The following is a 55405-nucleotide window of genomic DNA, read 5'->3' as shown; positions in this document are numbered from 1 at the left end:
GAGGCCGCGCAATCCACCACAACGCGGGGCAGACAACAGGAAGGCGCGGGAACTGGGCGAGGAAAAACCGGCGGTCGCAAGGGCCATGCAGGCCGGGGCCGGTCTTGAAAGGATCGAGTGCGAAGACCTGATCGCGCTGATCCGCAACTACAACCCGCGCACCAACGCCGACCTGATCGCGCAGGCCTGGTCCTATGCCCGGCGCATGCACGACGGCCAGATGCGGCAATCGGGCGAGCCCTACTTCACCCACCCCGCCGCCGTCGCCGCCATCCTCACGGAAATGCGGCTGGACGACGCCACGATCATCACCGCGCTTCTGCACGACACGATCGAGGACACGCGGTCCACCTGGTCCGACATCGCATCGCTTTTCGGGCGCGAGATCGCCGACCTCGTCGACGGCGTGACCAAGCTCACCAACCTGCAACTGTCCGGCGCGCATTCAAAGCAGGCAGAAAACTTCCGCAAGCTTTTCATGGCGATGTCGCGCGATCTTCGCGTAATCCTGGTGAAGCTGGCCGACCGGCTGCACAACATGCGCACGATCCGGTCCATGCGTCCCGAAAAGCAGGTCCAGAAGGCGCGCGAGACGATGGACATCTATGCCCCGCTCGCCGGGCGCATGGGCATGCAGTGGATGCGCGAGGAGCTCGAGGACCTGGCCTTCAAGGTCATCAACCCCGAGGGGCGCAGCTCGATCATCCGCCGCTTCGTGCGCCTTCAGAAGGAAACCGGGGACATCATCCCCAAGATCACCGCCGAGATCCGGTCCGAGCTGGACAATGCGGGGATCGACGCCGAGGTGTTCGGCCGCGCCAAGAAGCCGTTCAGCGTCTGGCGCAAGATGCAGGAAAAGCAGCTGTCCTTCAGCCGCCTGTCGGACATCTACGGCTTTCGCATCATCACCCGGTCGGAAGCGGACTGCTACCGCGCGCTCGGCACGATCCACCAGATCTGGCGCGTGGTGCCGGGCCGGTTCAAGGACTACATCAGCCACCCCAAGGCGAACGGCTACCGGTCGATCCACACCACGGTCGCGGGCCGCGACGGCACCCGGATCGAGGTGCAGATCCGCACCCGCCAGATGCACGAGGTGGCCGAGGCCGGCGTCGCCGCCCACTGGGCCTATCGCGACGGCGTCCGCACCCGCAACCCCTTCGCGGTGGACCCGGGCGAGTGGATCTCCAGCCTGACCGAGCGCTTCGGGGGCGAGGATCACGACGAGTTCCTGGAACACGTCAAGCTGGAGATGTACTCGGACCAGGTGTTCGTGTTCTCGCCCAAGGGGGACGTGATCCAGCTGCCGAAGGGCGCGACCCCGATCGACTTCGCCTATGCGATCCACACCCGGCTGGGGAACGCCTGCGTCGGCGCCAAGGTCGACGGGATGCGGGTGCCGATGTGGACGCGGCTGAAGAACGGGCAGTCGGTGGAAATCATCGCGGCTTCGGGCCAGCGCCCGCAGGCCACCTGGCTCGACATCGTGGCGACGGGCCGGGCCAAGGCTGCGATCCGGCGGTCCTTGCGCGAACAGGACCGCTCGCGCTTCATCCGGCTGGGGTCGGAACTGACCCGCGTCGCGTTCGAGCATGTGGGCCGCAAGGTCACCGACAAGGCGCTGCGGACCGCGGCCCGCTCGCTCGCGCTGCCTGACGCGGACGAACTGCTGGCCCGCGTCGGCAGCGCCGAGTTGTCGGCGCAGCAGGTGCTCGCGTCGCTCTATCCGAACCTCGCCGCCGCGGGCGAGGACGTGGATGCGAGCCGGGGCGTCACCGGGCTGGCCGCCGACCAGGAATTCAGCCGCGCGCCCTGCTGCAACCCGTTGCCCGGGGAACGCATCGTCGGCATCACCTATCGCGGCAAGGGCCTCGTCATCCACGCGATCGACTGCCCCGTCCTCGCCGAATACGAGGACCAGCCCGAACGCTGGATCGACGTGAACTGGCGCGAGGGGCGGCACCCGCCTGTCTATTCCACCCAGCTTTCGCTGACGATCCGCAACGATGCGGGGGTCCTCGGGCGCATCTGCACGCTGATCGGCCAGCAGGGCGCAAATATCACGGACCTTCATTTTGTCGAACGCAAGCCGGATTTCTACCGGCTGCGGGTTGAAGTCGCGCTGCGCGACCGCGAACATCTGCACGCGTTGACGACCGCGATCGAGGCGGAAAGCGACGTGGCCCATGTGGAACGGATCCGCGACCGCGACCGGCAGGTCTGACCGCCGCATTGGACGGCAGGCAGGGGTCCGACCGCCACCGGCCAAGCCGCAGGATGGATGAGGCAGGGGAACTGAGCCGTGTTCAAGCGCAAGCCACGCAGCTACGCGCAGTTGGCATCCGAAATGCTGTGGCCCCGCGGCGGCTGGTCGCGGTCGGCCCAGTATGTCGTCCACCGCGTCCGCCGTCTTCCCGACGAACCCCAGCGGATCGGGCGCGGCTTCGCGGCCGGGGTCTTCGTCAACTTCACGCCGCTGTTCGGCTTCCATCTGGTCCTGTCGATGGCGATCGCCTGGCTGATCCGCGCCAACATGCTGGCCGCGGTGCTGGGGACCTTCATCGGCAACCCGCTGACAACGCCCATCATCGCGGTCGTGTCCGTGGGCCTCGGCCGCTGGATGATGGGGGTCGAGGGGAGCGCCAATCCAGCCGTCATCCTTGGCGAATTCACCGCGGCCGGATCGCAGCTGTGGCAGAACACGACGGCGATCTTCACCGACGCGCCCGCGCACTGGGACCGGCTGGCCGTGTTCTTCGACAACGTCTTCCTGCCCTACCTCGTGGGCGGGATCATCCCCGGCCTCGTCTTCGCCGTGCTGGCCCACTACCTGACGGTGCCGGTCATCCGCGCCTATCACAAGCGCCGCGCCGCCAAGCTGAGGAAGCGCGCCATGCAGCTGGGCCTGAGTGTCAAGCGGCGCGGCCCCGACACCGACGGCAACACCGCGGCCAAGCCCTGAGCGCGGCCTTCAGACCCCCAGCCGGTCGCGCAGGCCGTACCACGACATGCCCGCGACCAGCAGTGGCAGCCGCAGCGCCGCGCCGCCGGGAAACCGCGGCTGCGGCAGCGCGGCCATGGTGTCGAAGCCATCCGACTGCCCCTCGACCGCCTGCGCCATCAGCTTGCCGGCAAGGTTCGCCAGCGCGACCCCGTGCCCGGAATAGCCGCTGGCCGACAGGCAGTTCGGCGCGGGCCTGGCAAAGACCGGCATCCGGTTCATCGTGATCGCCAGCGTCCCGCCCCAGGCGTGGGTGATCGCCACGCCTGCAAGCTGCGGGTAGACCTGCAGCATCGCGCGGCGCACCTTTCCTGCGATGTCGCGCGGAAAGCGGTAGCCCACGTTCTCGCCGCCGCCGAAGATCAGCCGCCCGTCCCCGGACAGCCGCCAGTAGTTCACCACGAAGCGGGTGTCGTGGACGGCGATGTCCTCGGCCAGCACGTCCCGGGCGCGGGGGCCCAGCGGCGCGGTCGCGACGACGAAGTTGTTGATCGGCATGACCCGCGCGGCGATCCCGCGGTCGAGCCGGCCGAGATAGCCGTTCGCGGCAAGGATGACGTGGTCGCAGACGACGCGCCCGTCCGCCGTGTGGACGGTGCTTTTCGCCGCGGCGCTGTCGCCGTGGTCGATGCGGACGACGTGGCTCCGCTCAAGGATCACGGCGCCCGCCGCCTCGGCCTGCGCCGCGATCCCGAGCGCCAGCGCCAACGGGTCGAGATGCCCCGCGCCGCGGTCGATGTCGCCGCCCGCATAGGCGTCCGATTTCACCAGGGCCCGGAACGCCTCGCGGCCGAGCTTCTCGACCTTTTCGTAGCCGTAGTCGCGGGCGAGCCGGTCCGCCGCCCCGTGCGCGTGCGCGACCTCGCCGGGCGTGCGCGCGGCATGGGCGATGCCGGGGTGGAACCGGACGCCTGACGCCTCCGCCAGCGTCCGGGTCAGCGCCTTCGCGTCCTCGGCCATGTCCCACAGCCGGCGCGCGGCGGCCTTGCCCGCCATCCGCTCAAGCTCGTCCACCTCAAGACGTTGGCCCGACCCGACCTGCCCGCCATTCCGCCCGGATGCGCCGAAGCCCGCGCGGTGCGCCTCGAGCACGATCACCCGCCGCCCGGCGCGGGCAAGATGCAGCGCGGCCGACAAGCCGGTGTAGCCTGCGCCCACGACCGCGACGTCGGCCCGCGCCTCGCCCCGAAGCGGCGGGCGCGCGGGCCCGTCGCCGATCGCCTCGGCGTAAAGGCTGGGCGGATAGGCGCCGGGCCTGTCGTTGGAAAACAGCAGGTCCATGCCCGCCCCTTCTTCTTTGCCCAAGTATCCCGGGGGTTCGGGGGCTGGCCCCCGACCGCTCCCCCTTCGGGACCTCAGACGTTCAGCAGCAGATGCTCGCGCTCCCACGGGCTGATGACCTGCAGGAACTCCTTGTATTCGTTCCGCTTCACCGCCTCGTAGATATCCACGAACTGGGTGCCCAGCACCTCGCGCATCGGCTCGGACCCGGCCATCTGGTCCAGCGCGTCCCCAAGGTTGGTGGGCAGGTCGTCGGCCGACATGTAGGCGTCGCCCAGGCACTCGGGGCGCGGGTTGGCCTTGTCCATCAGCCCCAGGAGCCCGGTTGCGAGCGATGCGGCGAGCCCCAGATAGGGATTGCAGTCCATCCCCGCGAGCCGGTTTTCCAGCCGCCGCGCCTCGGGCCCCGAGATCGGGACCCGCAGCCCCGTGGTGCGGTTGTCGCGGCCCCATTCCAGGTTGATGGGCGCGGCGAAGTCGGGGACGTAGCGGCGATAGCTGTTGACATAGGGCGCGAGCAGCGCGACCGCCGCCGGCAGGTGGCTCTGCATCCCGGCGATGAAGTGCAGGAACTCGGGCGTCTCGCGCCCCTTCTCGTCCGAGAAGATGTTCTGCCCGGTCTGCGCATCCACGACCGAGTGGTGGATGTGCATGGCGCTGCCCGGCTCGCCCTCGATGGGCTTGGCCATGAAGGTGGCGAAGCAGTCGTGGCGCAGCGCCGCCTCGCGGATCAGGCGCTTGAAGTAGAAGATCTGGTCGGCAAGGTGGACCGGGTCGCCATGGGCGAGGTTGATCTCGACCTGTCCCGCGCCGCCTTCCTGCAGGATCCCGTCGATCTCGAACCCCTGCGCCTCGGCGAAGTCGTAGATGTCGTCGATGACCTTGCCGTATTCATCGACCGCCGACAGCGAATAGGCCTGCTTGGCGGCCGCGCGCCGGCCCGAGCGGCCCATCGGCGGGACGATCGGCTGGTTCGGGTCGATGTTGCGGGCGACGAGGAAGAATTCCATTTCCGGCGCGACGATCGGGCGCCAGCCGCGTTCCACATACAGATCGACCACGCGCTTGAGGACGTTGCGCGGCGCGGTCGGCACCGGCTCGCCGTTCTGGTCCACGACGTCGTGGATCACCTGCAGCGTCAGGTCGGCGGTCCACGGCGCGGCGGCCGTCGTCTCGTAATCGGGGACGCACACCATGTCGGGCTCGGTAAAGGCGCCGTGCGGGTTATCGGCCCACTCGCCGGTGATCGTCTGAAGGAAGATGCTGTTGGGAAGGTAGAAGCTCGACTGCCGCGCGAATTTCGACGCAGGCATGGCCTTGCCGCGGGCGACGCCCGCGATGTCGGGGACGATGCATTCCACCTCGTCCAGGCGGCGGTCGGCCACGTATCTGCGCGCTGCCTCGGGTGTCTTGGTCAGCCAGTCTGCCATGGGGTCTTTCCGCCGGGCGCACCGGCTTCCTTGCGTTGGTTTCAGGCGCCGGGAACGATCCCGGCCATGGGGTTCCGGCGTTCGGCAAGTCCCGCGATCACGCCCTCGCGGTCGGCGGCGGGCCGGTTCTGGCTGGCCTTCCACTTGCCGAGGACATGCGCGACGGGGATCTCGAGACCCACGATCCCGCGCAGTTGCGAGGCGATGAAACTTTCCGGCGCGTCGGTCACGGCCCAGGGCGCGGCCTCGCCCGCCTCGAGCCGGTCGGTCAGCTCGCCCACCTGCGCGCGCAGCCACTCCGCGTCGTCGAGGACGCGCGGCACGCCCCGCACCTGCACGGCGAGATAGTTCCAGGTCGGCACGACCTTGCCGGTGTCCGCCTTGGTCGCGTACCAGCCGGGCGAGATGTAGGCCTGCGCCCCCTGGAACAGCACGAGCGCCTCGCGCCCTTCGGCCTCCATCGCCCGCAAGTCCGCGATCTGCCCGTTCGCGCGCGCAAGATGGGCCCGCAGGACGCCCCGGCCCTCGTCGTGGATCATCGGGATCAGGTTCGCCGTCAGCCCGGCGCCGCTGCTCGTGATCAGGGTGGCGAGAGGGTGGGCGGCCATCAGTGCGGCCAGCACGTCGGGACGATCCTCGGCAAAGGCGGGCGGCACGTACATCAGGCGGCCCCGCCGACCGCATCGCGCGGTGCCTTGAAGAACGCCGCGATCATGTCGGCGAGCGCGGCGGAATCCGCCTCGCCCCGCCTGGCGCGCGCCGCGTCCAGCAATACCGGGGGCACGGCGCCGCCCCGGTGTTCGATCAGCCCCTCGATGAAGTCGTCGCGGAACTCGGGGTGCGGCTGGACGGTGAGGGCGCGGTTGTCATAGACCAGCGCGGCGGCCTGGCAGAACTCGTTCGTGCCCGCGACCTGCGCCTGGGGCGGCAGGTCCACCACCTGGTCCTGGTGCCACGCGTTCAGGACCATCCGCTTGCCGCCGACGACGTAGTCATGCGGACCCACGCGCCAGCCCTCGGGGTGCTTGACGACGCGCCCGCCCATCGCCTGCGCGATGATCTGGTGCCCGAAGCAGACCCCGACCATCGGCACGGCCGTGGCGAACGCGGCGCGGATGAAATCCTCCAGCGGGGGAATGAAGGGGTGATCCTCGTAGACGCCGTGGCGCGAGCCGGTGATCAGCCAGCCGTCGGCCGCATGGACGCTTTCGGGGAACTGCATCGCCTCGACGTGGTAGCTGTCGAAGGTGAAGGCGCGTCCCGCCAGCAGCCGTTCGAACATGGTGTCGTAGTCGCCCTGCGCGCCCCGCAGGACGTCGGGCGACTGGCCGCATTTCAGGATGCCGATACGCATGGAACGCTCGTGTTGTTTGGCGCGAGGGTAAGCGGGCCGCGTTCGGCCCGCAACCCTGCGCCACATCGTCCTTGCGGGCGACGGTCCGGCCGGCCGTCAGACGTTGTCGAGGTAAAGCTCGACCGTTTCCTCGTCCGACAGCTCGGCCATGTAGTGCAGCTCCTGCCGCTTTGTCATGACGTAGTTCTCGATCAGGTGGCCGGGGAAGATGCGCCGGATCTCGGGCGATTTCTCGAAGCAGTCGATCGCGTCGCCCCAGCTGGCCGGCAGTTGCGCCAGGCCCTGGTCGTAGGCGTTGCCGCGGATCGGGGCCGGCGGCTCGGCCTTGTCCTCGATCCCGTTCAGCGCCGCCCCCAGGATCGCCGCGACGGTGAGATAGGGGTTCACGTCGCCGCCCGGCGTCCGATGCTCGATCCGCCGCGCCTTGTGGCCGGAGGAGGGGATGCGGATCGCCGAGGTCCGGTTCTCGTAGGCCCAGCCGATGCCCGTCGGCGCATGCGCGTTCGGCACCAGCCGGTCGTAGGAGTTTTCATGCGGCGCGAACAGCAGCGTCGATCCGGGCATCGCGGCAAGGCAGCCCTGCACCGCGTGGCGCAGCACCTCGGATCCCTCGTCGGTGCCGTCGTCGAAGATGTTGTCGCCGTTCCGGTCGAGGACCGAGAAATGCATGTGCATGCCCGAACCGTTGAACAGCTCGTAGGGCTTGGCCATGAACGACCCCGCGAAGCCGTAGCGGCGCGCGAGGCCCTTGACGAGCTGCTTGAACAGCCACGCGTCGTCCGCGGCCTTCAGCGGGTCGGGCTGGTGCATCAGGTTGATCTCGAACTGGCCCGGCGCAGCCTCGGAGATCGCGGTGTCGGCGGGGATGTCCATCGCCTCGCACGCGTCGTAGAGATCGGTGAAGAACGTATCGAACGCGTCCAGCGCGCGCAGGCTCAGCGTCTCGGCCCCGGTCCGGCGCTTGCCGGACCGCGGGCTCGGCGGCACCTGCAGATGCTTGCCGGAATCGTCGATCAGGAAGAACTCGAGCTCGGTCGCCACCACCGGCGTCAGCCCCGCCGCCTTGTAGCGGTCGACGACGCGCGCCAGCGCGTGGCGTGGGTCGCCTTCGTACGGGCGCCCGTCGGGGTGGAACATCCACAGGGGCAGAAGCCCTGTCGGCGCCTGCAGCCAAGGCATCGGCATGAAGCCGCGCTCGGTCGGCATCAGGACCCCGTCAGGGTCGCCCGCCTTGAAGACGAGGGGACTGTCCTCGATGTCCTCGCCCCAGATGTCCATGTTCAGCACCGAAAAGGGAAACTTCGTCCCTTCGGTCAGCAGCTTGTCGGCAAAGCGCGCCGGGATCCGCTTGCCGCGCGCGACGCCGTTCAGGTCGGCGGCGGCCACGCGGATCGTTTTTACCTCGGGATGCTCCCTCAGCCAGTCCATGATGTGTCACCTGATAAGGTTCGGCCGGTATTTCAGCCTTGTGGCAGCGCCCGGAAGATGCCGGTTCAGCCGCCGATTGACGACCCCGAAGATGCCGATGAGGCACAGGGTCAGGAGGATGAAGTAGCCTGCCGCGATCGGGTAGGCCACGAACGGATTGAACGTCTTGTCGACGATGTAGCTCGCATAATACAGCGCGTCGCCCTGCTGGCGGAAGGCGGGGAAGCTGGAAAAGAACACCAGCGTGGTCGCGTGGAACAGGAAGATCGCCTCGTTGGTATAGGCGGGCCACGCCAGGCGCAGGGTCGTCGGCCAGACGATGCGGCGGAACCGCGACCAGCCCGACATGCCATAGGCGTCCGCCGCCTCCAGGTCGCCCTTCGGCACGTTGCGGAGCGCGCCGTGGAAGATCTCGGCCGAATAGGCGGCGGTGTTGAGGATCAGGACGATCAGCGCCCCCGCCCAGGCGCGCGTGAGCCAGGCGGTGGGCAGGGTCGCGCCGAACAGCTCGACCCCCTCGCGCGGCAGAAGGACGAAGGCCTGGTAGGCCACGAAGAACTGGATGAACAGCGGGCTGCCGCGGAAGACGAAGACGAACGCCTCTGCCGGGCGGCGGACCCGCGGGTTGCGGCTGGCCTTGGCCACGGCAAGCCCGGTCGCCAGCCAGAAGCCGATCGCAAGCGCCAGGACGCCGAAGTAGATGTTCCAGATCATCCCCGACCCGATCAGCACCACCTGCCGGCACAGCGTCATCTCGCCGGTGGGAAGCCGGAACTCGCCCATCCCGATCGAGCGCAGGCCGAAGTCGGCGATGTCCTGCAGGCACGCGCTCACTGCGTCACCTCGTGGCGCAGCACTTCGCCTGCCATGGTGGCCTGCCCGCGCGACAGCCGGCGCGCGATCCGGTCGATGACGCGCTGCGACACCGACGTCATCAGCAGGTAGAACACCAGCAGCCCCAGGAAATACCACAACCGCCAGTCGGGGTGGGGATAGGCGAAGGTCGCGGGCTTGGTCGCGCCGAGGTCGCGCGCCCAGTAGACGATGTCCTCGATCCCCAGAAGGAACAGCAGCGGCGTCGCCTTGATGAGGATCATCCACAGGTTCGACAGCCCCGGCAGCGCGTAGGTCCACATCTGCGGGATGAGGATGCGGCGGCTGATCTGCCGCTCGGTCATGCCGTAGGCCTCGGCGGTTTCAAGCTGGGCGCGGGGGACCGCGTTCATGGCGCCGCTGAGGACGTTGGCGGCGAAGGCGCCGAAGACGATCGAGAAGGCGATGACGGCCAGCGTGAAGCTGTAGGTCTGGTGAACCCACGGCGCCGCGGTGGACAACGGCAGCTTGGCCGCCTGGCAGACGACGAACTCGTTGCCCTGCCGGACGGGAACCGACGGATCGCAGTAGACGCGGCTCCGCAGCCATTCGAGCGACTGGTCGAGCGCGATCGGCACGAACAGGAAGAAGATGATGTCCGGGACGCCGCGCACCATCGCGGTGTAGATGCCGCCGAACCAGCGCAGGGGCGCGATCCGGGACCGCGCCGCCATCGCGCCGCCGAAGCCGAACAGAAGCGCGATCGGCGCCGTCACGGCGAGAAGCAGCAGCACGGTGCCGAACGACGCATAAAACAGCAGGTGCTTGCCCGATGTGAGATAGCACATCAGCCAGGCGAGCCCGTTCAGGGCACTCGGATCGGAGCAGCTTGCGAACATGGGTCGGGACGGGCACCGCCGCGCGCGGGGGAGCGGGCGGTGCCGCCGGGGTCAGTTCGTGGCGGGCGCGGCGGGTGCGGTGGGTGCGGTGCCCGCCGCAGCGGCATCGGCCGGCGCGGCGGCGCCCTGCGCCGCGGCGTGCTTGGCGAAGGTCTCGGCCTTGTCGCCGAGCCACTTGGTGATGAGCGCGTCGAGCGAGCCGTCCGCCTTCATGTCCTCGATGGCCTTGTCGAAGCGGGCCTTCAGCTCGGTGTCGGACTTGCGCATGCCCACGCCAAGCCCCTCGGCGAGGATCAGGTTGTCCTGGCCCGTGATCCAGGACAGCTCGCCGTTCGACGACGCGACCAGCGGCGCGGCGAACTCCCGGTCGGCCAGCGCGGCCTCTGCCTCGCCGTTGCGGACGGCGGCGACGGCCTCGTCGAAGGTCGCGAACTCCAGCAGGTCCGCGCCCGATTGCGCGACGTGGGCCGACTGAACCGTTCCGGTCTGCGCGGCCACGACGCCGTCGATCGGCGCATCGGCCGTCAGCCCCACATAGCCCGACGCGGGCGGCGGAGTGTAGGGGATGGAGAAGGCGATCGCCTGACGACGCTCATCGTTGATGTTCATGCCGGCCATGATGGTGTCGTAGTTCGAGGACACCAGGTTCGGGATCATCGAGTCCCAGTCGTTGCGGACCCAGGTGCATTCCGCTTCGATCCGGCGGCACAGCTCGTTGCCGAGCTCGATCTCGAACCCGTCGAGCTCGCCCTTGTCGTTGATGAAGTTGTAGGGCGCGTAGGCGCCTTCGGTGCCCATGCGGATCGTGTCGGCCGCGCCCATCCCGGCGGTCAGGGCCAGCGTCGCAGCGGCGAGCAGAAGTCGTTTCATGTCAGGCAGTCTCCCGTTGGTCTGGCCCTGTTCATGTCGGGCCCTGGTTGTCTGGCGTGTGAATGTCTTGAGTTCAGGCCGGCATCGTGGCGCTGATGAACTGGCGCAGCCGGTCCGTGCGGGGGGCGCGGAAGATCTGGTCGGGCGGACCTTCCTCCTCGATCAGGCCCTTGTGCAGGAAGACGACGTGGTCGCTCACGTCCGCGGCCAGGCGCATGTCGTGGGTGACGAGGATCATCGTCCGGTGCTCGCCCGCGAGGTCCTTGATGACGCGCACGACTTCCTGCTGCAGTTCGGGGTCGAGCGCGCTGGTCGGTTCGTCGAACAGAAGCGCGCGCGGTTCCATGCACAGCGCCCGCGCGATCGCGGCGCGCTGCTGCTGGCCGCCCGAAAGCTGGGCGGGCCATGCCTCGGCCTTGTCGCCGATCCCGACCTTCGCAAGCAGCATGCGCGCCCGCGCCTCGACCTCGGCCGGGTTCTGGCGCAGCACGGTGACAGGCGCCTCCATCACGTTCTGGAGGACGGTCAGGTGCGCCCAGAGATTGAACTGCTGGAACACCATCGCGAGGTTGGTGCGGATCCGGCGCAGCTGGTCGCGATCGACGGGCTGCCGGTTCTGCGCGGATCCGGTCCAGCGCACCGGCTCGCCCTCGAAGAGGATGGTGCCGGACTGGCTGTTTTCCAGCAGGTTGCAGCAGCGCAGCAGGGTGGACTTGCCCGACCCGGACGATCCGATCAGCGTCACCACATGGCCGCGCGGGGCGCGCAGGCTGACGCCCCGGATCACCTCGAGCGGGCCATAGGCCTTGTGCAGGTCCCGAAGCTCGATCACCGGAGCGGCGGCGACATCGGCTGCGGGAAACACGGCCGCCTGCGGGGCGGTTGCGGGCTGAAGGGCAGGGGCAACGGTCATGGTGCGGCTATCTGGCGCGATATGGGTGCCGATTGCAACGACTACCTGCGCGACCATGCGGGTGCAGGCCGATCTGCGAAGGGCGTCGGCACCGGCCACGGGCGCAGCCGGTCCACAGGGGTCAGCCCAGGCCGCGCGCCTCGACGACTTCCTGGCGGGCGACGGCGGATTCGCGGTCGGTGACGCCCAGGAGCTTCGCGGCAAGGCGGATCACCGCGTCCTCGTCCGCGCTGCGGTGGCCGTCGGCATAGGCCAGTTCCCACATCGCGGCCACGACGCTGATCCGGTTCTCCAGCGGGACGCGGTCCTTGATCATCCGGGTGAAGCGCACGGTGTCCGGCGCCTCGGCCTCGATCATCTCGGCGGCGGCGCGGTATTCCGCGGCTGTGTCCGGGTCGAGCTTCCGGCGCTGGACCAGGATCCGGTCGATGTGGCGCCGCTCGGCCTGGGAATAGCGGTCGTCCGCCCGGGCGAGCCGGACGAGCAGCGCGGCGACGGCCACGTCGGCATCGTCGCCCGACAGCGGCGACGCTTCGGTGTCATCGGCGAAAAGGCGTGAGAGCAGACTACGGAACATCGGCTCATCATATGCCGCGCCGCTGCCGCGGCAAGATTAATAAGTGTTTGGCGGGACAGCCCGAAAGGATCAGCCTTCCCAGCCTTCGACGAGCATGACGTCGCCCGTGCTGCACGGCGTGCGGAGCGCCTTTGCCGCCTGGTATTCCGGCGAATTGTAGCAGGCCCGTGCGGTGTCCATGTCGGCGAATTCGATCACCACGCAGCGCGGACGCGCCTCGCCCTCGACCACCTCCAGCCGCCCACCGCGGGCGAGGAACCTGGCGCCGTACTTGGCGAACGGCTCGGCGGTGGCGCGCCGATACGCCTCGTAGGCCTGGGGATCGTCGACGGTCACATGGGCGACCCAGTAGGCTTTCGTCATCGCGGTGCTCCTCGGTTCGGGACGTGTCGCCACCCAGCCTCAGTATTTCTCGGGCACATACAAGTCGCGCGGAAGCACCTCGCGCTCGTAATCGGGATTGAAGACGCGGTCGGGCAGGGCGATCCCCTCGTGCGGGACGTCGGTGTAGGGAACGAGGCTCAGGAGATGCGAGATGCAGTTCAGCCGCGCCCGGCGCTTGTCGTTGGCGGGAACGATGTACCACGGCGCCTCGGGGATGTTCGTGCGCTCGAACATGTCTTCCTTGGCCTTGGTGTAGCCTTCCCAGCGGACGCGGGACTGCAGGTCCATCGGCGACAGCTTCCACTGTTTCAGCGGATCGTGGATCCGCATGAGGAAGCGCATCTGCTGTTCCTCGTCCGTGATCGAGAACCAGTACTTCACCACCCGGATGCCCGAGCGGACCAGCATCCGCTCGAACTCGGGCACGTCCTGGAAGAACTGCTCGACCTCGTCCTCGGTCGCGAAGCCCATCACCCGCTCGACGCCCGCGCGGTTGTACCAGCTGCGGTCGAACAGGACGATCTCGCCGCCGGCGGGCAGGTGGGGGACGTAGCGCTGGAAGTACCACTGGGTCTTCTCGCGGTCCGACGGGGCGGGCAGGGCCACGGTGCGGACCACGCGGGGGTTGAGGCGCTGGGTGATGCGCTTGATGACGCCGCCCTTGCCGGCGCTGTCGCGCCCCTCGAAGATCACGACGACCTTTTCCCCGTGGTGCGCGACCCAGTCCTGCAGCTTGATCAGTTCGGACTGAAGCCGCAGCAGCTCGCCGAAGTAGGTGCCGCTGTCCAGCTGGTCCGGCCGTGCGTCGTTGTAGACGCGGGCGATGGCCTTCGACAGCTCGGCGTCTTCGAGCTCCAGCTCCATTTCCTCGTCCATCGTCTCGGCCAGCTCGCTCTTCAGCCAGTCGGCCGCGCCGTCGGGGGTCAGGTCCACGTGGGTCGGGGGAACCGGACCGGCCGCGGCCCGGGTGGCGTGGGACTGCGGCAGGGGAACGCCGTCTGCGGTTTCATTGCTCACGGGCGGGCGCTCCTTCGTTCGTGCTGCAGCGGGTGAAGCATAGTTTCATGAAGAAATTGTGGAAACCCGGCGATGGTGCGCGGCTGTGACGGCGACGGGCCAACGACGAGGGCCGGGCCCTGGGTTACCCGCAACGCGAAACGGCCCGGGGGTGATCCCCGGGCCGTCCGTTCGTCGTTGCGGGCCGCTTTCCCGCCACCTGTTCAGGCAATCGTCCGATCAGCCGGCGGTCAGCAGCGGCGGCGTTTCCTTCGTCAGCCTGGGCGTTTCCGGGCCGGCGATGTCGAAGACGGGCTTGTCGTCCTCTATCCTGACCCGGACCACGCCGCCCTTGGTCAGACGGCCGAACAGCAGTTCCTCCGCGAGCGGCTTCTTGATGTGCTCCTGGATGACGCGGGCGAGCGGGCGCGCGCCCATCTTGTCGTCGTAGCCCTTTTCGGCCAGCCAGCCCGCGGCTTCCTCGGTCAGTTCGATGTGGACGCCGCGGTCCATCAGCTGCGCTTCCAACTGCAGGATGAACTTTTCGACCACCTGCACGATCACCTCGCGCGGCAGCGGCGCGAAGCTGATCACCGCGTCCAGCCGGTTGCGGAACTCGGGCGTGAAGGTGCGCTCGATCGCCTCGCGGTCCTCGCCCTCGCGCCGGTCCCGGCCGAAGCCGATCGCCGCGCGGGCCTGGTCCGCGGCACCCGCGTTCGAGGTCATGATCAGGATCACGTTGCGGAAGTCGACCTGCTTGCCGTTATGGTCGGTGAGCTTCCCGTGGTCCATCACCTGCAACAGGATGTTGAACACGTCCGGGTGCGCCTTCTCGATCTCGTCGAGCAGCAGGACGCTGTGGGGATGCTGGTCCACGCCGTCGGTCAGCAGGCCGCCCTGGTCGAAGCCGACATAGCCGGGCGGCGCGCCGATCAGGCGCGAGACCGCGTGCTTTTCCATGTATTCCGACATGTCGAAGCGCAGCATCTCGACGCCCAGCGTGCTGGCGAGCTGCTTTGCGACCTCGGTCTTGCCGACGCCGGTCGGGCCCGCGAACAGGTAGTTGCCGATCGGCTTTTCCGGCTCGCGCAGGCCGGCGCGCGCCAGCTTGATCGACGAGGCCAGCGCCTCGATCGCCTTGTCCTGCCCGAAGACCAGCCGCTTGAGCGTCTTCTCGAGGTCGCGCAGCACCTCGGCGTCGTCCTTGCTGACGCTCTTCGGCGGGATCCGCGCGATCTTGGCGACGACCGCCTCGATCTCCCGGGTGCCGATGGTCTTGCGGCGCTTGCTCTCGCTGACGAGATGCTGGGCCGCCCCCGCCTCGTCGATCACGTCGATGGCGCTGTCGGGAAGCTTGCGGTCGTTGATGTAGCGCGAGGCAAGCTCCACCGCCGAGCGGATCGCGTCCGAGGTGTAGCGCACGTCGTGATGCTTCTCGAAGCTGGGCTTCAGGCCGACCAGGATCTTGATCGCGTCAGGGACTGTGGGTTCGTTGACGTCGATCTTCTGGAACCGGCGCGACAGCGCGCGGTCCTTCTCGAAGTGCTGGCGGAACTCCTTGTAGGTCGTGGATCCCATGCAGCGCAGCTTGCCGCCCGCGAGCGCGGGCTTCAGCAGGTTCGACGCGTCCATCGCCCCGCCGCTGGTCGCGCCGGCGCCGATGACGGTGTGGATCTCGTCGATGAAGAGGATCGCGTCGTCATGCTCCTCGAGCTCCTTCACGACGGCCTTCAGCCGCTCCTCGAAGTCGCCGCGGTAGCGGGTGCCCGCGAGCAGCGCGCCCATGTCGAGTGAGTAGATCGTGGCGCCCGCGAGGATCTCCGGCGTCTCGCCGCGCGTGATCTTGAGCGCGAGGCCTTCCGCGATCGCGGTCTTGCCGACGCCGGGATCGCCCACCAGCAGCGGGTTGTTCTTGCGCCGCCGGCACAGCACCTGGATGCAGCGCTCCACCTCGTCGGCGCGGCCGATCAGCGGGTCCACGTCGCCCTTCTGGGCCTTCTCGTTCAGGTCGACGCAGTACTTCGCCAGCGCGGATTCGTCCTTGCCGGGCTTCGCGCCCGATGCTTCGGCCTGGTGTTCCTGGTCGGCGCCCTGGACCTGCCGCGGCTGTGAGAAGGACGGGTTCTTGGCGACGCCGTGGGCGATGAAGTTGACGGCGTCGTAGCGCGTCATCTCCAGTTCCTGCAGGAAGAAGGCGGCGTTGGATTCGCGCTCGGCGAAGATCGCGACCAGCACGTTGGCGCCCGTGACCTCGGCGCGGCCCGACGACTGGACGTGGATCGCCGCGCGCTGGATCACGCGCTGGAACGCGGCTGTCGGCACCGCTTCCGAGCCGTCGACGTCGGTCACCAGCGTCGACAGGTCGTCGTCGATGTAATCGGTCAGCATCCGCCGCAATTCGTCCAGGTCGACGTTGCACGCCTTCATGACGGTCACGGCGTCCGGTTCCTCGGTCAGCGCGAGGAGGAGATGTTCGAGGGTGGCGAGTTCATGGCGGTGCTGGTTGGCCAGCGACAGCGCGGCATGAATGGCCTGTTCCAGGGTGGATGAGAAAGTCGGCACGGGCAGGCTCCTGTCAGTCGGCTGGCGGTTTGGGCCACGCGTGCGGTCCACCTGTCAGACTGTCATCGTAACGTTAAGAATCTGTGGATCGGGGCGCAGTTCAAGGGAAATCGGGATGGCCTTCCCCGAAACGCGCCGGGTTGAATGAGATGTGATGCCCGCGCCGCCGGTTTTCAAGCGACGCACGACCGCGGGGGCACCGGCCGGGCCTCAGCCCCGGAACTCGTCCTTCATCCTGCGCAGTTGCGCGAACACCTCGGCGTCCGGCGCACCCGCCATCCCCAGCGACGCGGCCAGGTCGGGCGCGCGCAGGAAGGGGTTGGACTGCCGCTCGTCGTCCAGCGTCGAGGGCGAGCAGGGGCGCCTGCCCGCCGCCGTGTCGTCGAGTCGCCGTCTCAGCGCCTCGTTGCCCGCGTCCACCGACAACGCGAAGGCGCCGTTGCCCCTGCAATAGTCGTGGCCCGAACAGACGACGGTCTCGCCGGGCAGCGCGTCAAGGGCTGATAGGCTCGCCCACATCTGGTCGGCAGTGCCTTCCATCAGCCGGCCGCAGCCCAGTGCCATCAGGCTGTCGGCGGTGAACACCAGCTGCGCCTGTGGCATGTGGAACGCGACATGCCCGACGGTGTGCCCCGGCACGTCGATGACGTGGACGTCCTCGCCGCAGACCTCGAACGTCTCGCCGGGGCGGATCTGGCGGTCGAGCGGCGGCAGGCGGTGCGCGTCGGCGGCGGCTCCGGTCACACGCGCGCCGGTCGCCTCGACGATCTCGGCCACGCCGTCGATGTGGTCGTCGTGGTGGTGGGTCAGAAGGACGTGGTCCAGCGTCCAGCCGCGACGGCCAAGTTCCGCCAGGATCGGCGCCGCCTCGGGGGCGTCCACCAGCGCCGTCTGGCCGCCGCCGTGAACCAGGTAGGCATAGTTGTCGCTGAGGCAGCGGATCGTCACCAGTTCGGCCATGTCTCGTCCTTTCGTCTGCTCGGGTGGAAGCTAGGCCGCCGGGCGGCGCTGTTCAAACCCCAACGCGCCACTCCCGCTTGACGAGAGCGGCGGCGGCGGGCGTTCTGCGTGCATGCACCACGATGTCATTGACTTGCGGCGATTCTATTACCAGCGGGCCCTGGGGCGGGTGGTGCAGCGCATCCTGCGCGACCGGCTGTGCGACCTGTGGCCGCCGCAGGGCGCCACGGGAATGTCGGTCGCGGGCTACGGCTTCGCGGCGCCCTTGCTGCGGCCCTATCTCGCCACCGCGCGGCGAGTGACGGCGCTGATGCCCGCGCCGCAGGGGGTGATGGCCTGGCCCACCGGGGCGCCCAACCACTCGGTCCTGTGCGACGAGAATGCCTGGCCGCTGGATACCGGCAGCGTCGACCGGCTGGTCATGCTGCACGGGCTGGAGACGTCGGACCACCCGGCCGCGCTGCTGGCCGAGGCGCGGCGCGCGCTGGGGCCGGGCGGGCGGATGCTGGTGATGGTGCCGAACCGCGCCGGGCTCTGGGCGCAGACCGACGCGACGCCGTTCGGGTTCGGGCGCAGCTACACCCGCGGCCAGCTCGACGCGCAGGCCCGCGCGGCGGGGCTGGTGGTCGAGCGCGGGGTGGCCGCGCTCTACATCCCGCCGTCGAACCGCCGCTTCTGGCTCAAGAGCGCGCAGATGTGGGAACGGACCGGCAGCCGCATCGCGCAGGCGCTGGTCGCGGGCGTGCTGATCGTCGAGCTGTCGAAGCAGGTCCACGCGCCTGTCGGGCCGGGGAGCCGGATCACGGTCAGGCGTCCGCTTGACGTGCTGGAAGGGATCGTCCGGCCGGTGCCCCAGCCGCACGCAAGCCGCCCCAGCGGCAGGGTGCGCGAGGGCGGCTGAACACGCGCTCGCGGGCCGCACGGCAGGCTTTGCCGGGCGCCCCCGGCGCCTCGCCCGGTGACGCGGCGGCGGATGCAGAAACTTGGTGTCATCAGCCTGTTTTCTGCGTTTCATGCAGTTGCATCCGGACCGAAACTGCTGCTAGAGACGCCGCAGATTTCCGGGGTCCGCCGCGAGGCGCCCCACTGACCGCGCCCCGCGACTGACCGGCAGGAACGCCGGCCCGGCCAGCGGGGCTACGCGCACATCAGGGGCGCGCCAACCAAAGGGGTGACCGTGGCCAATACCGCTTCGATTTCCGCAAACGTGGCAGGGCGGTACGCGCAGGCCGTCTTCGACATCGCCCGCGAGCAGGGCGACTTCGACCTGCTGGCAGGCCAGGTGGACGACCTCGGCCGCGCGCTGAGCGAAAGCGAGGATCTTCGCACGCTGACCACCTCGCCGCTGTATTCGCGCGAGGAGCAGGGGCGCGCGATCGGCGCCGTGGCCGAGCGCATGGGACTGTCGCCCGTGCTGGCCAACACGCTGCGGATCATGGCGCGGAACAACCGCTTGTTCGCGGTGCCCGAGCTGGTGCGGTCGCTGAAGTCGCTGGTCGCCGAGGCGCGCGGCGAGGTCACGGCCGAGGTCGTGTCGGCGGCGCCGCTGACGCAGGAACAGGAACGCCGGCTGACGGAAACGCTGGCGCAGAAATCGGGCAAGACGGTGAAGCTGGATGCCCGCGTCGATGACACGCTCATCGGCGGCATGATCGTCAAGCTGGGCTCGCAGATGATCGACAGCTCGATCCGCTCGAAGCTCGCTTCCCTTCAGAATGTGTTGAAAGAGGTCCGCTAATGGCTATCCAGGCTGCCGAGATTTCGGCGATCCTCAAGGATCAGATCAAGAATTTCGGTCAGGACGCCGAAGTGGCCGAGGTCGGCCAGGTGCTGTCGGTCGGCGACGGGATCGCGCGCGTCTATGGTCTGGACAACGTGCAGGCCGGCGAGATGGTCGAGTTCCCCGGCGGGATCCGCGGCATGGTGCTGAACCTCGAGACCGACAACGTCGGCGCCGTGATCTTCGGCGACGACCGCTCGATCCGCGAAGGCGACACCGTCAAGCGCACCCGGTCCATCGTGGACGTTCCGGTGGGCCGCGGCCTGCTCGGCCGCGTCGTCGACGCGCTCGGCAACCCGATCGACGGCAAGGGCCCGATCGACGCGACCGAGCGCCGCGTGGCCGACGTGAAGGCCCCCGGCATCATGCCGCGCAAGTCGGTGCACGAGCCGATGGCGACCGGCCTGAAGTCGGTCGACGCCATGATCCCGGTCGGCCGCGGCCAGCGCGAGCTGATCATCGGCGACCGTCAGACCGGCAAGACCGCGATCGCGCTCGACACGATCCTGAACCAGCGCAACTACAACGGCCGCGAAGCCGACGGCATGAAGACGCTGCACTGCTTCTACGTCGCGATCGGCCAGAAGCGCTCGACCGTGGCGCAGCTGGTCAAGAAGCTCGAAGAAACCGGCGCGATGGCCTACACCACCATCATCGCCGCGACCGCGTCCGAGCCCGCGCCGATGCAGTACCTCGCGCCCTACGCCGCGACCGCGATGGCCGAATACTACCGCGACAACGGCATGGACGCGCTCATCATCTATGACGACCTGTCGAAGCAGGCCGTTGCCTATCGCCAGATGTCGCTGCTGCTGCGCCGTCCGCCGGGGCGCGAAGCCTATCCGGGCGACGTGTTCTACCTGCACTCGCGTCTGCTGGAGCGTTCGGCCAAGCTGAACGAGGAGCACGGCGCCGGATCGCTGACTGCGCTGCCGATCATCGAGACGCAGGCGGGCGACGTGTCGGCCTATATCCCGACCAACGTGATCTCGATCACCGACGGCCAGATCTTCCTGGAAACCGACCTGTTCTTCCAGGGCGTCCGCCCGGCCGTCAACACCGGCCTTTCGGTGAGCCGCGTGGGTTCGTCCGCGCAGACCAACGCAATGAAGTCGGTCGCCGGCCCCGTGAAGCTGGAACTGGCGCAGTACCGCGAGATGGCGGCCTTCGCGCAGTTCGGGTCGGACCTCGACGCGGCGACGCAGAAGCTGCTTAACCGCGGCGCGCGCCTGACCGAGCTGATGAAGCAGCCGCAGTACTCGCCGCTGACCAACGCCGAGATCGTGGCCGTTATCTACGCCGGCACCAAGGGTTACCTGGACAGCGTTCCGGTCAACCAGGTCGCGCGCTGGGAAGAGGGCCTGATCGGCTTCCTTCGCAACCAGCACGCCGACGTGCTGGACTGGCTGACCCGCGACGACCCCAAGATCAAGGGCGAGGCTGAGAACCGGCTCAAGGCGGTGCTGGACGCGTACGCCAAGTCCTACGCCTGAGAGGGACGGTAGATGCCCAGCCTCAAGGATCTCAAGAACCGGATCGGAAGCGTCAAGAACACGCGGAAGATCACGAAGGCGATGCAGATGGTCGCTGCCGCGAAGCTGCGACGTGCGCAGGACGCGGCCGAGGCCGCGCGCCCCTACGCCGACCGCATGACGGCGGTGATGGCGAGCCTGACCTCGGCCGCCTCAGGCTCGCCCGACGCGCCGCGCCTGCTCGCCGGCAGCGGCTCCGAGCAGCGCCACCTTCTGGTGGTGATGACCTCGGAACGCGGCCTCGCGGGCGGGTTCAACAGCTCGATCGTCAAGCTGGCCCGCGTCCGCGCGGACGAGCTGCGCGCGCAGGGCAAGGACGTGGCGATCATGACCGTGGGCAAGAAGGCCCGCGAGCAGCTGCGCCGCGACTATGGCGATGCCTTCGTGCATCACGTGGACCTGTCCGAGGTGAAGCGCGTCGGCTACGACAACGCGCGCGAGATCTCGGACGAGATCCTGAACCGCTTCGAGGCCGGCGACTTCGACGTGGCGACGCTGTTCTACAGCCGCTTCGAATCCGTCATCGCCCAGGTCCCGACCGCGCGCCAGATCATCCCGGCGGTGGTCGATGAGAACGCGGTCGCGGGCGGCGCATCGGCGCTGTACGACTACGAGCCCGACGAGGGCGCGATCCTCGCCGACCTGCTGCCGCGGTCCATCTCGACCCAGGTGTTCGCGGCCCTGCTGGAAAACGCGGCCAGCGAACAGGGCGCGCGGATGACGGCCATGGACAACGCCACGCGCAACGCGGGCGACATGATCGACCGCCTGACCATGGAATTCAACCGCTCGCGCCAGGCCGCGATCACCACCGAACTCATCGAAATCATTGCGGGCGCCGAGGCGCTCTGACCGTAACGCAGGGGTAGACACATGGCAGCCACGGGCAAGATCACTCAGGTCATCGGCGCCGTCGTCGACGTCAAGTTCGACGACCAACTGCCGGCGATTCTGAACGCGCTGGAAACCGAGAACAACGGCCGCAAGCTGGTGCTGGAAGTGGCGCAGCACCTGGGCGAGAACACCGTCCGCGCCATCGCGATGGACGCGACCGAGGGCCTGGTCCGCGGCGAGTCGGTGCGCGACACCGGCGGCCCGATCCAGGTGCCGGTTGGCGAGGCGACGCTGGGCCGCATCCTGAACGTCGTCGGCGAGCCCGTCGACGACCAGGGCCCGGTCGTGGCGCAGGAAACCCGCGCCATCCACCAGCCCGCGCCGGAATTCGCGGCGCAGGCGACCAGCTCGGAAATCCTCGTCACCGGCATCAAGGTCATCGACCTGCTGGCGCCCTATTCCAAGGGCGGCAAGATCGGCCTGTTCGGCGGCGCGGGCGTCGGCAAGACCGTGCTGATCATGGAACTGATCAACAACATCGCCAAGGTGCACTCGGGCTATTCCGTGTTCGCCGGCGTGGGCGAGCGCACCCGCGAGGGCAACGACCTCTACCACGAGATGGTGGAGTCGGGCGTCATCAAGCCCGACAACCTCGCCGAGTCGCAGGTGGCGCTGGTCTACGGCCAGATGAACGAGCCTCCGGGGGCGCGGATGCGCGTGGCGCTGACCGGCCTGACGCTGGCAGAACAGTTCCGCGACGCCTCGGGCACGGACGTGCTGTTCTTCGTCGACAACATCTTCCGCTTCACGCAGGCGGGTTCGGAAGTGTCGGCGCTGCTGGGCCGGATCCCGTCCGCCGTGGGCTACCAGCCGACGCTGGCGACCGACATGGGCGCGATGCAGGAACGCATCACCTCGACCAAGAACGGCTCGATCACCTCGATCCAGGCCGTCTACGTTCCGGCCGACGACCTCACCGACCCGGCGCCGGCCACGACCTTCGCCCACCTCGACGCGACGACCAACCTGTCGCGCGCGATCTCGGAACTGGGGATCTACCCGGCCGTGGACCCGCTCGATTCCTCGTCGCGCCTGATGGACCCGCAGATCCTGGGCGAGGAACACTACGGCGTCGCGCGCTCGGTCCAGGGCATCCTGCAGAAGTACAAGTCGCTGCAGGACATCATCGCCATCCTCGGCATGGACGAACTGTCCGAAGAGGACAAGCTGACCGTGGCGCGCGCCCGCAAGATCCAGCGCTTCCTGTCGCAGCCCTTCGACGTGGCCAAGGTCTTCACCGGCTCGGACGGCGTGCAGGTTCCGCTGGAAGACACGATCTCGTCGTTCAAGGCGGTGGTCGCCGGTGAATACGACCACCTGCCCGAAGCCGCCTTCTACATGGTCGGCGGGATCGAGGAAGTGAAAGCCAAGGCGCAGCGCCTGGCCGCGGACGCGGCGTAAGGGGGCGACATGGCCGACACGATGCAGTTCGACCTCGTCTCGCCCGAACGGAGCCTCGTCTCCGTCGCGGCGCGCGAGGTTCGCCTGCCGGGGACCGACGGCGACCTGACGGCGATGCCCGGCCATGCGCCGACCATCGTCACGCTGCGGCCCGGCATGGTGACCGTGATCGACGGCGCCGGCAACGCGACCGAGTTCGCGGTCACCGGCGGTTTCGTCGAGATCAACGCCGACAGCGTCAGCCTGCTGGCCGAGCGTGGCCACCGCCGCGACGAGATCACGCAGGATGTCTTCAACGAAATGCTGCGCGACGCGCACCGCGTCCGGAAGGCGGCCGAGGGCCGCGTCGACCGCCACGGCAACGACATGGTCGCGAGCGCCACGAAGCTGCTGGGCGACATGCAGGCGCTCGGCACGCATATCGGGCTGGACCCGAACCAGTCGACCGTTCCCGACTGATCCGGCGCTCATCGAAGATGACCGGCGGCCCCCCTGCGGGGCCGTTCGCGTCCCGGCAGCTTTGCGGCTTCACATATCTCAGTCTGCCGCGAAGGGGCTTGCAGACCTGCGTCGGTCGATGATCCATCGCGGATCGACGCAGGTCCAATACCAAAAAGGGTTTCGCCTTGATTCGCTTTGGCCATGCCTCGGTCGGCGTAGCGCGCGGCGCGAAGCTGCTGTTCTCGGCCTTCGAGGATGGCGGCCCCATGTGGACCGGCCAGGGCCCGCGCGAGGCGCGCCAGCGTGTCGTCTTCCTCGAGCCGTTCCTGTCCGCCCCGGTGGTTCACGTCAGCGTCGGCATGTGGGATACCGGCGGCGAGACGAACCAGCGCGGCGACATTCAGGCGGATCGGATCACCGCCGAAGGCTTCGACATCGTGTTCAGCACCTGGGGCGACACGCGGGTGGCGCGTATCCGGGCCGAGTGGCTGGCGATCGGGCCGGTTCGCCACCTCGACGATTTCGACCTGTAGGCCCTTCCCGGGTCAGGCCCGGTCGAGGTTCGCCGCGATCACGCCCGCCACCGCGTCGGGATGTGTCAGCGGCAGCATGTGACCCGCGCCCGGCACCACCGCCCGGCCGACATCGGCCAACCGCCCCGCCAGCGCGTCGAGAATGCCCGCCATCTCGGGGGCGCTCTCGGCGCCACGGACCAGCATCACCGGCGCATCGATAGATTCGAGCCCGTCCTCGCGCAGGATCCGGGCCGTGTCATGGGACAGCGTCGCGTTGGTATCGGCAACCAGGGCGATCTGCCGTGCCAGCGCCGGATGCAGCGCCTCCGGCATGGCGTCGAAACCGCCCGGTCCGCCCCAGGTGTCGAGGAATCGCCGCGCCGCATCCAGTGGCCGGCCCTCGTCGATCAGCCGGCGCATTTCCGACGCAGCCGCGTCGCGGGCCGCCAGACCGTCGGGCAGGGCCGCGAACAGTACCGGCTCGATCAGCGTGAGGGTCCGAACGGCGTCCGGCGCTGCCACGGCGATGCGCAGCGCGACGGTCGCGCCCAGCGAATGGCCGATCAGGTCCAGCGGCCGGTCGATCGCGGCCGCCGCGATCCGGGTGACGGCGGTGTGGAAATCCACGCCCTGCTCGGGCATCCACGGCTCGCTGCGGCCGTGGCCCGGCATGTCGAAGCCACGCAGGTCGACGCGGCCGCCCAGCCGGTCCGCGATCGGACCCCAGTAGGACGCGCTGCCCATCATGCAGTGCAGCGCCAGCGCCGGCCGGTCGGTGTCGCCGGGCCAATGGCGGAAGTTGATGCCGTTCACAGCGTGCCGAGATGGCGGTCGAGGAAGTCGAGCCGGTCCTGCCCCCAGAACTTCTGCCCGCTGTCCCTGACGACGTAGAAGGGCGATCCGAACACGCCCGCATCGACCGCGCGCTCGAGGTTGCGGCCGTATTCCTCGGCGCCCACGAACAGCCCCTTGTCGGCGATGGCGGGGTCGAACCCCGCGGCCGCGAGGACGTCGCGGATGACCTCGTCCTCGGCCACGTCGCGCCCGTCCACGAATCGCGCGGACAGCACGCCCCGCACCAGCGCGCCCACGTCGCCGCCGCCCTGTTCCTGCGCCGCGATGATGGCATAGGACGACGGCGCCATGTTCGTCATCGGCACGTCCATCCGCAGCGGCATGCCCAGATGCTCGGACCAGCGCGCCAGTTCCTGCGAACGGTAGTCCATGCGCGAGGGGTGGCGGGCGGCCGGGCGGACGCCGCCGGTGCGGTCGAACAGCTGCATGATGTCGAGCGGACGGTAGGTGACCCGCGCGCCGTGCCGTTCGGCGATCCGTTCGAGCCGGTCGCCGGCAAGATAGGCATAAGGGCTGATCGTCCCGAAGAAATAGTCGATCTGCGCCATCTGTCCCTGTCCTTCAAGCTGCCGTCCTCGGCGTTTGCGGGGACGCTATCGCGGTGATAATGCGGGCGCAATCACACGATTCCCGCCGTTTGCACAATCGCCCGGAGACGCAGATGCCCGCCATGACCGAACCCAAGCTCATCGCGGGCAACGCGAACCGGCCGCTCGCGCTGGCGATCGCGCGCCGCATGTCCATGCACCGCGGGATGAACGTGGCGCCGGTGGACGCGCGGGTCGAACGCTTCAACGACCAGGAAATCTTCGTCGAGGTGTACGAGAACGTGCGCGGCGAGGACATGTACATCGTCCAGCCGACCTCGAACCCCGCCAACGACAACCTGATGGAATTGCTCATCATCGCCGACGCGCTGCGCCGGTCGAGCGCGGCCCGGATCACCGCCGTGATCCCCTATTTCGGCTATGCCCGGCAGGACCGCCGCGCCAAGGCCCGCACGCCGATCAGCGCGAAGCTGGTCGCGAACCTGCTGACGCAGGCCGGGATCGACCGGGTCCTGACGCTCGACCTGCACGCGACCCAGATCCAGGGTTTCTTCGACATCCCGGTGGACAACCTCTACGCCGCGCCGATCTTCTCGCTGGACATCCAGCACCACTTCAAGGGCCGGATGGACGACCTGATGATCGTGTCGCCGGACGTGGGCGGCGTCGGCCGCGCGCGCGAGATCGCGGCCCGGATCAACGCGCCGATGGCGATCGTGGACAAGCGGCGCGAGAAGGCGGGCGAGATCGCCGAGATGACGGTCATCGGCGACGTTTCGGGCAAGACCTGCATCATCGTGGACGACATCTGCGACACCGCGGGGACGCTGGTGAAGGCCGCGCAGCTTCTGGCCGACCACGGAGCGACCGAGGTTCACGCCTACATCACCCACGGCGTGCTGTCCGGCCCGGCGGTCGAGCGGATCGAGAACTCGATCATGCAGTCGCTCGTCATCACCGATTCGATCCACCAGCACGACGCGGTGCGCTCGGCCCGCAACATCCGCGTGGTCCCGACCGCGCCGCTCTTCGCGCAGGCGATCATGTCGATCTGGAACGGCACCTCGGTGTCGTCGCTGTTCGAGCTGGAAACCCTGCAGCCGGTCTACGAGGGGATGTATTCGGCGGTCTGAAGCGGGCCTCCGCGTCAGGCGGCCAGCACCACGAGGCGGCGGATCAGGGCGGGCATGCGGCCGTCCTCGAACGCCTCGGCCAGCGCGCCTTCGCTGAACCGATCGCCGCGGATGATCGCCGTGGCGACCCGCTGCACGTCGGCCAGCGACAGGCCGGCCATTGCCTCGGGCGCGGCGAAGACGAGGTCGCGCCCGCCTGCCGCCATCCAGTCCGACCACTCGAACGGAACGACGAGCCCGTGTTCGTAGGCGGCCTGGACGAAGTCCAGGACCAGCGGCGAGGGGGCGAACCACGGCAGGGTGATCGCGTCCTCGTTCAGCGTGTCGCCGCCCTTCCAATCCCCGAACGGCTCGTCCAGCCGGGACGCGAAAGCTGCAAGCGCGGCAAGCCCCGCCGGTTCGACATGGCCCAGCTCCGGTCCGGTCACAGCGCCCTCCACCCGATGTCGCGGCGGTAGAAGCCGTCCGGCCAGTCCACCGCCTCGGCCAGAGCATAGGCCCGCGCGCGCGCCTCGGCCAGCGTCGCGCCGCGTCCGGTCGCGTTGAGGACGCGGCCGCCGTTCGCCACGACCGCGCCGTCACGCTCGGCAGTGCCGGCGTGGAACATCATCTGCAACGAGGTTTCCGGCAGCCCGCCCAGTCCGCCGATCACGCCGCCCTTCGCGGAGTCGCCGGGATAGCCCCTGGCGGCCAGCACGACCGTCATCGCATGGTCGTCGGCCCAGGTGACCGACATCCCGGCCAGCCGCCCCTCGGCGCAGGCCTGGATCAGGTCGAGCGCCTGCCCGCCGAGCCGCATCATCAGCGCCTGCGTCTCGGGATCGCCGAAGCGGACGTTGTATTCGACCAGCCGCGCCTCGCCGCCCTCGATCATCAGCCCGGCGAACAGGACACCCTGGAACGGGGTGCCGCGGCGGGCCATTTCCGCCATCGTGGGCCGCACGATCCGGTCCATGACCTGCGCCCGGATCGCATCGGTCATCACCGGGGCAGGGGAATAGGCGCCCATGCCGCCGGTGTTCGGGCCGGTGTCGCCGTCGCCCGCGCGCTTGTGGTCCTGCGCGGTGCCGACAGGCAGGCAGGTTTCGCCGTCGACGAGGACGAAGAAGCTCGCCTCCTCGCCCTGCATGAACTCCTCGATCACGACCGATGCGCCGGCCTCGCCGAACGCGCCGCCGAGCGCCGCGTCGATCGCGGCAACGGCCTCGGCCTCCGTCATCGCGACGGTGACGCCCTTGCCGGCGGCGAGGCCGTCGGCCTTGACCACGATCGGCGCGCCGGTGCGGGCGACATGGGCACGGGCGGCGGCCGCGTCGGTGAAGCGCGCCCAGGCTGCGGTCGGGGCGCCGACGGCGTCGCAGATTTCCTTGGTGAAGGCCTTCGACGCCTCCAGCATGGCGGCGGCGCGCGACGGGCCGAAGACCGAGATCCCGGTTTCGCGCAGCGCATCGGCGACGCCCGCGGCCAGCGGCGCCTCGGGCCCGATCACCACCAGGTCGATCGCGTTCTCGTCGCAGAACGCCGCGACCGCCGCGCCATCGGTGATCGCGAGGTCGGCACAGCGCGCGATCGCGGCGATTCCGGCGTTCCCCGGCGCCACGATCAGCCGGTCGCATTTCGGGTTCTGGCGGATCGCCCAGGCCAGCGCGTGTTCGCGCCCGCCGCCGCCGAGGATCAGGATGTTCATGCAGGTTGCCCCGTGTGGTGCGCCGTTGGGTGCGCGGTGTGGTGCGCCGTGTCGGCGTGGTGATAAGGCAAGCCGCGCCCCGCTCACAAGGCCGGCCGGGCTTGCCAACCGGCCCCCGCCCGCGCCATCTGTGGGCATGGATCTTTTCGAGGAAAGCGGCCCCGGCGCCGCCGCCGGCAACACCCCGCCCCTGTCCGTGTCCGAGATCTCGGGCGCCGTGAAGCGCGTGATCGAGGGGGAGTTCGCCCGCGTCCGCGTCCGCGGCGAGGTCGGGCGCGTGTCGCGGCCGGGATCGGGGCACCTGTACTTCGACCTTAAGGACGACCGCGCCTGCATCGCTTCCGTCTGCTGGAAGGGCAGCGTCGGGCGCCTGTCGCACCGCCCCGAGGAGGGGATGGAGATCATCGCGACCGGCCGCCTGACCACGTTTCCGGGCCAGTCCAAGTACCAGCTGCTGGTCGAGGACGTGGAGCCCGCGGGCCTCGGCGCGCTGATGGCGATGCTGGACCAGCGCCGCCGCCAGCTGGAGGCGGAGGGGCTGTTCCACGCCGACCGCAAGCGCAGGGTGCCCTATCTTCCGGGCGTGATCGCGGTCGTGACCTCACCGTCGGGCGCGGTGATCCGCGACATCCTCCACCGCCTGCGCGACCGCTTCCCCAGCCGCGTGCTGATCTTCCCCGTGGCCGTGCAGGGCCGCGAATGCGCGCCGCAGGTGGCGGCGGCGATCCGCGGGCTGAACGGGCTTGCCCCCGGCGGGCGGGTTCCGCGGCCCGATCTCATCATCGTGGCGCGCGGGGGCGGGTCGGTCGAGGACCTGTGGGGCTTCAACGAGGAGGTGGTGGTCCGCGCCGTGGCCGAGGGGACGATCCCGCTGATCTCCGCCGTGGGGCACGAGACCGACACGACGCTGATCGACCACGCCGCCGACCTGCGCGCGCCGACCCCCACCGCGGCGGCCGAGCTCGCGGTGCCGGTGCGGTCGGAGCTGATCCTGCGGACGGCCGACGCGCGCACGCGGCTGCTGCGGGCGGCGGCGCGGTCGGGCACGCTGTCGCGGCAACGGCTGGCCGATCTCGCGCGCGGGCTCGGGCGGCCGCAGGCGCTGACCGAGGCGCCGCGGCAGCGGTTCGACCTGACCGGGCCGCGGCTGGAGCCCGCGCTCAAGGGCTTCGTCCGCGACCGCAAGCGCGACGTGGCGGCGCTGGACCTGCCGATCTTCTCGCTGAGGAACTTCACCCGCGACAAGCGGACGGGTTTCGCCCGCATGGCGGCGCAGCTGGACCTCGCCGCCGCGCGGGAACGCGCGCAGCGCCGACGCGCGCTGGACCTGGTGCCGCGCGGCAACCTGAACCGACCCGTGGCAGAGGCGAGACGCCGCATCGCCGGGATGGAGCCGCGCCTTGGCGCCGCCGCCCGACGCATCGCGCGCGGCGAGGCCGAGCGGCTGGCGCGGCTGTCGCGGCAGCTCGACGGTGCGCGGGCGCGGATGCTCGCCGAGGCGCGGCGCGACGTGGCCGAAGGCCGCACGGCGCTGGACCGGGCGACGTCGCGGCTCCACCAGGCGGCGGGGCGCATCGTCGCGGGCCGCGCGGACACGCTCGACCGCCTCGACCGGCTGCGCCAGACGCTCGGGCACATGGAGACGCTGAAGCGCGGCTTCGCGGTGATCCGGGGGCCCGAGGGCGAGGTCGTGACCTCCGCCGCGCCGGCCGCCGCGATGCCGCAGCTGACGATCGAGTTCCACGACGGCCAGGTGGTGGCGCGGCCCGAAACCGCGCCGCCGAAGGGCCGGGGGCGCGGCAAGGCGCCGGGCGAAGGACAGAAGTCGCTGTTCTAGCCGCGCGTCAGCCCCGCCGCCGCGCGGGCGCGGGCGCCGATGGCGGTCCAGTCGCGGGCGCGTTGGTCGGCCTCGGGCGCGATCCAGCTGCCGCCGACGCAGGCGACGTTCGGAAGCGTCAGATAGTCGGGCGCGGTTTCGGGCGTGATGCCGCCGGTCGGGCAGAACGACAGCTGCGGCAGCGGCCCGGAGAGCGCCTTGAGAAGCGCGCGGCCGCCGACCGCTTCGGCCGGGAACAGCTTCAGCATGTCGAAGCCGTATTCGCGCGCGGCCATCGCCTCGGACGCCGTGGCGACGCCGGGAAGAAGCGGCAGGTCGATTTCGTCGCAGGCAGCGACGATCGCGTCGGTAAGGCCCGGCGACACCGCGAAGGTCGCGCCGTTGTCCCTGGCGCGCCGCGCGTCGTCCGCGGTCAGGACCGTGCCGGCGCCGACATGGCCGCCGGGCAGGTCCGCCATCGCCCGGATCGCGTCGAACGCGCCGTCGGTCCGCAGGGTGACTTCCAGCACCGGAAGGCCGGCGCCGATCAGGGTCCGGCCAAGGTCGGCGGCCAGTCCCGCGTCGGGGATCACGAGGACCGGGATCACCGGGGCGAGGCCGGCAAGCTGGCGGGTCCGATCAGAGCGGGTCGGGCGGGTCATCGCGGCCTCCTTTCGCGGGTCAGCCGCGACCCTGCGCCAGCGGTCCGCCCGGCGCAAGGCCGCGCGTCAGCCCCCGACGCTGCGCGCGGCGCCGCCCGTGGCGCGCGACGTGGCCGAGGCGCCGAAGCCGCCGCGCTGGGACACCTGCGTCGCGCTCATCGGGGCCTTGCCGATGGTTGACGGCGCGCGGGCGAAGGTGCTGGTCGGCACCCGCGCCGAGCCGCGGTTGGACGCGAAGGACTGGTTCCCGTTGGGCGTGGAATAGCCGTTCGGCGTGCGGATCATCGGCTGGCTGAACACGCCGCCGCCCCGCGACAGCATCGACCCCATCATGTAGCCCATGAACAGCGGCATGAAGCTGAAGCCTCCGCCCTGGCTCTGCTGCGCGGCCGGATCGTCGCCGCAGGCGCCCGCGCCGTGTTCCTGTTCGCACAGCTCCTTGCTGGCGTAGCGCGGGGCGGTTTCCAGGTGTTCTTCCTGCGCGGCGGCGAACTGGGTGCGGCAGTCGGTTTCGGTGAAGAACAGCCCGCTGCCCTTCGCGGCCGCAAGGCAGCTTTCGAGGTCGGGAAAGGCCTGCGCGTCCACGCGGTCGTCCTCGCAGGCGGCCAGCGTGAGCATCGCCGTTCCCGCCAGCACCAGCGCGACATGGCGCGACCGCTTGCGGGCGGGGTTGGCGGCGGCGGCAGGGGGTCGGGAATGGACGGTCATGGCTTACCCCTCGATAAAATGCGGCTTGAAGCGGGACAGGTTGTGGGTGATCCGGGCCCGGTCCTCGCGCACGCCCAGGCCGGCGCAGCGCAGGCCCACGATCCACGCGCCGAGGACGGGGTGGAAGCCGTCGAAGTCGGGCAGGGGGGCCAGCGCCTGCACGACCCGCGGGTGGTGCGAGTAGCTGTCGTCGGGCGCACGCTCGACCTCGCGCCCGGCTTCGGTGATGACGACGCCCGCCCCCTCGCGCGAGAACACGGGCTTGGCAACGTGGCCGCGCGAAAGCTGCGGTTCCGCCCGTGCGATCGCGTCGGTGAAGTCGTTGCGCTCGCCCCGGCGCGCGGCCTCGATGTCGGCGGCGAAGAAAGCCGGCAGCAGGTTCGGGTGGTCGGGGAACATCTGCCACAGCAAGGGCAGGATCCCCTTGTTCGACAGGACGGCTTTCCACGGCGGCTCGATGAAGCGGGTCTGCGAGGGCTGCAGATGCGCGGCGAAGTCGTCGCGCAGCATGTCTTCCCACGGGTACAGCTTGAAGAGCGTTCCGATCACCCGGTCCTTGTCGTCGGCGAACTGCCCGTCTTCGCTGAGCCCGATGTCGGCAAGCGCGGTGAAGTGGGCGCCCAGCCCCGCCTCGCGCGCGGCCCAGGCCAGCGCCTCGACCGTGGCGAAATCCTCGGGGTTGTCGCGGTCGGCGGCGAAGTGGATGTCCTCGCCCTGCGGTGCGATCTCGGCCCAGCGTTCGGCAAGGGCCTCGTGGATGGTGTTGAACTGGTCGGTGTTGGGGCCGAGCGTGCCGGCGTCGCGGCTTTCCTCGAACCAGAGCCACTGGAAGGACGCGGATTCATAGAGCGAGGTCGGGGTGTCGGCGTTGTATTCCAGCAGCTTCGCCGGTCCGTTGCCGTCATAGGCGAGGTCGAAGCGGCCGTAGAGCTCGGGCTCGCCGTGGGCCCAGCTGCGTTCGACGAAGTCCCAGTAGGGGCGCGGAATCTCCAGCCGCGTCATCCACTCCTCGGAGGTGACGGCGTGGGCGACCGCCTGCCGGCACATCTCGTGCAGCTCGGTCGCCGGGTCCTCGATGTCGTCCTCGATCTGGCGCAGCGTGAAGCGGTAGGCCGAGGTCTCGTCCCAGTAGGGTTCCCCACCCATGTCGGCGAAAGTGAAGCCGAGTTCGGCGGCGCGGTCGCGCCAGCCGGGCCGTTCGGCAACGGTGATCTTCTGCATCGCGGCGTCTGCTCCCTCTGCCTCCGGTCCGATTTGGTCGCGTGGCGCGCGCGTTGCAAGGCCAAAGAGGCACGCGCGCGCAGGCGGCGTGCCTCGCGGCGGCATCGCCGTTCAGTCCTGCCCGCTCCCCCCGCTCGACCCGTAGAGCTGGCCCGAGGCATAGGTATTGTCGGCGGCGGCAAGCGCCACGTAAAGCGGCGCGATCTCGACCGGCTGTCCGGGCCGCCCCATCGGGCTGTCCGACCCGAACTGCGGAAGCTTTGACGGGATCTGCCCGCCCGAGACCTGAAGCGGCGTCCAGAACGGGCCGGGCGCGACCGCGTTCACGCGGATGCCCCTGGGCGCCAGCTGCTTGGCCAGCGACTTGGCATAGGCGATGTTGGCGGCCTTGGTCTGGGCATAGTCGAACAGCTCGCCCGCCGGGTTCACCCCCTGGACCGACGCGGTGATGATGATCGCGGCGCCGGGCGGCATGTGCGGGAGCGCCGCCTTGGTGATGAAGAACGGCGCGAAGACGTTGGTCCGGAAGGTACGCTCGAACTGCTCGTCGGTTATCTCGTCCAGCGTCTTCTTGGTCTGCTGGTAGCCCGCGTTGTTCACGAGAATGTCCAGCCCGCCAAGCTCGGCCAGCGCGCGGTCAACCAGCTCGCGGCAGAAGGCCGCGTCGGTCAGGTCGCCGGGGATGGCGGCGGCCTTGCGGCCCTCGGCCTCGATCAGGGCCACGACCTCCTGCGCATCGGGTTCCTCGTCCGGGTGGTAGTTGATCGCGACGTCCGCGCCTTCGCGGGCAAAGGCGATCGCGGCCGCGCGGCCGATGCCGCTGTCGCCGCCCGTGATCAGCGCGCGGCGCCCCCGCAGGCGGCCGGTGCCGATATAGCTGTCCTCGCCCGAATCCGGCCGGGGGGTCATCTGCGACTGCAGGCCCGGCCAGGGCTGCGTCTGTTCCGGGAACGGCGGGTTGGGGTAAAGGTCCACGGGGTTGCGGAGCGGGGACGCGGTTGCCGCGCCGGCGCTTGCCGCGGATGCCGCGGGCGGCGAGGCAGGCGGGGTTGCGGTTGCTGTCTGGCCGCTGGCCGCGCCGGCCATCCCGACCGCGGCGATGCCGCCGGCGAGACTGCCGATCGCGCGGCGGCGCGCCGGGTCATTGACGGGATCGTCGTCGGGCATTCTGGGGTGGTCGTCCATGCGTCGAAGCCTCCGGAAACTGCCCCGGCGGATCGCCCGGGACCGATGGAAGCCGAACGCGCGCGCTTCGGCAGGCCGTTCCCCGCCGCGAGCCAGAAGTTTGTTAATCGGCGGCGTGGGCGTTCAACGCGCCGCCAGCGCCTCGGCCACCTGCGGCGCGTAGTAGGTCAGCACCCCGTCGCAGCCCGCGCGGCGGAACGACAGCAGGCTTTCGGCCACCACGTCGCGGCTGAGCCAGCCGGCGCGGATCGCCCCTTCCAGCATCGCGTATTCACCGCTGACCTGATAGGCGAAGGTCGGCGCGCCGAACTGGTCCTTCACCTCGCGGCAGATGTCGAGATAGGGCATCCCCGGCTTCACCATCACCATGTCCGCGCCCTCGGACAGGTCGCGGGCGACGCAGCGCAGCGCCTCGCCCCGGTTCGCGGGGTCGATCTGGTAGGTCTTCTTGTCACCCACCAGCCGGCCCGACGCGCCCACCGCGTCGCGGAACGGGCCGTAAAAGGCCGACGCGTATTTCGCCGCATAGGACAGGATCGCGACGTCCTTGTGCCCCGCGCGCTCGAGCGCCGCCCGCAGCGCGCCAATGCGCCCGTCCATCATGTCGCTGGGGCCGAGGATGTCGGCGCCCGCATCCGCCTGCGCCAGCGCCATGCGGACCAGCGCCTCGACCGTCTCGTCGTTGAGGATGATCCCGTCCCGTACGAAGCCGTCATGCCCGTTGATGTTGTAGGGGTCGAGCGCGATGTCCGTCATCACGGCCAGGTCCGGCGCGACCTCCTTGATCGCGCGGATCGCCCGGTTGCCGATGTTGTCGGGGTCCCACGCGCGGGCGCAGGTCTCGTCCTTCAGATCGCGGTCGGAATGCGGGAAGATGCAGATCGCCGGGATGCCGAGCGTCGCCGCCCGTTCCGCCGCCCGCCGCGCGCCGTCGAGCGTCAGCCGGTCGACGCCGGGCATCGAGGCGATCTCGCCCTCGCCCCCCGCGACCTCGGTCACGAAGATCGGCCAGATCAGGTTGCCCGCGGACAGCGCGTGTTCCGCGGTCAGCGCACGGATCGCGGGCGTGCGGCGCAGGCGGCGCAGGCGGGTCGCGGGATAGGGCGCGATGACGTGCGTGGCTGGCATGTGGCATTCCTTGGGGGTGAACCTGGGCGGACGGACGGCTGCCTCGTGATACGGGGCTTTGCCGGGCCGCCGCAACCGCTGGCGGTTTCGCGTTCCCTCGCGCAGATCCTGTGCCTAAGGTAAGGGTTCGAACGGGTTTTCCTCAGGGCGTTGGACGTGGCGGGATACGACGGGTTCATGAGACTTCTGGACCTGCGGTCCTTCAGCTCGGTCTGGTACTGGCTGGCGCTTCTGTCCGCGTGGACCATCGTGGGGCGCGGGATGCTGGGGGTCCCCGGCGAGGTGCTGCACCGCGCCCGCGTGGCGCTGCGCGCGGCGGGCGAGGCGGCGGGCGGGACGGGGGTCGAGCCGGGCGACAAGGCGGCGGATGATGCAGGCGACAAGACGCGGAATGATGCGGGGGGCGGCACCGGGGCGGTGCCGGTCGAAGGGCTGCTGCTGCTCGACTGGCTGTCGCTCACGCTGCCGCGCTGGCGCGTGGCCCCGACGGACGGCGCGATCCTCGCGGCGGTCGGCGCGTTCATCCTGACGAGCCTGGTCGTCCTCGGGTTCGGCTACGGGCTGGAACTGGCGCAGGCGATGGTGCTGCTGGCGGCGCCGCTGGCGGTGCTGCTGCTCATGCGCGTCCGCCTCGCCCAGCGATTGCGGCCGCTTCTGGACGACGCGCATGCGGGGCGGATCACGGCCGCCAGGGCCGCCGATGCCGCCGCCGCCGCCATGACGCGCCACCGCCTGCAGGCGGTCGTCCTGTCGATGCTGGCCGTCGCCGCCGCCGCCGTCCGGGGGACGTGGTGGGTCATCATGCATCCCTACGGTTTCTGAACGCCCGGCCCGCGCCGGCCTTCCGGCTCGCCGCTTGACTTCCCCGAGGCTCGGTTTACCTCAACCCCATGGCCGAGAACCTGATCCTATCCGGCGCCCCCGAAGGCATGGACGCAGCCCTGCTGGCGCACGAGGCGCAGGCGGCCGCCAAACGCGGCGCGGCCGTGGTCCATGTCGCCCGCGACGACCGGCGGATGGCGGCGATGCGCGCCTCGCTCGCCTTCTTCGCGCCGCAGCTTGCGGTGCTCGAGTTTCCGTCCTGGGACACGACGCCCTACGACCGCGTCTCGCCCTCGGGCGAGATCATGGCGCAGCGGCTGCAGGTGCTGGCGGCGCTCGCGTCCGGCACGGGGGACGGGGGCGCCATCCGGCCGCCCTTCGTGCTGCTGACGACGCTCAACGCCGCCATGCAGCGCGTCCCCGCCCGCGACACGGTGCGGGGCGCAAGCTTCGCCGCCGTCAAGGGCGAGCGGCTGGACGAGGGGCGGCTGCGCGACTTCCTCGTCCGCATGGGCTTCTCGCAGGCGCCGACCGTGACCGAACCGGGCGACTACGCCGTGCGCGGCGGCATCATCGACATCTTCCCGCCCGGCGGGTCCGGCCCGGTCCGGCTGGACCTTTTCGGCGACGTGCTGGACGGGATCCGCCGGTTCGACCCGGAAACGCAGCGCAGCCTCGGCAGCCTCGACCGGGTCGAGATCGCGCCGATGTCCGAGGTCGTGCTGAACGACGAATCGATCACCCGCTTCCGCACCACCTACCGCGCCGAATACGGCGGCGGCGCGAACGATCCGCTGTACGAGGCGGTGAGCGCGGGCCAGAAGGTCGCGGGGATGGAACACTGGCTGCCGTGGTTCCACGAGCGGCTGGAAAGCCTGTTCGACTACCTGCCCGGTGCCTCGGTAGTGCTGGACGACCACCTCGAACAGGTGCGGGCAGGCCGCTGGCACACCGTGAGCGAACAGTACGACGCCCGGCGCGAGGCGATGGGCAAGCGCAGCGGCGACAGCGTGTATCGCCCGGTCGCGCCGGGATCGCTGTTCGCGGACGAAGCGGAATGGAACGGCTGGATGGCCGCGCGGCGGACGCTGCGCCTGTCGGTGCTGCACCAACCGCCGGGACCGGGGGTGCTGGACGCGGGCGGCCGCGCGGGCCGCAGTTTCGCGCCCGAGCGGCAGGCGGAAAAGACCGACCTGTTCGGCGCCTTGGCCGACCACATCCGCGACCTGCAGAAGACCCGCCGCGTCGTGGTCGCGACCTTTTCGGACGGCGCCCGCGAGCGCCTGGCGGGGCTTCTGTCTGACGAGGGGCTGATCGGCGCGACGTCGATCGGCGCGCTCCGCGACCTGCCCGACCAGCAGGGATCGCTCGGGATCGCCGTATGGCCGCTCGAGGAAGGCTTCGTCGCCGACGGCAAGGCGACCGGCGCGCTCGCCGTCATCTCGGAACAGGACGTGCTGGGCGACCGGCTCATCCGCGGCGCGAAGAAGCGGCGGCGGGCCGAGAACTTCCTCAAGGACACGACGACGCTCAGCCCCGGCGACCTCGTCGTCCATGTCGAACACGGGATCGGCCGCTATACCGGGCTGGAGACGATCAAGGCGCTTGGCGTGCCGCATGACTGCGTGGCGCTGGAATACGCGGGCGGGGACCGGCTCTACCTGCCGGTCGAGAACATCGAGCTGCTGACCCGCTACGGGCACGAGCAGGGCTTGCTCGACAAGCTCGGCGGCGGCGCGTGGCAGGCGCGGAAGTCGCGGCTGAAGGACCGCATCCGCCAGATCGCCGACAAGCTGATGCGGGTCGCGGCCGAACGCGTCCTGCGCGCCGCCCCGGTGCTGGAACCCGAGCATCACGAGTGGGAGGCGTTCGCCGCCCGCTTCCCCTATACCGAGACCGACGACCAGATGGCCGCGATCGAGGACGTGGCCGAGGACCTGTCGGCCGGCCGGCCGATGGACCGGCTGGTGGTGGGCGACGTGGGCTTCGGCAAGACCGAGGTGGCCATGCGCGCGGCCTTCGTCGCGGCCTCGCAGGGCAAGCAGGTCACCGTCGTGGCGCCGACGACGCTGCTCGCGCGCCAGCATTTCCGCAGCTTCGCCGAACGCTTCCGCGGCACCGCGATCACGGTGCGGCCGCTGTCGCGATTCGTGACCGCGCGGGACGCGGCCGAGACGCGCGCGGGTCTCGCCGACGGCACGGTGGACATCGTCGTCGGCACCCACGCGGTGCTGGCGAAACAGGTCCGGTTCAAGGACCTCGGCCTGCTCATCATCGACGAGGAACAGCACTTCGGCGTTGCCCACAAGGAACGGCTGAAGGAGCTGCGGTCCGACATCCACGTCCTGACCCTGACCGCGACGCCGATCCCGCGCACGCTGCAGCTGTCGCTGACGGGCGTGCGCGACCTGTCGGTCATCGGCACGCCCCCCGTCGACCGGCTCGCGATCCGCACCTATGTCAGCGAGTTCGACAGCGTCACCATCCGCGAGGCGCTGCTGCGCGAGAAGTACCGCGGCGGGCAGTCGTTCTTCGTCGTGCCCCGCCTTGCCGACCTGCCCGAGGTCGAGGACTGGCTGCGCGAGAACGTGCCCGAGGTCAGCTTCATCGTCGCGCACGGCCAGCTCGCCGCGGGCGATCTCGACGAACGCATGAACGCCTTCTACGACGGCAGCCACGACGTGCTGCTGGCGACGACGATCGTCGAATCCGGCCTCGACATTCCGCGCGCGAACACGATGATCGTCTGGCGCGCCGACATGTTCGGCCTGTCGCAGCTCTACCAGATCCGCGGCCGCGTGGGCCGGTCGAAGACCCGCGCCTATGCCTATCTCACCACGAAGCCGCGCGTCCCGCTGACCCCGCAGGCGATCCGGCGGCTGAAGTTCCTGGGCTCGATCGACAGCCTCGGCGCGGGGTTCAACCTCGCCTCGCAGGACCTCGACCTGCGGGGCGCGGGCAACCTTCTGGGCGAGGAGCAGTCGGGCCACATCAAGGAAGTCGGGTTCGAGCTGTACCAGCAGATGCTGGAGGAGACGATCGCCAAGCTGAAGTCGGGCGAGCTGGAGGGCACGCCCGACGACGAATGGGCGCCGCAGCTGAACCTCGGCGTGCCGGTGACGATCCCGGACAGCTTCATCCCCGATCTCGACGTGCGGCTGGAGCTGTATCGCCGCCTGTCCCAGCTGACGACCAAGGTCGAGCTGGAGGGGTTCGCGGCCGAGCTGATCGACCGCTTCGGCCCGCTCCCGCGCGAGGTGAACACGCTGCTGCTGGTCATCCGCATCAAGGCGATGGCGAAGCGGGCGAACATCGCCAAGCTGGACGCCGGTCCCAAGGGCGCGACGGTGCAGTTCCACATGGACAGGTTTCCTAACCCGGCCGGGCTGGTCGAGTTCCTCGACGAACAGAACGGCCGCGCCCGGATCGCGGACAACAAGATCCTCGTGGCCCGCGAATGGAAGACGGATGCCGACCGCATCAAGGGCGCTTTCGCCGTGGCGCGCGACCTTGCCGCCAAGGTGAAGGCGGCCGAGGGTGGGTCAGGGGCGGCGGCAGGAGCCGGCGCGGGGGCGGCACGGTCGTCCGGTTCGGGCGCAGGATCGGCTGGCAAGGCGGCGCAAGAAATGATCGGACAGGGAAAGATCGGGCAGGGGAAGACCGGGCACGGAACTGGCGCGGCGGGCGGCGCCGGCGCGGCTGCGAAACCATCGGCGCAGGCGGGCACGGGAAGCGGCAAGATGCCGGCGCGACAGGATGGCGGCGGGGTCAAGCTGCCGCCGGCCAAGCCGTTCAAGCCCGCGCCCGGAACGACCCCGCGGGGCGCCGCGGCGCGGGCGGTGTTCGACCGCAAGGGAAAGCCGCGGCCCCGGTAGGCTGGGCGGCGCGCCCAGGGGGGCCGCATTGAGCTTTGCCGCCGGCAGGCCGGACCGGACCGCACCGACCAGACCACCCACGCCAGACCGCGGCCACCAGACTTCAACAGCCCGCGGCGGTCACGTCAAACCGCCACGTCCAGGTGCCGCAGCAGCAGCATCATCGGCCTGAGCCGCTCGCGGACGTCGTCGTGGAACGCCCGCAGCTGCGCCACCACCGCCGACAGGCCCTGGTCGTCATCGCGCACGCGGCTGCTTTCGACCTCGCCCAGGATCCGCACCTGTTCCAGCCCGGCCATCAGCCGGATGACGGCCTCGGCCCCGTGCCGCACCTGATGGAGCCGCAACCGCAGTTCGGCCGGCGTCAGGACCGTGATCCCTTCGGGCGGGGCATCGCAGGATGCGCGCATCAGGGCCGCCGCCTGGGCGCCGCTGTGCAGGCCGAACCCGCCTTGGCTTTCGGCCTGTCCCTCGGCCTGCCCGGCGGCGGCTGTCAGCAGGCGGATGATCGCGTCATGGATCAGCATGTCGTCCAGCACTTCGATCAGCGGCGCGGCGGACCCGTTGCGGATGCTCTGCCCGTCGATCATGCGTGCGATCAGCTCGGCCGAGTCGTGCTTGTAGCGGTCGGCGATCGCGCTGACCGGCCCGCCCGACGGCTCCAGCCGCGAGGCGATGATCCGCATGTTCGTGGGGATGAGGTGCAGCGCGCGCACCGCCTCCGCAAGCTCCCTCTGCGCGCGGTCAAGGCCAGCAATCTTCGACCTCAGCTCGACGATCTCGGACCGCACCAGCCCCGGCGAGCCGGTGTCGGCGGGCAGATGCGCGGTTTCGGACTGGAGGACGCGGGCCATGAACGACGTGAAGTCGGGAAAGCCGAGCGCCGCGAGTTCGCCGTCCATCCGGGCCAGCTGCGCGGCCATCCCTTCGCCCTGCCGTTCGACCGCATGCAGCCGCCTGTAGGCCGCCGAGACCGGCCCGAACAGCGGGCCGCGGGGCGCCGAGCGGATGGCGACATGCCCGTCGCAAACGGGGATCACCGCCGAGAAGACCCAGAAAAAGCGCCCGTCGGCCGACAGGTTCTTGACGTAGGCGGCGGCCGATCCGCCGGCGTGCAGCAGTTCCCAGCTGCGGGCGAAGACGGCGCGCGGCATGTCGGGATGGCGCAGGAAGCGGTGGTGCGCGCCGGCGATGGACGCCGGATCGCGCGCCGACAACTGCGCAAACAGCATGTCGCCCGACTGGATGATGCCGCGCCGGTTCGAGATGGTGAAGCTGAGCCGCCCCGGCGGCAGGACGCGCTCGTCGTCGGTCGGGCCAAGCGATTGCAACACGGGTTCCTCGGGTCCTCTGCCGCCCGCGGGCAACACACCCGCGCGAGACCCGGGATAGCGCAGGGCCGTTAACTTCGGGTTACCGGCCGTCAGTTGACGAAGAACCGCCGCGCGCAGGCCATGGTCAGGCCGAAGGCGTAGCCGCCGCGGCGGGTGCCGGTCACGGTCCCGCACCACTCGCCCGCGTTCGACATCAGGCTTTTCGTGTGCCCGCCCGCTGGCTGGTAGGCGATCCGCCGCCCGCTGGCCGAGAACAGGTTCAGCGCCCCGCCGCCCCGCGTCGCGTAGCCCACGAACTCGCCGTCGGGCGTGAAGATCGCGTTCACCCCGTCGGGCCCGTTCGCCGGGTTGTCCGGCGCATTCCCCGGCGCCTTGGGCGAATTCGCCCAACTTGCCGCCGAGTTCTTCGCCTGCGACGGCGCGTTCCTGATGTTGGCGGGCGAGTTCTCGCGCGCGCCCGGGCTGAGGTCGAAGGGAAGTTGCGACTGGTCCAGCACGAACAGGACCGATTGGGCCCGCGCAGGCGGGGCGAGCGACAGCGCGACAAGGGCGGCGAAGGCGATCGTGGGGACGGACAGGCGCATGGGGCAAGACTAGGGCCGCGGCGGGGCGCGGTCCAGCGGGCCGCGCGTGTTGACTTGCGCGCGCGCGCCGACCATTCAGCGCGGGATCCCTGAAAGGCACCCCATGCTCAAGACGCGCATCATTCCCTGCCTCGACGTGGCCGACGGGCGCGTGGTCAAGGGCGTCAACTTCGTGGACCTGATCGACGCGGGCGACCCGGTCGAGGCCGCGCGCGCCTATGATGCCGCGGGCGCCGACGAGATCTGCTTTCTCGACATCCATGCCACGCACGAGAATCGCGGGACGATGTTCGACCTGGTGACGCGCACGGCCGAGCATTGCTTCGTGCCGCTGACCGTCGGCGGCGGCGTCCGGTCGCACCGCGACGTGCGCGACCTGCTGTTGGCGGGCGCGGACAAGGTCAGCTTCAACTCGGCCGCCGTGGCCGATCCGGATGTCGTGTCCGAGGCGGCGGCGCGCTTTGGCAGCCAGTGCATCGTCTGCGCCATCGACGCGCGGACCGTGGCGCCGGGCCGGTGGGAAATCTTCACCCACGGCGGCCGCCGGGCGACCGGCATCGACGCGGTCGAGTTCGCGCGCAGCATCGCCGGGAAGGGCGCGGGCGAGATCCTGCTGACCAGCATGGACCGGGACGGGACGCGGGCGGGGTTCAACATCGACCTGACCCGCGCCATCGCGGACGCGGTGCCGGTCCCGGTGATCGCGTCGGGCGGGGTGGGGACGCTGGACCATCTGGTCGAGGGCGTGACGCTGGGCCACGCGAGCGCGGTGCTGGCGGCCTCGATCTTCCACTTCGGCACCCACACCGTGGCCGAGGCCAAGGCCCACATGGCCGCGGCCGGCATTCCGATGAGGCTGACATGACCGACCCCGAGGACCGCCGTCACCCGATGGACCGTCTGGCCGCGACCATCGAGGCGCGGCGGACCGCCGATCCCGCGTCCAGCTGGACCGCGCAGCTGCTGGCGAAGGGCCCCGCCAAGTGCGCCGAGAAGTTCGGCGAGGAGGCGGTCGAGGCGATCATCGAGGCGGTGCGCGGCGACCGCGCGCGGCTGGCCTCGGAAGCGGCGGATGCGCTGTACCACCTGACGGTGATGCTCGCGGCCTGCGGCGTGCCGCTGTCGGACGTCTGGGCGGAGCTGGAGCGGCGCGAGGCGCAGTCGGGCCTCGCCGAGAAGGCCGCGCGCGGACGCTGACGCCCGCCGCATTGAAGCAGGCCGCCATGAAGAAGGCCGCCCCTTTCGGGACGGCCTTCGGAATGATGGTGGGTGATAACGGATTTGAACCGCTGACATCTTCGATGTGAACGAAGCGCTCTACCGCTGAGCTAATCACCCGGTGACGCGCCTGATAGCGGCTGGCGCGGCGCGCTGCAAGAGCGAAGTGCGGGAAAGGGGCGACAGCCGCGACCAGCGGACGCTCGTTGCAGCCGGTCGCTTTCCCGTTCGCGACAATCTTCTGCGCAGACGATTTTTCGATGCGCCGAGGCTGAGACCGCGGGCCCGTCGCCTTGAACCGGATCACCGCACCGGAACGCGGACAAGCGCACGACAACAGGAAACGGGCGGGGTTTCCCCCGCCCGTCCCGAGATCGTCAGGTCCGCAGCCTCAGTGGGCGACGGCCGAGCTTCCGGGGTCGCGCAGCGCGGCCAACCGGGCCGCCTCGGCGGCGGCGGCTTCCTCGGCCGCCTCGTCCCACTCGAGCGGCTCGGGCATCCGCACCAGCGCGTGGCGCAGGACCTCGCGGACGTTCGAGACGGGGATGATCTGCAGCCCCTCCTTCACGTTCGCCGGGATGTCGGCCAGGTCCTTCTCGTTCTCCTGCGGGATCAGCACCGTCGTGATGCCGCCGCGCAGCGCCGCGAGAAGCTTTTCCTTCAGGCCGCCGATCGCCAGCGCGTTGCCGCGCAGCGTGACCTCGCCGGTCATCGCCACGTCCTTGCGGACCGGGATGCCCGTCATCACCGACACGACCGACGTCACCATCGCCAGACCAGCGGACGGACCGTCCTTTGGCGTCGCGCCCTCGGGGACGTGGACGTGGATGTCGCGCTTCTCGAACTCCGGCGGGCGGATGCCCAGCTCCGGCGCGACCGACCGCACGAAGCTCGACGCCGCGTCGATCGATTCCTTCATCACGTCGCCCAGTTTTCCGGTCGTCTTCATGCGGCCCTTGCCGGGCAGACGCAGCGCCTCGATCTGCAGCAGGTCGCCGCCGACCTGCGTCCAGGCGAGACCGGTCACCACGCCGACCTGGTCGTCCTTTTCGGCGAGACCGTAGCGGTGCCGGCGGACGCCGAGATATTCCTCGACCTTCTCGGGCGTGACGTGCACGGACGTCGCGCCGCCCTTGAGGATCTCGGTCACGGCCTTCCGCGCCAGCTTCGCGATCTCGCGCTCCAGCGAACGGACCCCGGCTTCTCGCGTGTAGTAGCGGATCATGTGGGTCAGCGCCTCGTCCGAGACCGTGAACTCGCCCTTCCTGAGGCCGTTCGCCTTGATCTGCTTGCCCAGCAGGTGCTGGCGCGCGATCTCGCGCTTCTCGTCCTCGGTATAGCCCGACAGCGGGATGATCTCCATCCGGTCCAGAAGCGGGCCCGGCATGTTGTAGCTGTTGGCCGTGGTCAGGAACATGACGTTGGACAGGTCGTATTCTACCTCGAGATAGTGGTCCACGAAGGTCGCGTTCTGTTCCGGGTCCAGCACCTCCAGCATCGCCGACGCCGGGTCGCCCCGGAAATCCTGGCCCATCTTGTCGATCTCGTCGAGCAGGATGAGCGGGTTCGTCGTCTTGGCCTTCTTCAGCGCCTGGATGATCTTGCCGGGCATGGAGCCGATGTAGGTCCGGCGGTGGCCGCGGATCTCGCTTTCATCGCGCACGCCGCCAAGCGAGATGCGGATGAACTCGCGCCCCGTCGCCTTGGCGACCGAACGGCCGAGAGAGGTCTTGCCGACGCCCGGAGGGCCGACAAGGCACAGGATCGGGCCCCTCAGCTTGTCGGACCGGGCCTGCACGGCGAGATACTCGACGATCCGCTCCTTGACCTTTTCCAGGCCGTAGTGGTCGGCGTCCAGCACCTGCTCGGCGCGGCCGAGATCCTTCCGGGTGCGCGACTTCACGCCCCACGGCAGCGCCAGCAGCCAGTCGAGGTAGTTGCGGCTGACCGTGGCCTCGGCCGACATCGGCGACATCGACTTGAGCTTCTTCAGCTCGGACTCCGCCTTTTCACGGGCTTCCTTGCTGAACTTGGTGGCCGAGATCTTCTCTTCCAGCTCGGCGATCTCGTTCTGGCCTTCGTCGCCATCGCCCAGCTCGCGCTGGATCGCCTTCATCTGCTCGTTGAGATAGTATTCGCGCTGCGTCTTCTCCATCTGGGTCTTGACGCGGCTCTTGATCTTCTTCTCGACCTGCAGGACCGACATCTCGCCCTGCATCAGCCCGTAGACCTTCTCAAGCCGCTGGGCCACGTCGAGCGTGTCCAGCAGGTCCTGCTTGCGGGCGATGTCGATGCCCAGGTGCCCCGACACGAGGTCGGCCAGCACGGCAGGCTCGCGCGCCTCGCCGATGGCGGACACGGCTTCCTCGGGGATGTTCTTGCGAACCTTGACGTAGCGTTCGAATTCCTCCGCGACGGTGCGGACCAAAGCGGCGACGCTGTCGGCGTCACCCGGCAGTTCGGTCAGGGGTTCGGCCGTCGCCTCGAAATGGGCGTCGTTCCTGACGAAGCCGGTGATGGTCACCCGCTGGCGGCCCTCGACCAGTACCTTCACGGTGCCGTCGGGCAGCTTCAGCAGCTGCAGGACGTTCGCCAGCACGCCGGTGCGATGGATGCCGTCCTCGCCCGGTTCATCGACCGAGGCGTCCTTCTGCGCGGCCAGCAGGATCGGCGCGTCGCCGTTCATCACGGCCTCAAGCGCACGGACCGATTTCTCGCGCCCGACGAACAGCGGCACGATCATGTGGGGAAACACCACGATGTCGCGCAGGGGAAGCACGGCGTAGGTGTTCGGGGAAGATGCAGTGGTCATCCTGGTCCTTTCGTGCCCGAGCGTGGCGGCCCCGTCATGGCAGCCCGCCAACCCGGCTTGCGGGTAATCTAGGACTGCGGGTCCGCGGCTTCAATGGCCGCGGCGTTCCCGTGATGTTCCGCGCAGGGCGATGTTGCCGGGCAGTCGCGCGGCGGTTTCGCGAAGCGCGCCGAACAGCGGCCGCGATGCAGGCCTGCCAGCCGCGGTCCTATTCGGCCGCGCCGATCGTCAGTTCGATCGTGGCAAGCCCGTCCACCCCGCCGCGCAGGACGTTGCCCGGACCCACCGCGCCGACACCCGCAGGCGTGCCAGTATAGACGACGTCGCCCGGCTGCAGGTGATAGTAGCGCGACAGGTCGGCCAGGATCTCAGGCACCGACCACACCATCTCCGATAGGCGGGAATCCTGGCGGAGCGTGCCGTCCACCTCCAGCCAGATGCGCTGGCGGGCGATCTCGCCAAAGGCTTCGGCGCGGGTGACGGGCGACAGCACCGCCCCGTGTTCGAAGTCCTTGCCGAGGTCCCAGGGACGACCCTTGTCCTTGGCCTTGTTCTGCAGGTCGCGCCGCGTCATGTCGAGGCCGGTGGCATAGCCGAACACGGCCGTCATCGCCTGATCCGGGGTGACGCGGAACAGCGGCTTGCCGATGGCGACGACGAACTCGATCTCGTGGTGCAGGTTCTGCGTGCCGGGCGGGTAGGGGATCGTCGCGCCGCCCCGGGTCAGGGTGTAGGCGCCCTTGAGGAAGTAGAACGGCGCCTCGTGATCGACCTCGGCGCCCATTTCCCGCGCGTGTTCAGCGTAGTTGCGCCCGACGCAGAAGATGCGGTGAACGGGGAACAGCGCGTCCTCGCCCGCGACAGGGACGGCGGGGACGTCGGGGCTGGGGAACAGGCGGTCGGACATGGGGCCTCGGCTATCGCGGATCTGGCACTGGTGTCTGGACGGGAGAAAGGAAAGGCGGCGGCCGTGAAGGGCCGCCGCCTGGCGTTCCTCAGAACGGGATCTCGTCGTCGAACTCCGGCCGGCTGCCGCCGGACCCGCCCGAGCCGCCGCGCCCGCCCGACGCGCCGCTGCCCGAGGAGCTGCCGTAGTCACCGTAACCCTGGTCGTAGCTGCCCTGGCTCCCGCCCGCGCCGCCGCCCTGGCCGCCGCCGCGCGCGTCGAGCATCTGCAGCTCGGACCGGAACGGGCGCAGCGCGACTTCGGTCGAATAGCGGTCGGCGCCCGACTGGTCCTGCCACTTGCGGGTTTCCAGCTGGCCTTCGACGTAGATCTTCATGCCCTTCTTGAGGTACTGCTCGGCCACCCGCACCAGCGGTTCGGAATGGATCACGACGGTGTGCCATTCCGTGCGCTCGCGCCGCTCGCCGCTGTTCTTGTCCTTCCAGTTCTCGGACGTGGCGATGCGCAGGTTCGCGATCTTGCCGCCGTTCTGGAAGGTGCGGATTTCCGGATCCTGGCCGAGATTGCCGACCAGGATGACCTTGTTGATGCTGCCTGCCATGTGGCCCCCTTCTTCATGCGCGCACTCGATGCGGACGGGTCTAGACCGCACAGCGTCGGCGCGGCAAGGGCCTTGGGTTTCCCGCGCCGGTTGCGCCGCATCCGTGGCCCTGCGCTGGCCGCGCGGTCGGCGCTCGGCGTAAACCTGCCGATGCACGCTCGCCGCGGCGTGAAGATGCGTGGCGGAGTGGCAGCGGTTGCGTATAGTCGGCGCAAAACGAAAACACGGCGGAGAGGGCAATCATGATGATCAGCACATCGGCTGGACGGTTTCTCAGGGTCTGCCTCCTGGCGGTCACGGCTGCATCGGTCGCGGTTCCCGCTTCGGCCGAGGGGTTGCGGCTTTCCGGCGCTTCGTCGAAATCCCGGGCAAGCCAGTTCCAGCGGCAGACGCAGCTGATGGATTCGCGCCTGTCGGCGCAGTACCAGCGGTCGCAGCGCCTGCGCCCCGACGCGGGCCGCGAAACCCGCACGGTCAAGGTCATCGAGCTCGACAGCGCCCGCATCCCCGCCTATCGCGGCAACCAGCGCAGCAAGTACCTGCCGCATGCCCGCGCGGTCGCCCGCAAGCACGGGATCCCTGAAGACCTGTTCCTGCGGCTCGTCCAGCAGGAATCCGGCTGGAACCCGTCCGCGCGGTCGCACAAGGGCGCGCGCGGGCTTGCCCAGCTGATGCCGGCGACCGCCGCCAAGCTGGGCGTGAACCCCAACGACCCGCTGCAGAACCTGGAAGGCGGCGCGCGCTACCTGCGCCAGCAGTACAACACCTTCGGCAACTGGCAGCTCGCGCTCGCGGCCTACAACGCGGGCCCCGGCGCGGTGCAGAAGTACCGCGGCATCCCGCCCTACCGCGAGACGAAGAACTACGTCCGCATCATCCACGGCGGCTGATCCGCGGCCCCGCCTTCCGCCGATCCGCCTTGCGCAATGCAGCATCCCCGCCCCTCGGGCGGGGATTGCTTTTCGTCGTGCAGCGCGCGCTTGGCGCGTGGTTATCCCCTGAAAACAGGCGTCTTCGACGATGTTTTCCTTTACAGCAGCCCTGATTCCGCACGACGATATGTAGTAGAGGCGTCCGCTGCAGAACCCGTTTGTTGTGGCGGCCACAAAAGGTTGGGGCCAACCCGGCCAGGCAGGGGCAGACAGGCATGGCACAGACCGACGGCTTCATCCTGAGCGACGATATCCACCCCATCGACATCGTCGAAAGCGTCGCCGCCCACCACGACTGGGAGTTCGACCGGCTGGCCGACGACCAGATCGCCATGGTGGTCGAGGGGCAGTGGCGCAGCTACTCGCTGACGCTCGCCTGGTCCGCGCGGGAAGAGGTGCTGCGCCTCGTGTGCACCTTCGACATGGACCCGCCGGCCGACCGGATGGACGTGCTCCACGAGCTTCTGAATCTCGCCAACGACCAGGTCTGGGACGGCGGCTTCACCTTCTGGGGCGCGCAGCGGCTGATGGTGTGGCGCTACGGGCTGGTGCTGGCGGGCGATGCGGTCGCGGCGCCGGAACAGATCGACCACATGATCCGCGCTGCGATCGAGGCGTCGGAGCGGTTCTACCCCGCGTTCCAGATGGGCTGCTGGGGCAACGCCACCGCGGCCGAAGCCGTGGGCATCGCGATCGCGGGCGCGTTCGGCCGGGCCTGAGCGGACCGGCCCCCGCGCCCCGCCGACGCTGGACAGCACCCGGCGCTGTGGCTACCCCTTGGTGTCAGGATGTCCAACGGGGCGAGGGGCGGATGGATCTGGCGGAACTGAACACTCGTGGCTTGGTGCTGGTCGGCTGCGGCCGCATGGGCGGCGCGCTGCTCAAGGGCTGGCTCGCCCGCGGCGTCCGGCCCGAGGCCGTCCGCGTGATCGACCCGAACCCGCCGGAATGGCTCGCCACGCAGGGGATCGAGGCGAATGGCGCGCCGCCGCCCGATCCGGCCGTGCTGGTCCTGGCCGTCAAGCCGCAGATGATGGACGACGTCCTGCCGTCGCTGGCGGCGACGGGTCAGGAGATGGGCCAGGGGGCGGGGCAGGGCGCGACGCTGGTCGTCTCGGTCGCGGCGGGGGTGACGCTCGCGGCGCTCGGCCGGGCCTTTCCCGAAGCCGCGATCGTGCGGACGATGCCGAACACGCCCGCCGCGATCGGGCAGGGGATCACCGCGATCATCGGCAACACCCGCGCGGATGCGGCGGCGCTCGATCTCGCCGAGGCGCTGATGGCCGCCGTCGGCCGGGTCGTGCGGCTGGAGGACGAGGCGCAGATGGACGCGGTCACCGCCGTATCAGGCTCCGGCCCGGCCTATGTCTTTCACCTGATCGAGGCGCTGGCCGCGGCGGGCAGGGCCGAGGGCCTGCCCCGCGATCTCGCGCTGGACCTCGCCCGCGCGACCGTCGCGGGCGCGGGCGCGCTCGCCGTGGCCGAGGACGAGGATCCTGCCGTGCTGCGCGAGAACGTGACGTCGCCGAACGGCACGACGGCCGCCGGGCTGTCCGTGCTGATGGACGAGGGCGGCGGCCTCACCCCGCTCGTCACCCGCACCGTCGCCGCCGCCGCCGGGCGCTCGAGGGAGCTGGGCCAGTGAGCGGCGATACCGCGCCCGGCGCCGCCTCGATCGGCGACTTCGAACGGCTCGACATCCGGGTCGGCACGATCACCCGCGCAGAGCCTTATCCCGAAGCAAGGAAGCCCGCCATCAAGCTGTGGATCGACTTCGGCCCCTTGGGAGAAAAGCGCAGCTCGGCCCAGATCACGCAGCACTACGATCCCGCGACGCTGCCGGGGCGCCAGGTGCTCGCGGTCGTCAACTTCCCGCCGCGCCAGATCGGCAAGGTGCTGTCCGAGGTGCTGGTTCTCGGGCTGCCGGACGACAGCGGCAACGTCGTCCTGATCCGGCCCGACAAACCCGTGCCCGACGGCGGAAGGATGTACTGATGCGCCTGCTCGTGACCCGCCGCATGACGGAAGCCGCCGAACGGGCGCTGACCGCGCGGTTCGACACCACGCTGCGCGACGACGGAACGCCCCTGACGGTTCAGGACGCCCGTGCCGCCTTGCGCTACTACGACGCGATCATCCCGACGCTGGGCGACGGCTTCAGCGCCCCGGCGTTCGAGGGGGGCGGCCTCAAGACGCGACTGGTGGCGAACTTCGGGGCCGGGTTCAACCATATCGACGTGGACGCCGCCCGCGCCGCGGGCGTCATCGTCACGAACACGCCCGGGGTCGTGACCGACGCGACCGCCGACATCGCCATGACGCTGATCCTGATGACCGCCCGCCGAGCCGGCGAGGGTGAGCGGATCCTGCGCGCCGGCGAGTGGGCGGGCTGGCAGCCGACGCAGATGCTGGGCCGCCACGTCACCGGATCGACCGTCGGCATCATCGGCATGGGCCGGATCGGCAAGGCCATCGCCGCGCGCTGCTGCCACGGCTTCGGCATGCGCGTCGTGTTCCACAACCGGTCGCGCGTGTCCTCGCTGGACATCCCGGCGACGCAGCTGGCCGACATCGGCGCGGTGCTGTCGGTCGCCGACTTCGTGGTGCTGGCCGTGCCCGGCGGGTCCGGGACGCGGCACCTGGTCGGCGCCGCGGAGCTGGCGCAGATGCGCCGCGATGCGTTCCTGATCAACATCTCGCGCGGCGACGTGGTGGACGAGGCGGCGCTGATCCGCACCCTGCAGGCGGGCGGGATCGCGGGTGCGGGCCTTGATGTCTATGAGCGCGAGCCGGACGTGCCGGACGCGCTGCGGGCGCTGCAGAACGTGTCGCTGCTGCCGCATCTCGGGACGGCCACCGCCGAGACGCGGACGGCGATGGCGTTGCGGGCGATGGCGAATGTCGTGGCGCTGGACGAGGGGCGCGAGCCCGCCGACCGCGTGAACTGACGGCCGGGGAAGTGGCGGCCGCATAAAGCGGCGGCAGCTTGAACCGACTACGGCGTGAACTGGCGGCGCCTCAGACGTCGTGCCTGGGAACCGAGCCCGAAACCGCGGCGTGCGGACGGTTCACGTCGCGCAGATCGACGGACAGGCACTCGCAGTCCGCCGCCAGCGCGCCGTCGCCCGCAAAGGTCAGGACCATCGTCCCGGTGCCGTCCGCCCCGGGCGTCCACCCGAGCGACAGAAGCGACAGGACCATGTCCTTCTCGTCGCGGCTGATCCCGTCGCTGCGCACCGCCGTCACATCGCGGATGACCAGCAACGCGCGCACCCGCTCGTACGGCCTGTCGGCGTCCGGAACGGCCTCGCGGTCCGCCAGGTCCTCCCACCGGAAGCGGCTCACCAGCAGCGCCAGCGAGCGGGCGGTGCCGTCATAGCGGATGTCGCCCACCGTCAGCACCGCGTCCTGGCACAGCGCCGACAGGATCGGCAGCTCATCCGGCGTCTCGGCGCGGAGCGCGAGCGGCCCGTGGCCGTCCGCGTCGTGAAAGCTTGCATCGGACATGTGTCAGGCTTCCTTGATCCGTTCGATGTCGGCACCGACGCCGCGCAACTTGCGGACGACCTTCTCATAGCCGCGGTCGAGGTGGTAGACCCGGCTGACCACGGTTTCCCCTTCGGCCGCCAGTCCCGCGAGGATCAGGCTGACCGAGGCGCGCAGGTCCGTCGCCATCACCGGCGCACCCTTCAGCTTCTCGACGCCCCGGACCTTCGCGGTGCCGCCCTGGACGTCGATCCGCGCGCCCATGCGCAGAAGCTCGGGGGCGTGCATGAAGCGGTTCTCGAAGATCGTTTCTTCCAGCGTGCTTTCGCCCTCGGCGGTGCAGAGCATCGCCATGATCTGCGCCTGCAGGTCGGTGGGAAAGCCGGGGAACGGCTCGGTCCGCACGTCGACGGCGCGGATCGCGCCGTTCCTGCGGGCGACGGTCAGGCCGCGCTCTGTTTCGGTGACCGACACCCCTGCCTCGTCCAGCTTCTCGCAAAACGACCGCACGAGGTCGATGCGGCCGCCCAGGCAGGTCACCTCGCCGCCGCAGATCGCGGGGGCGAGCATGTAGGTGCCGAGCTCGATGCGGTCGGTGACGACCGGGTGGGTCGCGCCGTGCAGCGCGTCGACCCCCTGGATGGTGATGGTCGGGGTGCCCTCGCCCTCGATCGCTGCCCCCATCGCGCGCAGGCACCGGGCAAGGTCCACGATCTCGGGCTCGCGCGCGGCGTTGTTCAGGACCGTGGTCCCGCGCGCCAGCGTCGCCGCCAGGAGCGCGTTCTCGGTCGCGCCCACCGAGACAAGCGGGAAATCCACCACCGCGCCCTTCAGGCCCCCGGCAGGCGCCTTTGCGTGGACATAGCCGTCGCGGAGGTCGAGCGACGCGCCCATCATTTCGAGCGCCCGCAGGTGCAGGTCGACGGGCCGCGCGCCGATGGCGCAGCCGCCGGGCAGCGAGACGACCGCATGGCCGTCGCGCGCGAGCATCGGCCCGAGGACCAGGATCGACGCCCGCATCTTGCGGACGATGTCGTAATCCGCGGTGTGGTTGCCGATAGCATGGCTCGACAGCGCCAGCACCTGCCCGTCCTGAAGCGAGGCGACCTCGGCCCCCAGCGATTGCAGCAGCGCGGTCATGGTGCGGATGTCCGACAGCCGCGGCGCGTTCGTCAGCGTCAGCGGCTCGTCCGTCAGCAGCGTGGCGGGCATCAGCGCCAGGCAGGCGTTCTTGGCCCCCGCAATCGCAATGTCGCCGTTCAGCGGGCCGTTCCCGCGAACCAGGATCTGGTCCATCTATCCCTCGCTTTCGTCCGCCGGGTCCGGGCGCTCGATCCCGGCCGGCAGCTCGTTCTCGTTGTCTTCATGGCCTTGCCCGCCCGCGGCCCGGTTGCGCGCCTGATCCTTCCGGCGCTGCAGGTTCGCACGAAGCGCCGCCGCACGGCGGGCGAGGCGGTCGGATGCCGAGGCACCGGGCGGATCGGGAAGGCGCTTGCTCATCCGGCCCAATTAACCGCCATGGCTCACGACGTCGAGAGGAGACGCGACGGTGGCGGCGTGCGCGGGTCGGATGGCTGCTGGAGCAAAGGGGGGATGGTGCTGTGAGAGAGGATTGAACTCCGACTTGCGGCTTCTTCCTACTTGATTTATTGCATAAAACCTGAGCTGACGCAAGCGTTGTGTGTAAGCGGCGTGTGTTTGCCCTAGCCGCCGTGGAAATTGGCCGAAAAATGCGAGGCCCCGCCCTCGACAGGGAAGGCTCACGCGCACCCCCCGGGGGGTCCTCTGCCGCGCATCGAACCAGCGGGCTCGACCTCGGGCCCCTACGGAGAAGTCTTTAGGTGCTGTTGGGGACTGCTCGGCTTCGGTCGTCAGCCTGGCGACTTTCCGCGCCCCCTGATCGTTAGGGTATGCCACAACGGACAGGCGGATCATGCCCGGAAAGGCTGACCGTAAGGGTTGATCCTGTCTTTCGGACATGCTACTCATTGGACATGACCCTTTCAGACACGTCAGGAGCCTGCCCAATGTCCCGAACGATCCTCTATGCTCGCGTCTCCACGGCCGACCAAACCCTGTCCCATCAGCGGACCCACGCAGAGGCGGCGGGCTTCAAGATTGACGAGGTGGTCGCGGACCACGGCGTCTCCGGGGTCTCGACCAGGTTGCGGGATCGTCCCGAGGGGCGGAGGCTGTTTGACATGCTCCGCGCAGGGGACACGCTGGTTGTCCGCTGGGTTGACCGGCTGGGGCGCAACTACGCGGACGTGACCGCGACAATCCGCGAACTGATGGAGAGGGGCGTGATCGTGCGGACCGTCATCAACGGGATGACCTTCGACGGGGCGACCACGGACCCCATCCAGCAGGCTGTCAGGGACGCGCTGATCGGTTTCATGGCTGCGACGGCGCAGGCACAAGCCGAAGCGATCAAGGAGGCTCAAAGGGCGGGGATCGAGGAGGCGAAGGGGGACCGGACCAAGTTCCGGGGCCGGAAGCCCGCCTATGGCCGGAAGGAGCTGGACCTCGTACGGGACATGCTGGCGGCTGGCGGCGGGACCAGTGAGATCGCTAGGGAGGCGAAGCTGTCCCGACAGACCGTGTTGAGGATCAAGGCCGATCCTGCGGGGGCCGAGGCTGCGCTGGCCCGCTGGGACCTGTCCTGACCCGATATGTTGCAAGGATGCAACAGTCTGCTGCTCTATCTGTCTTTTTTCCTTCAACGTCGGCTTATCGCCTCAACCCATGCCACCCCGACGCCGCGCCGAGCGAGAAAGAGTAGATAAATATCTTCTGCCATATCGTTGCGGATCAACAATCTAGAGGCTCCAAGATAGCACTTCTGTGACCAAACCGTGCCCACAACCTTTTGTTTATAAACATTTTTCTTGACGGTTTCCGCTTGGTCTTCAATAAGGGTTGCACGCAGCGGGGCAACAGGCCCCCCAGCGTTCCCGCAAACATTCCCAGCAGAAAACCGAAAGGAACCCCTCGGCATGGTCGAACATGGACAGCAGCACGACGAAAAGTTTCCGCAACTCTCTTTGCACCTCGTCACTCTTGAGTGCCTCAGGGAAGCTCTGGCGGAACTCAGGCAGGCCCTGCCAATGGCGGGCATTTTCCCCAGCAGGGCCGATGAAGCCCGCCGCAAGATCGAAACCTTCTATCGTTTGGCTGAGGCGCACGGGCTCATCGAGCCGCACGAGGCAGAGACGTTCCGCCCCCTACTCCGGCTGAACTGAGCCGCCAAGCGGGCCGGGGATACGTTCCTCGGCCCCGCGCTCCTCCATAACAGAACCTTGAGGGAAAACCGTGATCGAACTTGACAACACCCAGCCCGCCCCAACGGCCACCATGACACCAGCGATGGCGACGGCGGCAACCCCGGGCACCGACTACATCCTCACCGAAGAAGACCGCGCGGCCCTCAACGGGATCACCCTGGCGGTTGAGTTCGCGATGGTCGCCGCCCGCGCCCTTTCCCGAGGCTTCCCGAAGGATCACCCCGAGGTTGCGGAGTACTTGGCCTTCGCCCGCGCCAAGCTGCCCGCGTAAGGGCTGGTTCGTGGCGCTTGACGTAGTTCAGGTACTCTACGGCCCCCCAAACCGCCACGGAGGGGCGTACCGGCAGGTAGGCACAGACGCGAGGAGCTACGTGCCTCGAACGCACTTAGGAATGAAACCGGGAAGCACCCCTCGCCCCCTCCCTGTTCAACTTCGGGGACCACAAGGTCCGCGTCGTGGAGATCGACGGGAAACCCTGGTTCGTGGCTGCCGACGTTTGTCGCTGCTTGGGTCTGCCGGGCTTCGCCAGCGTAAGCGTCCGGCGTAGGCGCCTACTTCTTCCGAGGTTGCCACCG

Annotated in this window: 55 protein-coding genes and 1 tRNA gene (1 of these 56 cut by a window edge); 24 read left to right on the top strand and 32 right to left on the bottom strand. The window is 69.6% G+C overall.

Going from position 1 to position 55405, the window contains the following annotated elements; translation table 11 throughout:
• From rpoZ to ELI80_RS10320, 3 genes are all read left to right on the top strand, one after another.
• Positions 1 to 2, top strand: partial view of a DNA-directed RNA polymerase subunit omega gene (gene rpoZ, locus ELI80_RS10330; protein ID WP_136651780.1) — a 2-nt sliver only. 355 nt of this gene lie to the left of the window's left edge; only 2 of the gene's 357 nt are visible here; its start codon lies off the left edge, out of view; the stop codon is cut by the window's left edge — 2 of its three bases fall inside, at positions 1 to 2.
• 83 nt (positions 3 to 85) lie between these two features.
• Positions 86 to 2224: a RelA/SpoT family protein gene (locus ELI80_RS10325; protein ID WP_136651779.1), complete on the top strand. Its 2139-nt coding sequence runs from the start codon at positions 86 to 88 to the stop codon at positions 2222 to 2224.
• Positions 2225 to 2302: 78 nt separating this feature from the next.
• Positions 2303 to 2962, top strand: a complete 660-nt coding sequence (locus tag ELI80_RS10320; RefSeq protein ID WP_201740611.1) for a DUF2062 domain-containing protein — start codon at positions 2303 to 2305, stop codon at positions 2960 to 2962.
• A 9-nt stretch (positions 2963 to 2971) separates the two neighbouring features.
• Here the strand turns inward: ELI80_RS10320 and ELI80_RS10315 are convergent, their stop codons facing one another.
• From ELI80_RS10315 to gloB, 14 genes are all read right to left on the bottom strand, one after another.
• The gene (locus ELI80_RS10315) at positions 2972 to 4282 is read right to left on the bottom strand and encodes an NAD(P)/FAD-dependent oxidoreductase (RefSeq protein ID WP_136651778.1); all 1311 of its coding nucleotides are present in this window, start codon (positions 4280 to 4282) and stop codon (positions 2972 to 2974) included.
• Positions 4283 to 4356: 74 nt separating this feature from the next.
• On the bottom strand, positions 4357 to 5712 hold the full coding sequence (locus ELI80_RS10310) for a glutamine synthetase family protein (protein WP_136651777.1): 1356 nt from the start codon (positions 5710 to 5712) through the stop codon (positions 4357 to 4359).
• A gap of 41 nt (positions 5713 to 5753) precedes the next feature.
• Positions 5754 to 6374: an FMN-binding negative transcriptional regulator gene (locus ELI80_RS10305; protein WP_136651776.1), complete on the bottom strand. Its 621-nt coding sequence runs from the start codon at positions 6372 to 6374 to the stop codon at positions 5754 to 5756.
• Positions 6374 to 7066, bottom strand: a complete 693-nt coding sequence (locus ELI80_RS10300) for a type 1 glutamine amidotransferase (protein ID WP_136651775.1) — start codon at positions 7064 to 7066, stop codon at positions 6374 to 6376. Before ELI80_RS10300 ends, ELI80_RS10305 begins: the two co-directional genes overlap by 1 nt.
• A gap of 96 nt (positions 7067 to 7162) precedes the next feature.
• A complete protein-coding gene (locus ELI80_RS10295; protein WP_201740615.1) occupies positions 7163 to 8497 on the bottom strand; it encodes a glutamine synthetase family protein in 1335 nt (444 codons plus the stop codon).
• Positions 8498 to 8500: 3 nt separating this feature from the next.
• The gene (locus ELI80_RS10290; RefSeq protein ID WP_136651805.1) at positions 8501 to 9277 is read right to left on the bottom strand and encodes an ABC transporter permease; all 777 of its coding nucleotides are present in this window, start codon (positions 9275 to 9277) and stop codon (positions 8501 to 8503) included.
• Between the two features lie 47 nt (positions 9278 to 9324).
• Positions 9325 to 10206, bottom strand: coding sequence for an ABC transporter permease (locus tag ELI80_RS10285; protein WP_136651773.1), 882 nt, complete (start codon positions 10204 to 10206; stop codon positions 9325 to 9327).
• 51 nt (positions 10207 to 10257) lie between these two features.
• Positions 10258 to 11076, bottom strand: coding sequence for a transporter substrate-binding domain-containing protein (locus ELI80_RS10280; protein WP_136651772.1), 819 nt, complete (start codon positions 11074 to 11076; stop codon positions 10258 to 10260).
• 73 nt (positions 11077 to 11149) lie between these two features.
• Positions 11150 to 11989, bottom strand: coding sequence for an ABC transporter ATP-binding protein (locus tag ELI80_RS10275; RefSeq protein ID WP_136651771.1), 840 nt, complete (start codon positions 11987 to 11989; stop codon positions 11150 to 11152).
• A 121-nt stretch (positions 11990 to 12110) separates the two neighbouring features.
• A complete protein-coding gene (locus tag ELI80_RS10270; protein WP_136651770.1) occupies positions 12111 to 12566 on the bottom strand; it encodes a tellurite resistance TerB family protein in 456 nt (151 codons plus the stop codon).
• Between the two features lie 69 nt (positions 12567 to 12635).
• Positions 12636 to 12929 (bottom strand): DUF1330 domain-containing protein, encoded by a 294-nt coding sequence (locus tag ELI80_RS10265; protein WP_136651769.1) that lies wholly within the window; start codon positions 12927 to 12929, stop codon positions 12636 to 12638.
• A gap of 39 nt (positions 12930 to 12968) precedes the next feature.
• Positions 12969 to 13826: a polyphosphate kinase 2 gene (gene ppk2, locus ELI80_RS10260; RefSeq protein ID WP_136651804.1), complete on the bottom strand. Its 858-nt coding sequence runs from the start codon at positions 13824 to 13826 to the stop codon at positions 12969 to 12971.
• Positions 13827 to 14186: 360 nt separating this feature from the next.
• Positions 14187 to 16508, bottom strand: coding sequence for an ATP-dependent Clp protease ATP-binding subunit ClpA (clpA, locus tag ELI80_RS10255; RefSeq protein ID WP_136651768.1), 2322 nt, complete (start codon positions 16506 to 16508; stop codon positions 14187 to 14189).
• A 210-nt stretch (positions 16509 to 16718) separates the two neighbouring features.
• A complete protein-coding gene (gloB, locus tag ELI80_RS10250) occupies positions 16719 to 17468 on the bottom strand; it encodes a hydroxyacylglutathione hydrolase (protein ID WP_136651767.1) in 750 nt (249 codons plus the stop codon).
• 112 nt (positions 17469 to 17580) lie between these two features.
• On the opposite strand from gloB, the gene ELI80_RS10245 reads away from it, so the two are divergent.
• The 7 genes from ELI80_RS10245 (at position 17581) to ELI80_RS10215 (ending at position 24049) form a co-directional block, all read left to right on the top strand.
• Positions 17581 to 18369: a methyltransferase domain-containing protein gene (locus ELI80_RS10245; protein WP_136651766.1), complete on the top strand. Its 789-nt coding sequence runs from the start codon at positions 17581 to 17583 to the stop codon at positions 18367 to 18369.
• Between the two features lie 276 nt (positions 18370 to 18645).
• Complete coding sequence (locus ELI80_RS10240) at positions 18646 to 19206, top strand: F0F1 ATP synthase subunit delta (RefSeq protein WP_201740610.1); 561 nt, start codon at positions 18646 to 18648, stop codon at positions 19204 to 19206.
• The gene (gene atpA / locus ELI80_RS10235) at positions 19206 to 20741 is read left to right on the top strand and encodes a F0F1 ATP synthase subunit alpha (RefSeq protein ID WP_136651764.1); all 1536 of its coding nucleotides are present in this window, start codon (positions 19206 to 19208) and stop codon (positions 20739 to 20741) included. The genes ELI80_RS10240 and atpA overlap by 1 nt, the downstream gene beginning before the upstream one ends.
• Positions 20742 to 20753: 12 nt before the next feature.
• Positions 20754 to 21632, top strand: coding sequence for a F0F1 ATP synthase subunit gamma (locus ELI80_RS10230; protein WP_136651763.1), 879 nt, complete (start codon positions 20754 to 20756; stop codon positions 21630 to 21632).
• A 21-nt stretch (positions 21633 to 21653) separates the two neighbouring features.
• Positions 21654 to 23075, top strand: coding sequence for a F0F1 ATP synthase subunit beta (gene atpD / locus ELI80_RS10225; protein WP_136651762.1), 1422 nt, complete (start codon positions 21654 to 21656; stop codon positions 23073 to 23075).
• Between the two features lie 9 nt (positions 23076 to 23084).
• Positions 23085 to 23534: a F0F1 ATP synthase subunit epsilon gene (locus ELI80_RS10220; RefSeq protein WP_136651761.1), complete on the top strand. Its 450-nt coding sequence runs from the start codon at positions 23085 to 23087 to the stop codon at positions 23532 to 23534.
• A gap of 167 nt (positions 23535 to 23701) precedes the next feature.
• On the top strand, positions 23702 to 24049 hold the full coding sequence (locus tag ELI80_RS10215) for an H-type lectin domain-containing protein (protein WP_236641436.1): 348 nt from the start codon (positions 23702 to 23704) through the stop codon (positions 24047 to 24049).
• A 12-nt stretch (positions 24050 to 24061) separates the two neighbouring features.
• On the opposite strand, the gene ELI80_RS10210 is transcribed toward ELI80_RS10215, so the two are convergent.
• A complete protein-coding gene (locus ELI80_RS10210) occupies positions 24062 to 24844 on the bottom strand; it encodes an alpha/beta fold hydrolase (protein WP_136651760.1) in 783 nt (260 codons plus the stop codon).
• Entirely contained in the window at positions 24841 to 25434 is a 594-nt protein-coding gene (locus ELI80_RS10205) for a 2-hydroxychromene-2-carboxylate isomerase (protein WP_136651759.1), read from the bottom strand. The genes ELI80_RS10210 and ELI80_RS10205 overlap by 4 nt, the downstream gene beginning before the upstream one ends.
• 113 nt (positions 25435 to 25547) lie before the next feature.
• On the opposite strand from ELI80_RS10205, the gene ELI80_RS10200 reads away from it, so the two are divergent.
• Positions 25548 to 26567, top strand: a complete 1020-nt coding sequence (locus tag ELI80_RS10200) for a ribose-phosphate pyrophosphokinase (RefSeq protein ID WP_136651758.1) — start codon at positions 25548 to 25550, stop codon at positions 26565 to 26567.
• 14 nt (positions 26568 to 26581) lie between these two features.
• Here ELI80_RS10200 and ELI80_RS10195 read toward each other — a convergent pair whose 3' ends face one another.
• Positions 26582 to 26995, bottom strand: a complete 414-nt coding sequence (locus ELI80_RS10195; protein ID WP_136651757.1) for a DUF6508 domain-containing protein — start codon at positions 26993 to 26995, stop codon at positions 26582 to 26584.
• Complete coding sequence (gene purD / locus ELI80_RS10190; protein WP_136651756.1) at positions 26992 to 28254, bottom strand: phosphoribosylamine--glycine ligase; 1263 nt, start codon at positions 28252 to 28254, stop codon at positions 26992 to 26994. Before purD ends, ELI80_RS10195 begins: the two co-directional genes overlap by 4 nt.
• A 136-nt stretch (positions 28255 to 28390) precedes the next feature.
• Between purD and xseA the strand changes: the two genes are divergently transcribed.
• Complete coding sequence (gene xseA, locus ELI80_RS10185) at positions 28391 to 30091, top strand: exodeoxyribonuclease VII large subunit (RefSeq protein WP_136651755.1); 1701 nt, start codon at positions 28391 to 28393, stop codon at positions 30089 to 30091.
• Here xseA and ELI80_RS10180 read toward each other — a convergent pair.
• The 5 genes from ELI80_RS10180 to hemB all read right to left on the bottom strand — a co-directional run bounded on the left by ELI80_RS10180 (position 30088) and on the right by hemB (position 34974).
• The gene (locus ELI80_RS10180; RefSeq protein WP_136651754.1) at positions 30088 to 30732 is read right to left on the bottom strand and encodes a bifunctional 4-hydroxy-2-oxoglutarate aldolase/2-dehydro-3-deoxy-phosphogluconate aldolase; all 645 of its coding nucleotides are present in this window, start codon (positions 30730 to 30732) and stop codon (positions 30088 to 30090) included. The genes xseA and ELI80_RS10180 overlap by 4 nt on opposite strands.
• A 66-nt stretch (positions 30733 to 30798) precedes the next feature.
• Positions 30799 to 31440, bottom strand: coding sequence for a DUF1190 domain-containing protein (locus ELI80_RS10175; RefSeq protein WP_136651753.1), 642 nt, complete (start codon positions 31438 to 31440; stop codon positions 30799 to 30801).
• Between the two features lie 3 nt (positions 31441 to 31443).
• Positions 31444 to 32661 carry a glutathionylspermidine synthase family protein gene (locus ELI80_RS10170; protein ID WP_136651752.1) on the bottom strand — a complete coding sequence of 406 codons (1218 nt, stop codon included), beginning with the start codon at positions 32659 to 32661 and terminating at the stop codon, positions 31444 to 31446.
• 111 nt (positions 32662 to 32772) lie between these two features.
• Positions 32773 to 33846: an SDR family oxidoreductase gene (locus tag ELI80_RS10165; protein WP_369122715.1), complete on the bottom strand. Its 1074-nt coding sequence runs from the start codon at positions 33844 to 33846 to the stop codon at positions 32773 to 32775.
• 123 nt (positions 33847 to 33969) lie between these two features.
• Positions 33970 to 34974: a porphobilinogen synthase gene (gene hemB / locus ELI80_RS10160; RefSeq protein WP_136651751.1), complete on the bottom strand. Its 1005-nt coding sequence runs from the start codon at positions 34972 to 34974 to the stop codon at positions 33970 to 33972.
• 177 nt (positions 34975 to 35151) lie between these two features.
• On the opposite strand from hemB, the gene ELI80_RS16060 reads away from it, so the two are divergent.
• Entirely contained in the window at positions 35152 to 35796 is a 645-nt protein-coding gene (locus ELI80_RS16060; RefSeq protein WP_161596455.1) for a hypothetical protein, read from the top strand.
• A 107-nt stretch (positions 35797 to 35903) separates the two neighbouring features.
• Positions 35904 to 39671 carry a transcription-repair coupling factor gene (gene mfd / locus ELI80_RS10150; protein WP_438943065.1) on the top strand — a complete coding sequence of 1256 codons (3768 nt, stop codon included), beginning with the start codon at positions 35904 to 35906 and terminating at the stop codon, positions 39669 to 39671.
• Positions 39672 to 39796: 125 nt separating this feature from the next.
• Here the strand turns inward: mfd and ELI80_RS10145 are convergent, their stop codons facing one another.
• Complete coding sequence (locus tag ELI80_RS10145; protein ID WP_143803211.1) at positions 39797 to 41002, bottom strand: PAS domain-containing protein; 1206 nt, start codon at positions 41000 to 41002, stop codon at positions 39797 to 39799.
• 92 nt (positions 41003 to 41094) lie between these two features.
• Complete coding sequence (locus tag ELI80_RS10140) at positions 41095 to 41589, bottom strand: hypothetical protein (RefSeq protein ID WP_136651749.1); 495 nt, start codon at positions 41587 to 41589, stop codon at positions 41095 to 41097.
• Positions 41590 to 41692: 103 nt separating this feature from the next.
• Here ELI80_RS10140 and hisF point away from each other — a divergent pair, with 103 nt between their 5' ends.
• Together hisF and ELI80_RS10130 are read left to right on the top strand one after the other, a co-directional pair.
• Complete coding sequence (gene hisF, locus ELI80_RS10135) at positions 41693 to 42454, top strand: imidazole glycerol phosphate synthase subunit HisF (protein WP_136651748.1); 762 nt, start codon at positions 41693 to 41695, stop codon at positions 42452 to 42454.
• A 26-nt stretch (positions 42455 to 42480) separates the two neighbouring features.
• On the top strand, positions 42481 to 42786 hold the full coding sequence (locus ELI80_RS10130; protein WP_136651801.1) for a phosphoribosyl-ATP diphosphatase: 306 nt from the start codon (positions 42481 to 42483) through the stop codon (positions 42784 to 42786).
• A 66-nt stretch (positions 42787 to 42852) separates the two neighbouring features.
• On the opposite strand, the gene ELI80_RS10125 is transcribed toward ELI80_RS10130, so the two are convergent.
• The 4 genes from ELI80_RS10125 to ssb all read right to left on the bottom strand — a co-directional run bounded on the left by ELI80_RS10125 (position 42853) and on the right by ssb (position 47127).
• Positions 42853 to 42927: transfer RNA gene (locus ELI80_RS10125), tRNA-Val, on the bottom strand.
• Between the two features lie 271 nt (positions 42928 to 43198).
• Positions 43199 to 45619, bottom strand: coding sequence for an endopeptidase La (gene lon / locus ELI80_RS10120; protein WP_136651747.1), 2421 nt, complete (start codon positions 45617 to 45619; stop codon positions 43199 to 43201).
• Between the two features lie 208 nt (positions 45620 to 45827).
• A complete protein-coding gene (locus ELI80_RS10115; RefSeq protein ID WP_136651746.1) occupies positions 45828 to 46526 on the bottom strand; it encodes a fumarylacetoacetate hydrolase family protein in 699 nt (232 codons plus the stop codon).
• An 88-nt stretch (positions 46527 to 46614) separates the two neighbouring features.
• Positions 46615 to 47127 (bottom strand): single-stranded DNA-binding protein, encoded by a 513-nt coding sequence (gene ssb, locus ELI80_RS10110; RefSeq protein WP_136651745.1) that lies wholly within the window; start codon positions 47125 to 47127, stop codon positions 46615 to 46617.
• Between the two features lie 242 nt (positions 47128 to 47369).
• Between ssb and ELI80_RS10105 the strand changes: the two genes are divergently transcribed.
• The 5 genes from ELI80_RS10105 (at position 47370) to ELI80_RS10085 (ending at position 51007) form a co-directional block, all read left to right on the top strand.
• A complete protein-coding gene (locus tag ELI80_RS10105) occupies positions 47370 to 48017 on the top strand; it encodes a lytic transglycosylase domain-containing protein (RefSeq protein WP_136651744.1) in 648 nt (215 codons plus the stop codon).
• A 257-nt stretch (positions 48018 to 48274) separates the two neighbouring features.
• The gene (locus tag ELI80_RS10100; RefSeq protein WP_136651743.1) at positions 48275 to 48778 is read left to right on the top strand and encodes a type III secretion system chaperone family protein; all 504 of its coding nucleotides are present in this window, start codon (positions 48275 to 48277) and stop codon (positions 48776 to 48778) included.
• Positions 48779 to 48870: 92 nt separating this feature from the next.
• Positions 48871 to 49704: a pyrroline-5-carboxylate reductase gene (gene proC, locus ELI80_RS10095; RefSeq protein WP_136651742.1), complete on the top strand. Its 834-nt coding sequence runs from the start codon at positions 48871 to 48873 to the stop codon at positions 49702 to 49704.
• A complete protein-coding gene (locus tag ELI80_RS10090; RefSeq protein ID WP_236641434.1) occupies positions 49701 to 50054 on the top strand; it encodes a tRNA-binding protein in 354 nt (117 codons plus the stop codon). Before proC ends, ELI80_RS10090 begins: the two co-directional genes overlap by 4 nt.
• The gene (locus tag ELI80_RS10085; RefSeq protein WP_136651741.1) at positions 50054 to 51007 is read left to right on the top strand and encodes a 2-hydroxyacid dehydrogenase; all 954 of its coding nucleotides are present in this window, start codon (positions 50054 to 50056) and stop codon (positions 51005 to 51007) included. Before ELI80_RS10090 ends, ELI80_RS10085 begins: the two co-directional genes overlap by 1 nt.
• Before the next feature lie 70 nt (positions 51008 to 51077).
• Here the strand turns inward: ELI80_RS10085 and ELI80_RS10080 are convergent, their stop codons facing one another.
• The 3 genes from ELI80_RS10080 to ELI80_RS10070 are packed head-to-tail and all read right to left on the bottom strand — an operon-like array spanning position 51078 to position 53045.
• Positions 51078 to 51566 (bottom strand): DUF2948 family protein, encoded by a 489-nt coding sequence (locus ELI80_RS10080; RefSeq protein ID WP_136651740.1) that lies wholly within the window; start codon positions 51564 to 51566, stop codon positions 51078 to 51080.
• A gap of 3 nt (positions 51567 to 51569) precedes the next feature.
• Positions 51570 to 52841, bottom strand: a complete 1272-nt coding sequence (gene murA / locus ELI80_RS10075; RefSeq protein ID WP_136651739.1) for a UDP-N-acetylglucosamine 1-carboxyvinyltransferase — start codon at positions 52839 to 52841, stop codon at positions 51570 to 51572.
• Positions 52842 to 53045: a hypothetical protein gene (locus ELI80_RS10070; protein WP_136651738.1), complete on the bottom strand. Its 204-nt coding sequence runs from the start codon at positions 53043 to 53045 to the stop codon at positions 52842 to 52844. It lies immediately after the preceding gene.
• A 527-nt stretch (positions 53046 to 53572) separates the two neighbouring features.
• Here ELI80_RS10070 and ELI80_RS10065 point away from each other — a divergent pair.
• The 3 genes from ELI80_RS10065 to ELI80_RS10055 all read left to right on the top strand — a co-directional run bounded on the left by ELI80_RS10065 (position 53573) and on the right by ELI80_RS10055 (position 55100).
• Positions 53573 to 54211 (top strand): recombinase family protein, encoded by a 639-nt coding sequence (locus ELI80_RS10065; protein WP_136651737.1) that lies wholly within the window; start codon positions 53573 to 53575, stop codon positions 54209 to 54211.
• A gap of 330 nt (positions 54212 to 54541) precedes the next feature.
• Complete coding sequence (locus ELI80_RS10060; RefSeq protein ID WP_136651736.1) at positions 54542 to 54787, top strand: hypothetical protein; 246 nt, start codon at positions 54542 to 54544, stop codon at positions 54785 to 54787.
• 70 nt (positions 54788 to 54857) lie between these two features.
• Positions 54858 to 55100 (top strand): hypothetical protein, encoded by a 243-nt coding sequence (locus ELI80_RS10055; RefSeq protein WP_136651735.1) that lies wholly within the window; start codon positions 54858 to 54860, stop codon positions 55098 to 55100.
• The last annotated feature ends 305 nt before the right edge of the window (positions 55101 to 55405 follow it).

The sequence above is a fragment of the Paracoccus aeridis genome (assembly GCF_004923205.2).
In the GTDB taxonomy this organism is placed as follows: domain Bacteria; phylum Pseudomonadota; class Alphaproteobacteria; order Rhodobacterales; family Rhodobacteraceae; genus Paracoccus; species Paracoccus aeridis.
Note: the sequence above shows the minus strand (reverse complement) of the source record. Positions and strands in the feature narration are given on the sequence as shown.

Excerpts from the sequence above, each read along its gene's own strand:
- hemB (WP_136651751.1), bottom strand. The coding sequence starts at position 34,974 with ATGCCAGCCACGCACGTCATCGCGCCCTATCCCGCGACCCGCCTGCGC.
- ELI80_RS10165 (WP_369122715.1), bottom strand. The coding sequence starts at position 33,846 with ATGGACGACCACCCCAGAATGCCCGACGACGATCCCGTCAATGACCCG.
- ELI80_RS10245 (WP_136651766.1), top strand. The coding sequence starts at position 17,581 with ATGCACCACGATGTCATTGACTTGCGGCGATTCTATTACCAGCGGGCC.
- gloB (WP_136651767.1), bottom strand. The coding sequence starts at position 17,468 with ATGGCCGAACTGGTGACGATCCGCTGCCTCAGCGACAACTATGCCTAC.
- atpA (WP_136651764.1), top strand. The coding sequence starts at position 19,206 with ATGGCTATCCAGGCTGCCGAGATTTCGGCGATCCTCAAGGATCAGATC.
- ELI80_RS10080 (WP_136651740.1), bottom strand. The coding sequence starts at position 51,566 with ATGTCCGATGCAAGCTTTCACGACGCGGACGGCCACGGGCCGCTCGCG.
- ELI80_RS10270 (WP_136651770.1), bottom strand. The coding sequence starts at position 12,566 with ATGTTCCGTAGTCTGCTCTCACGCCTTTTCGCCGATGACACCGAAGCG.
- ELI80_RS10115 (WP_136651746.1), bottom strand. The coding sequence starts at position 46,526 with ATGTCCGACCGCCTGTTCCCCAGCCCCGACGTCCCCGCCGTCCCTGTC.
- ELI80_RS10175 (WP_136651753.1), bottom strand. The coding sequence starts at position 31,440 with ATGACCGTCCATTCCCGACCCCCTGCCGCCGCCGCCAACCCCGCCCGC.
- murA (WP_136651739.1), bottom strand. The coding sequence starts at position 52,841 with ATGGACCAGATCCTGGTTCGCGGGAACGGCCCGCTGAACGGCGACATT.
- ELI80_RS10140 (WP_136651749.1), bottom strand. The coding sequence starts at position 41,589 with ATGCGCCTGTCCGTCCCCACGATCGCCTTCGCCGCCCTTGTCGCGCTG.
- ELI80_RS10205 (WP_136651759.1), bottom strand. The coding sequence starts at position 25,434 with ATGGCGCAGATCGACTATTTCTTCGGGACGATCAGCCCTTATGCCTAT.
- ELI80_RS10230 (WP_136651763.1), top strand. The coding sequence starts at position 20,754 with ATGCCCAGCCTCAAGGATCTCAAGAACCGGATCGGAAGCGTCAAGAAC.
- ppk2 (WP_136651804.1), bottom strand. The coding sequence starts at position 13,826 with ATGGACGAGGAAATGGAGCTGGAGCTCGAAGACGCCGAGCTGTCGAAG.
- hisF (WP_136651748.1), top strand. The coding sequence starts at position 41,693 with ATGCTCAAGACGCGCATCATTCCCTGCCTCGACGTGGCCGACGGGCGC.
- ELI80_RS10105 (WP_136651744.1), top strand. The coding sequence starts at position 47,370 with ATGATGATCAGCACATCGGCTGGACGGTTTCTCAGGGTCTGCCTCCTG.
- ELI80_RS10275 (WP_136651771.1), bottom strand. The coding sequence starts at position 11,989 with ATGACCGTTGCCCCTGCCCTTCAGCCCGCAACCGCCCCGCAGGCGGCC.
- ELI80_RS10100 (WP_136651743.1), top strand. The coding sequence starts at position 48,275 with ATGGCACAGACCGACGGCTTCATCCTGAGCGACGATATCCACCCCATC.
- ELI80_RS10280 (WP_136651772.1), bottom strand. The coding sequence starts at position 11,076 with ATGAAACGACTTCTGCTCGCCGCTGCGACGCTGGCCCTGACCGCCGGG.
- ELI80_RS10180 (WP_136651754.1), bottom strand. The coding sequence starts at position 30,732 with ATGACCCGCCCGACCCGCTCTGATCGGACCCGCCAGCTTGCCGGCCTC.
- proC (WP_136651742.1), top strand. The coding sequence starts at position 48,871 with ATGGATCTGGCGGAACTGAACACTCGTGGCTTGGTGCTGGTCGGCTGC.
- ELI80_RS16060 (WP_161596455.1), top strand. The coding sequence starts at position 35,152 with ATGAGACTTCTGGACCTGCGGTCCTTCAGCTCGGTCTGGTACTGGCTG.
- ELI80_RS10085 (WP_136651741.1), top strand. The coding sequence starts at position 50,054 with ATGCGCCTGCTCGTGACCCGCCGCATGACGGAAGCCGCCGAACGGGCG.
- xseA (WP_136651755.1), top strand. The coding sequence starts at position 28,391 with ATGGATCTTTTCGAGGAAAGCGGCCCCGGCGCCGCCGCCGGCAACACC.
- ELI80_RS10070 (WP_136651738.1), bottom strand. The coding sequence starts at position 53,045 with ATGAGCAAGCGCCTTCCCGATCCGCCCGGTGCCTCGGCATCCGACCGC.
- ELI80_RS10065 (WP_136651737.1), top strand. The coding sequence starts at position 53,573 with ATGTCCCGAACGATCCTCTATGCTCGCGTCTCCACGGCCGACCAAACC.
- ELI80_RS10305 (WP_136651776.1), bottom strand. The coding sequence starts at position 6,374 with ATGTACGTGCCGCCCGCCTTTGCCGAGGATCGTCCCGACGTGCTGGCC.
- lon (WP_136651747.1), bottom strand. The coding sequence starts at position 45,619 with ATGACCACTGCATCTTCCCCGAACACCTACGCCGTGCTTCCCCTGCGC.
- ELI80_RS10130 (WP_136651801.1), top strand. The coding sequence starts at position 42,481 with ATGGACCGTCTGGCCGCGACCATCGAGGCGCGGCGGACCGCCGATCCC.
- mfd (WP_438943065.1), top strand. The coding sequence starts at position 35,904 with ATGGACGCAGCCCTGCTGGCGCACGAGGCGCAGGCGGCCGCCAAACGC.
- ELI80_RS10220 (WP_136651761.1), top strand. The coding sequence starts at position 23,085 with ATGGCCGACACGATGCAGTTCGACCTCGTCTCGCCCGAACGGAGCCTC.
- ssb (WP_136651745.1), bottom strand. The coding sequence starts at position 47,127 with ATGGCAGGCAGCATCAACAAGGTCATCCTGGTCGGCAATCTCGGCCAG.
- ELI80_RS10200 (WP_136651758.1), top strand. The coding sequence starts at position 25,548 with ATGCCCGCCATGACCGAACCCAAGCTCATCGCGGGCAACGCGAACCGG.
- ELI80_RS10325 (WP_136651779.1), top strand. The coding sequence starts at position 86 with ATGCAGGCCGGGGCCGGTCTTGAAAGGATCGAGTGCGAAGACCTGATC.
- ELI80_RS10060 (WP_136651736.1), top strand. The coding sequence starts at position 54,542 with ATGGTCGAACATGGACAGCAGCACGACGAAAAGTTTCCGCAACTCTCT.
- ELI80_RS10315 (WP_136651778.1), bottom strand. The coding sequence starts at position 4,282 with ATGGACCTGCTGTTTTCCAACGACAGGCCCGGCGCCTATCCGCCCAGC.
- purD (WP_136651756.1), bottom strand. The coding sequence starts at position 28,254 with ATGAACATCCTGATCCTCGGCGGCGGCGGGCGCGAACACGCGCTGGCC.
- ELI80_RS10285 (WP_136651773.1), bottom strand. The coding sequence starts at position 10,206 with ATGTTCGCAAGCTGCTCCGATCCGAGTGCCCTGAACGGGCTCGCCTGG.
- ELI80_RS10290 (WP_136651805.1), bottom strand. The coding sequence starts at position 9,277 with ATGGGCGAGTTCCGGCTTCCCACCGGCGAGATGACGCTGTGCCGGCAG.
- ELI80_RS10170 (WP_136651752.1), bottom strand. The coding sequence starts at position 32,661 with ATGCAGAAGATCACCGTTGCCGAACGGCCCGGCTGGCGCGACCGCGCC.
- atpD (WP_136651762.1), top strand. The coding sequence starts at position 21,654 with ATGGCAGCCACGGGCAAGATCACTCAGGTCATCGGCGCCGTCGTCGAC.
- ELI80_RS10310 (WP_136651777.1), bottom strand. The coding sequence starts at position 5,712 with ATGGCAGACTGGCTGACCAAGACACCCGAGGCAGCGCGCAGATACGTG.
- ELI80_RS10265 (WP_136651769.1), bottom strand. The coding sequence starts at position 12,929 with ATGACGAAAGCCTACTGGGTCGCCCATGTGACCGTCGACGATCCCCAG.
- ELI80_RS10300 (WP_136651775.1), bottom strand. The coding sequence starts at position 7,066 with ATGCGTATCGGCATCCTGAAATGCGGCCAGTCGCCCGACGTCCTGCGG.